This window comes from Allofrancisella heilbronnii (assembly GCF_000710735.2).
Lineage (GTDB): Bacteria > Pseudomonadota > Gammaproteobacteria > Francisellales > Francisellaceae > Francisella > Francisella frigidaquae.
In genome coordinates this window covers 634,385-692,055 of the sequence record NZ_CP144673.1, presented here as the reverse complement: position 1 = coordinate 692,055, position 57,671 = coordinate 634,385, and the positions used below count along the sequence as shown (strand labels likewise).

Sequence of the window (57,671 nt, the reverse complement as noted above, 5' to 3'; positions counted from 1 at the left end):
AAAATAAACTTTAATTATGACAGACAAAAGCTATAAAACGCAATTGGATTTTTTCATTAAGATATAGCTTTACTTAGTATCAGGTCGAATAAATTTTCTAATAAATGTATTAACAATACTTATCCATAATGGACTAAATAGCAATGATAATGAAACCAGAGTTATACTCATTTGATATGTAGTATTATCTAAGATATTTAGCACATACCCCATTGTTATAAGTACAAAACTAAACTCTCCTATTTGTGAGAGCATCGCCCCACCCATTAGAGCTTCTTCCACTCGCTGACGCAATGCTCTAAATATAAGTGTATTGATAATAGTATTAATTAAAAAAATTAATATTAAAAAAATAATAAACACAGATAAATTATTAAATACCAATTTTAAATTAATAAGCATACCTATGGAAATAAAAAATAAAGCCATGAAGATAGTTTTTACTGTAGCTAGGCTATTACCGACCCACTCTGTTTCTTCTACTGTAGCTACAATCATTCCTCCTACAAAAGCCCCCAAAGCTGAAGAAAGACCTAACTCACCTGTTAAAGATGCCATCCCAAAACATATTATCAATGCAGCAAAAACTTTCATTTCATCATCTTTCCCAAGTGCTGGTATAAAAGGCAATTTGATACTTTTCTTAATAGCCATAATAGCTGCGATAATAATAACCAGAGTACCACCTACAATCTGTAAAACAATCTGACTATAAGATGGGGCCTCACCTCCTAAAAAACCTATAATGATAAGCATAGGAACAACCGCTAAATCTTGTACAAGTAGTACTCCTAATACATTTTGGCCTAACCGAGTCCTCATACTACCACTGTCATGTAATAATTTTAGAACTACAGCTGTACTGCTTAAACTTACAACAGATCCAAAAAGCACTATCTTGGCTAAAGACCATTCTAAAGCTACTCCAACTAATGAAACTAGCAGGGTTGTTATAGTAATTTGTAACATAGTCCCGATAACTGGAACTTGCCAGTTTTCAGCAAACTTACGTGGTGAAATCTCCATACCTGCAAAAAATAATAATAAAATTACTCCTATTTCTCCTAATCTAGCAAGATTATGATTATCTTCTATAAGGTTTATGCCATATGGACCTAACAGTATTCCTGTTAGTAAATACGCTACAACATATGGTTGTTTAAGCTTTTTTATAATCATCGTAAGTACTAGTATTCCTAGCATTACAAATACAAATAATGAAATTAAAGGTTCTGTATGCATCTTATATATCTTTTAAAATTGTGTCTTTATATTAACCATTGTCCTACAGTTTTTACACTTGCTACCCTACTTATATTATTAATAGATGCTACATGCGCGGCTTCACTATAAGTTGTACACGCATCCTCTAAAACAGTTACATTATAATCTCTATCATGAGCTTCTCGAGCGGTTAGCTCTACAGCCATATCCGTTGATACTCCCATAATTATAATATCTTTAAAATCATTTGCTTTTAAAACACATTCTAAATCCGTGTTATAAAAAGCACTTATTCGGTGTTTAATTACGATATGATCATTAGCTTTAACATCTATTTGATCATAAATTTTTGTTCCCCATTTCCCTAGCTCTAAAGCATTAAATTTTTTAGCGTTACTAAAAATTGGTGAGTTTTCTGGACACTCTATATAATTAGCTGAAAATCCAACCTTCACATGTATAACTTGAATATCATTTGCACGTGCCTTGCTTATAGCCAAATTTGCATTTCCAATGACGTCATTTTTGACTAAGTTAGGTATAAACTTAGCTGCTAGCTTTCCTTCTGGATGTACAATTTCATTAATAAAATCAATTGAGAGTAAAACTTTTTTTACCATTTTATAACCTAACCTATACTTATAGTTAAATAACTTACTTAGCTATATTATACAAAACCATTGTTTGTTAAACCAACAAAAGCTACTTCTAATGATAATAAATTAGATTATTCACCTATATCTTCATTCCAAAGACTAGGACTATCTTTGATAAACTTCCGCATTATCTCAATACATTGGGCATCATTTACAACTGTAACGTTTATATCATTGGCTTTTAGAAGTTCTTCTTGCCCCATAAAATTAATGTTTTCACCAATCACTACATTTTTAATACCATAGAGTAATATAGCTCCTGTACACATCGCACACGGTGACAAAGTAGTATATAGAGTAGCCTTTTGGTAATCAGCTGCTTTTAACCTACCAGCCTTTTCTAAACAATCCATTTCTGCGTGGAGTATAGGGCTACCTTTTTGGATTCTTTGATTATGTCCAGCTCCAATAATTTTATTATCAATTACTAATATCGCACCTATTGGTATACCGCCCTCTGTTAGTCCTTTTTTAGCTTGTTCTAAGGCTTGCTGTAAATATTTATCCATTTCTTAGTAAAACTTTAGGTTATTTATATAAAGCTTATAATACTCTAATATAATCGAACAGCTTTATTTTTACTTTGTCAGTAAAATACTCTGTAAAGGGGCTATTGCAGCTAACAATTACCTCCAGCTGTATTATTGAAATTATAAAAGGTTTATGTAATTTTATAAATTATTCAGCTTTTTTTATCATAAAATGTTTAATTACAAGAGCCCTAATTGGACTAAACCATGATACACACCATCATGGTAATTCGCTTTTGTTATTAAAGTTGCCTTTTCTTTTAACTGCTTAGAGGCATTTTCCATTGCTATAGCAACATCAACCCTATCAAACATTTCTAAATCATTATTGCCATCACCAAAAGCATAAGTTTCATAATCTTGTAAGTTAAGATATTCAACCATTTTATCTATACCATCAGCTTTAGTATGACCTGCCAAATAACAATCAACATAACCATGTTCAATGTGCGGTGCTGTAACATAATCATCACCTAAGGTGTGTTGTAACGCTACAACATCAACATCCCTACCTAACACTAGAGCATTATAAATTGTTACATTTTGTAAGTTATGAGCTTTTATAATCTTATCTTTATTAACAATCACTTTATTATAAAAATATTTCAAGTCTTCTGATTCTAGATCATCTACGTAAGCAAAGTCACCTTCAAAAAGCCAATTATGATTATGCTTTTCGCAAAATTTAAGCACAGAAGTTATAGCTTCTTGAGGAAAAAGCTTTTCATAGACTAATTTATCACCAACTCGTATTACAGAACCATTTGCAGTAATATAGCCATCCATTGGTAAATCATACACTCTAGGTGGAACAAAATTTGGTGTCCTTCCTGTAGCTATAAAAGTTTTAAAACCTTGAGCTCTAAGCTTTTTAATAGCTTGAATATTTTTATCAGAAACAAAAAGTTGGCCTTTATTTTCGTAGACCAACGTACCATCAATATCAAAAAAGAACGCTTTTTTCATTTTTCTCCTTAGTAAATAAACATCGCGTCGCCATAACTATAGAAACGATATTTTTTATCTATAGCATGTTTATACGCATTTATTATATTTTCTTTTCCTGCAAACGCACTTACTAACATTATTAAAGTCGATTTTGGTAAATGAAAATTAGTAATCATTGCATCAACTATATTAAATTTTTTGCCAGGATATAAAAATATATCTGTCTCACCTTGATAAGCTTGTATTTCACCACTTTGCCCTGCTGATTCTAAAGAACGCACAGAGGTTGTACCTATTGCTATCACTCTACCACCATTAGCTTTTGTTTGACGGATCTTTTGGCAAACATCTTCTGGTACCGATATAACTTCTGAATGCATTTTATGACTCTCTACATCATCAACCTGTACAGGTTTAAAAGTACCGGAACCAACATGTAAAGTTATATAAGCTGTACCAACTTCTTTATCTTTTATCTGTTGCATTAATTCTTCTGAAAAATGCAAACCTGCTGTTGGTGCTGCCACTGAACCTAAATCTTTTGCATAAACTGTTTGGTAACGCTCAGCATCAAATTCTTCATCTTCTCGCTTCATATACGGAGGTAGTGGAATATGCCCAAACTCTTGCATTAACTGGTAAATATTCTTTTTATCTTGTAACTCAAGAAGATATATACCATCATCTTTATTCAAAACTTTAGCCAATGTGTCTTGAACATAAATTTCACTACCTATAACTGGTGAGCGATTTGCTTTGATATGAGTTTCAAAAACTTTTGGTGTTTTGATTTTTTCTACTAAAAATTCAAGCTTTGCACCTGTGGTTTTTTTACCATAAAGGCGAGCTAACATTACTTTACTATTATTAAAAACTAGTAAATCTTTTGGGTTTATAAAATCGATAAAATTTTTAAATTTATAATCTTTGATATTGCCAGTCTCTTTACTTAACTTTAAAAGTCTACTTTCATCACGCTTATCCAATGGATAACTAGCTATCAGTTCCTCTGGTAATTTATAATCAAAATCATCTGTTTTCATTTTTATCTCTTTTTATAAAACTTGTATTTGTAAAAACCTCCTCTTCAGAGGAGTACCTTGCTAAGCAAGGGGAGTATGGTAACTACTAACTACAAAGCTTGTTTTACAATAATTCTTTTTATAAAACTATTTTTATCAACAAACTTTAGTCCAAATCTACGTATTTTTTTAATATACTTATTATCACTACCAAATACCTCTTTAAAAGTTTTCATTAAAGTAATCATTTTAGTATTATCAAGTTTTCTATCACGTTGATATTTGTCTAAAGTTGATTCAGTCCCCAATAATCTACCTTTTGCAAAACTCTCACTTAGAACATTAGTCAAAGAAATAACATCTTTAAAGCCAAGATTTACACCCTGTCCAGCAAGTGGATGAATACTATGAGCAGCGTCCCCTACCAATACAACTTTATCTTGAATATAACTTTTGGCATGGCGTTGCAGCAATTCAAAGCCAAACCTTTTTGTTAGTAATTTAGTATCACCCAATACGTTTCCAATCGCTAAAGCTAAAGCTTTTTCAAATTCTTGCTCTTTCAAACCCATTAAATAATTAGCGTAATCTGTCTTAACTGACCAAACAATTGAAGCTTTATTTTTATTCTCCAAAGGTAAAAAAGCTAATACACCTTTATCATAAAACCTTTGGTATGCTGTTTGGTTATGGTCCTTTTCGAGCTCTAATGTAGCTACTATAGATATGTGATCATATGGTTTGACCTTTGTTTCAAAATTAAAATAATCTCGAATAAATGAATTAGCTCCATCAGCTCCAACCACCAGACTTGTTTCTATAGTTTTATTTTCCAAAATGATTTTAGCTATATTTTGGCATCTTTGAACTTCTTTGATTTTTTGATTATCAAATATTTCAATACCAGTTTGGCTAATTTTTTCCAATAAAGCTGTTGTTATAACATCGTTCTCTACTATACATCCTAAACTATGTTCTGATATTTCCTCTGCTGTAATAGTAATTTTTTCATCAAAATTATCATCCCATACCTGCATTTGATAATATGGTGAAACCTTGTAAGATCTAATAATATTCCACACATCTAGTTCTTTTAAAAATCTTTTTGAGGTATGGTTTATAGCACTAACTCTAGTTTCTATTCTGTTTTGATCTAGTACTTTACTACTAATGCTTTTAGCCTCTACTATCGCTACTTGTAAACCTTTTTTATGTAGAGCTAAGGCTAAACTTAGCCCTACCATACCAGCACCTACAATCACAATATCTTTTTGCAATATCATCACTCAACAACCTTTCTCATAAGAGTTGAACCCTTGCTAAGTTTACCCATCATTACACGAGATAGAGCTTTTTTAGCTAATTTACTACGCTGTAGTAAATGTAATCCAATATTTCTACTTACAACTAACTTTGGATCATTTGACACAAACCAGCGAATAAATCCATGCGTTATATAAATAGTTCTATCGTGATCTAGTTTTCTCACATTAGCAAATTCTGCTAACTTTTGATTTAAAGTTTGTTCTGAAAAATTATTATTCAGCAAATCATATAAAAACCCGATATCACGAATACTTAAATTTAAACCCTGACCTGATACTGGATGTAAAAAGTGTAAAGCATTCCCAAAAAATAGAATATTTTGTTTATATACTTCTTCAGATTGCACAAGGTATAGTGGGAATATAGCAGGCTTAGAAACCAGTTTTAGTTGCCCTAATCTATAACCAAACCTATCTTGGATAAGCTTTTCAAATTCTTTAGCATCAAGGTTTAATTTTGATTTTGACTGACTTCTATCTACTGTCCAAACACAGCCCATAGTATTATCAGTTTTTGGCAAAACAGCTAATACTCCATCACTCATAAATCTTTCAAAAGCTGTGTTTTTGTGGTCAAGTTCCGTTTGGATATCAAAAACTACAGCATCTTGCTTATAATCAGTAGTTTTAGCCGCAACATCTAACATCTTACGTATACTTGAATTTGCACCGTCACAAGCAATTATAAGTTTAGCTTGGATTATCTCCTGATGAGAACTAGTTTTATGTTTAACTATTAAGGAATAGTTTTGATCTTGTTTTTCTAAGTCTTCAACATTTGTGGCAAAAGATTTTGTAATATTAGGATTATTAGCAACGGCTTCCAAAGCTACTCTAAGTAATTCTTGCATTGGAGCAATAGTACCTAAGAATGGTAAATTTTCATCTTTTGCAAATATTTCTGCTCTACCATATTTACCTTTATCTGAAATGTGTACTTTTTGAATAGGCTGTGTACTACTTGTAATTTTATCCCATATTTCTAAGGTATTTAAAAATGCTATTGACGAATATGAGAGAGCTAAACTTCTATTATCATTTTTTACTTCTAGTTCATCTTTTTCTATGTGGATAATGTTAAGCTTCGCCTTAGCTAGAGTCAAAGATGTTAGTAAACCAACAACACCTCCTCCTACTATTGCTATGTCATATTTACTAGCCATAAAATTTCTAAACCTTTTCACTATCTATTAGAAGCACAGCTACACGTGTATATTCTAATAATTCCAAAAAATCACTTTCGCTAGTATCATTATCTTCTAAACTACTATAATCCATATATGATATTTGCATAAGGTCATGAATAGCCTCTTTTACTTCTTTACTTTCAGCGTTTTCATAATCTAATCCAAATAAGCCCACTCCTGATAAAAAGCCCTTAATCCAATGGCTAAGGCCTTCAGCACGGTAGCTAAGAGACTCTTCGTCTCCTGGAATAAATAAATCAAAACTTAAGCCTTTTTCATCAAACTGATTTTTTGTAAAATCATATAGTTCTTTCATGGTTTGTAGGGCTGATGCTGCTATGATATCTCCTTCTTCAAGTGACTTAGTCATCAGTGAGTCAGACCAAGCTGTAAATTTGACTTCTGCACCAAAGCTAAATAAAGCGCATAATAATCCATGAGCTTCTGAAGCAGTTGGCAAAGCTTGCATAACTTTCAAAGCTTCATTTATATCTTCAAAATTAGGTTTTTTATTTTTTTGCATAAAAGAATATTTATCATTTTATATTTATTGCCAAATATTCTACTTCATATGGCAGCTTAGTTATAGATGTTTTTTGAAAATGTAGATATAGTTAATTTAAACAATTTGTATAAAAATTTTTGTTATAACTTAATGAAAGAAATTTTACTATATAGATTAGGACTTGAACTAGTCTAATTAATAAAAACATAGGAGCTGATTTTTGAATTACATAAAGTCCTTTATCGTCGCTGGTATAGTAGTTACATTTTTAACAAGTTGTACACCGCCGCAATCATATGATAAGAACTTATGGTATAGATATCACAATAAATCTTCTTCAAGTTCTAAATTACACTCTAAGCTTATAGAAATGAATGAAAAAACAGGTAGTAATTTTAATTGGACACATTATGACGTTAGAAATAAATAAGGTAAATAATATAAATCTGTTGCAAGCTGGAATTTTAGATAGATTAAACACAGTCCATTCTTTAAAAAAAAGTAGTATGCCACATTGTGGAAACTTTACCTACAACAGCTTCTCTTTCTGGTATATTGATTAAAAAATGTAAGCCTGTACGGTCCTCAATATCTTTTATAGAAGTTCTATAATTAGCGACTTTTTTCTTCTCAACTCTAGAATTTGGCATTACAAAAGCTATAGCTTTATTTTTAGAAGGTACATATATTAACTTAAAAAAATAATCAGGTACTGCTATCTTATTATCACCTATTGTTTTGTGGATTTGTTGTTTTTTGTATATTGGACCAACATAAACATAAATACTATCATACATATTTGCCCAAATACGCTCATCTGTTTCTAAAGCTTCCCACCCCTGTCTATTTAGGCCAGCTTTTTGTGGAGAAATATTAGAAAGTAAAAATGACTGTTCTGCTGATTTTTCACTAAAATCAGTAGAAGCATATGAGGCAAGATGTCCTCTATCATAACCAGATTTTTTATAGTCACTTAATTGAGCCCTATAAACAAAAGGCACATCAGTGTCTTCACGAAAATTATCATCTCGTTTTTGCTTATTGGCAATCTTTGCTTTAGTAAGCTTAAAAGCAACCCAACTAGCTTGCTTAGTTTGATAATTATAACCAACCACATAGCCATCTCTACATAGATACAAATTAGCCTGACCTAGTCCATCAGTAACATCAAAGCTAGGGTTACCAAACTCCAGAAAACCATGACAGTAATCAGTAACAGCTGGTAAAGTTCTTTGTGGAGCATATTGTTTTAAATTATCAAACTGGTTTGCTTGTTGCTTCTTAGCTTCTTCACTTTCAGAAAAAAATCTTGCTACAATATTTTTATTATCTTCTGGAGTATAGTGTTTGATTGGCTCTCTAGTAAAATAATCATAGATAGCATATCTAAAGTTTATAAGTTTCTCTTTAAAATTATACTTATCAAAATAAGCTCCTGAGAAACCTGCGATTACAGTAATGCAAAGGTAGAGGAATATTTTAATATGTTTTTTATCCATATTTTTTTATTTGATATGTCTTGTTTTGAGTAATAAGAAATCTTTTACATCTTTTTCTTCAATTAATGGCAAAACTTCTTTTCTAATCCTACTATAATAGTGATTTATAGTTTTCTTCTCTGTGTACGTCAGCATATACGTTTCTATTAACTTATATTCATAAGGTATTAAAGTTAAATCCTCGAAACAATAAAATGGTCCGTGACCTGTAGGAGATTCTTGGTTACGTTGTTTAACATAACATAAATTTTCTATCCTAATACCAAACTCACCTGGAAAATATGCTCCTGGTTCATTACTTAGTATCATCCCAGGCATTAACTCTACTTTAGAACTTGAATTAATGCGTTGGGGACCTTCATGAACCCCTAAGAAACTACCTACACCATGGCCTGTGCCGTGACTATAATCAGCACAAAAATGCCACAAATGTTCGCGTGCTAAAACGTCTAATTGAGACCCTGTAGTCCCTTTTGGAAATACAGCTCTACCTAAAGCTAAATGTCCTTTTAACACTAAAGTGTAATATCTTCTATGCTCTTTAGTTGGCCTACCAAAATGTAGTACTCTAGTTATATCTGTAGTACCCTCATTATATTGTCCTCCGGAATCGCATAGTAAAGGCACTTGATCATCAAGTGTTTTTAACTGCGAGTTATTTTTAGGCTTGTAATGTATAATAGCACCATTAGCGCCATGCCCTACAATATATGGAAAACTATCTTCAACGTAACCCTTTTGTTGTGCTCTATATTCGGCTAACTTAGCAACAGATTGTAGCTCATTGATCCCTTGGTAATTATTCTCTAGCCAATACCACCATTTTACGAACGCTGCTGCATCTTTTCTATGAGCGTCTTTAGCGCCATTTATTTCTACAGAGTTTTTTATAGCTTTACTTAACACAATAGGTGATCTATCCACTAGTATTGAACTTTTAGAATTTTTCTCTATTGCTTGTTTTATAGCATAGCTAGCACTAGTAGCATCTAATAGATACTTAGCTTCATAGGTAGCTAAATCCTCAAAAAATTGTGTGTACTCTTTGACTGTAATATTATTACTTGATAAATAATCTCTTATTTGAGAGTCTAACTTAGAACTATCAATATAAAAGTAAACTTCTTCTAAAGTTATAACTAAGTAACTAATAGCTACTGGAGTATGTTCAATATCTCTACCACGAATATTAAGAGCCCACATGATTTCATCTAAACTAGAAACAACTAAAGCGTTTTGAGATTTTTCTTTTAACTCTTTACGGATAGTGTTTAGCTTTGATTCAACAGATTGACCGGCGTATTGGATTTGCTGTTCAAATACTCTTGCAGTTGGTACAGCTACTACTTGATTTAATTCCTGCTGAGCTCTTGCAACCAAATTCTCATCATCAAAAATTATCTTTCCACCAGATTTTGTAGCAATATCTAATAAATTTGAAACTCTAGTTATACCTATTTTTTTAGGATCTATAGCTAAAGTTTTATCAGCAAAACTTTTAGCTAACCATTTTTCAATTTCAGATTCAAAACTAGCTTGCTTTAATAAAGTAAAATCACTCTTTGCTAACTGATATTCAGCTTGAGAAAAATATCTACCATCTGTAGATAAGTATGCATGATCTAAAGTTACTAAAACATCCCCTGCAGATCCATCAAAGCCACTAATCCAACTACGATACTGCCAACACTCAGGTACATATTCATTATTATGATCGTCTATCGAAGGCACCAGATAAAAGTCATAGCCTTTTTCATTCATTAACTTTCTTAAAACTTGTAATTTTTGTGACATAAATATCCTTTTATACTTATTTACTCAAACCATATAAAACTAGCTTGTCTGCCTGTAACCCCTTCTTTACGATAGGAATAGAATCTTTTATTACTAAATGTACATAAACCTGAATCAACTACATCAAAACAATGATTACTATTTAAAATCTGCTTAGCAATAAACTTAATATCAAAAAAATATTTATTTTCTCCTTTTGGTTTAAAAGCTTGAATAAACGTTTCGTCTTGCTTGATAAAACTATCATATACATCTTGACCAACTTCATAATACGGTTGTGTTATACAAGGGCCAAACCATGCAACAAGGTCCAAACCTATAAATTCTTTTAAGCTAACTTCTAATACTCCATGAGCCAAGCCTTTCCAACCAGCATGTACTGCAGCTACTTTTGTCATTCTTTTGTCAAAAAGTAAAATAGGAAGGCAATCTGCTGTCAATACAGTACAAACTTGATTTGGTTTATCTGTATAGATGGCATCACAGAACTCTCCATCATACTCCTCGAAACTTTTTATAATATTTGTATGATTTTGTCTAAGCCACTTAACATTGGCGTTTACACACGATTTAAATAAATTACGATTTTTTTCAACTGCTAGAGGATTATCTCCAACACTATCAGATAGATTAAACTTAGCAAACTTTCCTTTACTAAAGCCTTGAGTATTATTTGTATAGCCAAACTTAAGCTTTGGAAATGGCGTTTTAATAAAAACTACTGACATCTCTCTACCTACTCACTTTTTTATAATTATTTCTAACATAATTCTCGACTATCTCTATAAATTCGTTAGAGATGTTATCACCTCTTAATGTATGAGACTTTTTACCGTCTATAAATACAGGTGCTACTGGTGATTCTCCACTACCAGGTAAACTGATACCAATATCAGCATTTTTAGACTCACCAGGGCCATTTACCACACAGCCCATAACAGCAACCTTCATGTTTTCAACACCTTTATATTCTTCTTTCCATTGGTGCATCTTTTCATCAAGATATTCTTTGACTTGGCTAGTTAGCTCCCTAAAAAATGAGCTTGTTGTTCTACCACACCCAGGACAAGATGTTACACTTGGTGTGAATGTTCTTAAACCAAGATTTTGCAGTATCTCACGGCAAACTCTAACTTCCTCTGTGCGCGGAGCATTTGGGGCTGGTGTTAATGATACTCGTATAGTATTACCAATACCTTGTTGTAAAAGTATACCTAAACTAATAGCACTAGCAACTATACCCTTTGTGCCCATACCAGCTTCTGTAAGCCCAAGGTGTAAAGCGTAATCGCATTCTTTAGCTAATTTTTGGTAAACAGCAATCAAATCCTGGACTTCGCTTACTTTACATGAGATTATTATTTTATCTTTTGCCAAACCTAAATCTTGAGCATATTTAGCACTTTCTAAAGCTGATGTTATAAGGGCTTTATGCATTATTTCTTTTAAATCTAACGGATTAGCAGAAGAGTTATTTTCATCTATTAATCTTGCCAGTAAACTTTGGTCTAAACTTCCCCAATTAACTCCTATACGTACAGGTTTATCGTTTGCTATAGCTATTTTTATAATTTCAGCAAACTGAGTATCTTTTTTCTTCCCAAAGCCAACATTACCTGGATTAATTCTATATTTGGCTAATGCTTTTGCGCATTCTGGATATTTACTTAAAAGAGTATGGCCATTATAGTGGAAGTCCCCTACCAAAGGTACATGACAATCGTGTTTTGCGAGCTCTTTTACAATTACAGGAACTGCCTTAGCAGCTTCTTCGTCATTAACAGTAATCCTTACAATTTCACTACCAGCTCTATGCAATGCTAAAATTTGTTTTACCGTTTTATCTATATCAGCCGTGTAAGTATCCGTCATAGACTGCACTACTATAGGGTTATTACCACCGATTAAAATATCACCAACTTTTACAATACTTGTTTTATACATACGAAAACCCAAAAATTATGCTTTTACATTTTAAATACTATTTCAGAACATATACAATGTAAGATTATATCACTATAAACTTTATTTTTCAGACCTATGCACTTTAAAGAGCTAGAAAAATTCCTAAATGATTATTTTGAGATTAATGCTTATAAAGACTATGCTCCTAATGGCTTGCAAATACAAGGCAGCAAAAATATTAAGAAAGTTATAACTGGAGTAACAGCTTGCCAAGCTTTAATTGATGAAGCTATTTATGAAAATGCTGATGCTATAATAGTGCATCATGGTTACTTTTGGAAAGGTGAAGATTATCCTATTACTGGAATAAAATATCAACGCATAGCAAAACTTATAAAAAATGGTATACATCTATTTGCTTACCATTTACCCCTAGATGGTCATAGGGAAATTGGCAATAATGTACTACTAGCCCAAAAATTAAATCTGGAAAACATTTCTTTTTTTGATACTGGAGTGAAGCCTGATATTTCAGTAATAGCTGATTGTAATTTAGATTTAGCTAGTTTTAGCAAACTTATAGCAAAAATTTTAGGTAGAGAACCTTTAGTCATCAACACTAAGAGCTCAAACAAAAAAGTAGCTATATGTACTGGTGGTGCTCAAGATTTCATAGAATATGCTTATAACGCTGGAGCAACTACCTTTATATCAGGTGAAATATCAGAACGTACACCCCATATTGCTAGAGAACTAGGCATAAACTATATCGCAGCTGGTCACCATGCAACTGAAAAAGAAGGTGTAAAAGCCATTGCAAATCTTCTTGAAGAAAGGCTTAACTTAGAAGCTAAGTTTGTAGATATTAATAATCCTGCTTAAACTATTATTTGATAAAACCTTGTTCGATTTCTTCTAGGGTACGACCATTTGTTTTTGGTACAAACTTAAATGCTATAAAGCTATATACTAGAGTACATACACCACATATGCCTAAAATCACACCATAATTTCCATTAAAATGCTGAGTAACAGGCATTACAGCAGAAGCCAAAATTGCAGAAGCCATGCTATTTAAAAACAACGCCATAGCTAAACCTTTACTTCTAATGTTTGTAGGTAAAAGCTCTGACATGATAACCCATATATAAGCTCCTGGACCAATAGCAAAGAAGAATATATATAATATAAAACCGATAAGTAAAGCCACTCCTTTAGCTGAAGTATCAGGCATAACATACATTAAAACAGCTAAAGTAAGTAAAACTATAGAAACCATCAAAGTTCCAAAAGTAATTACAAATTTCCTCTCGATCTTATCAGCTATAAGAACAGCTATAATAGTTGTAACAAAGTTAAGACCTGTTATAGCAACCCCACCAACAACAGCAGCATAAACAGAGCCCAAACCAGTTTCTTTTAGCATAGTTGGTGCATATTGTAAGATACTGTTTATCCCAGTCATCTGAGCTAAGATAGCAACTGAAAACACAATAAGCATCGGCATTAAATAATGTTTTTTTGTAAGACTTGATAGCAGACTACCTTCATTTTTGGTTTTCTCAATTAGAGTTTTAACCTCTTGCATTTGTCGTTTTGCTGCATCTACACCTATAGTTTCAGTAAGGATCTTTTCTGCTTCCTGTTCTCTATTTTTCATAATTAGCCATCTAGGAGACTTAATTAGAAAAAATCCACCTATAAACACAATCAGACCAGGAACCAAAGCTGTAAGAAACATATTTCTCCAATCACCGATTTCTAGACCTGTAGTAGGATCTTTTGATATGAAGAATAAACTTATTGCTACAGACATTAATATCCCAGCAGTCAAAAACAATTGAAAGCATGTAACCGCTAAACCACGGATCATACTAGGCACAGACTCTGTCAGGTATAATGGAACAGTTATAGATATAAAACCAACAGCTATGCCTTGAACTAATCTTGAAAACACAAGAAAATTATAACTTTCAGCAAAATAAATCATAAAAACTGATGCCATAAATAGCAAACCAGATGCTGTAATGATATTTTTTCTTCCGAAGATATCAGCTAATACTCCGCCAATAAGAATCGCAAAAGCTCCGCCAAATAAAACAGAGCCTCCTAAGAACGACTCCTGCGCAGCAGTCATACCCAATTCAGATTTGATAAAAGGTAGAACCCCACCTATTATACCAATATCATATCCATATAGCATACCCCCCATTGCTGAAAAAAATATCAGCATTATGATCTTGAGTCTTGCTTTTTTAGTATTCATAAAATTTCTCCTGATAAGAATTTAAACTGTTTCTGTAACTTTTTTAAGGTTTGTTGGGTTATCTGGATTAAGACCAAGTAAAATAGCTAGATCATTAACCATAATGTAAAATTTTTGCAGTATCACTATTGGTTCAAGTACTGGGTGGGTTTTTAATTCTGCATTTAAACTAACCTTAGCTTGGGTTTCCAATTTAGCCCCAAAGCTAGCAAAAATAGTATTAACTCCTAAGTTTGACATCCTATTTACAATATCAACTGTTCCGGGCGCGCTTTCATCATTCTGTAAGACTGTAAAAGTTGTAAATGTTTGGTTCATAAGAGCAAACGGACCATGTAGCACTTCGGCCCCACTAAAAGCTTCTGCATGAATTCTACAAGTTTCTTTAAATTTTAAAGCCATCTCTTGAGCTATAGGAAATCCAAAACCACGACCAATAACAAACATATTTTTGCTTTTTTTAAAAGTATCAATAGCAGCAGTCCAGTCTAAAGTCAGAGAAGCTTCTAATACTTTAGGTAAGTTTTCTAAGGCTTCAAGTAAGCTTTCTTCTTGAGAATATTCTGCCACTATGTTAACTAAAGCCACTAGTGAGGTAATAACACTTTTTGTTGCAGCAACGGCATTTTCCTCACCAGCCCTGACAGGTAATACTAAATCTGCCACCTCAGCTAATGGAGATTCTTCCTTATTAACAATTGCTAAAGTAGTACAACCTGTTTTTTTACACCCCTGCAAAGCCAACCTTAAATCAGGGCTACCTCCAGATTGCGAGATAGCTACAGCTAAAGTTTCACTATCACCTATATTCTTGCCATAAATAGTAGTTACTGACGGTGACAATGATGAAACACTAAACCCTAATTTTACTTCAAATAGATATTTAGCAAAATTCGCTACGCAATCAGAGCTTCCTCTTGCTATTGTTATTATTCTTTTGATATTCTTAGATTTTAATAATTTAACAATGTCACTTACTATATCTTTATTTAATTCTAGCTGATTAGCTACTTTCTGAAAGCTACTAACAGCCTCTTGATGCATAAGCGTATTTGACATATTACTATTCCAGAAGACTAATTAACTTCATTATAATAATAGATTATATTTTTTTACAACATAAATTTGTATTTAAATATTTTAATAGAAGTTATTAGTTTATACATGTACAATATCCAATCATTTGTAATATTTATAAGTTATATAGAGGTTTAAATAAGATGTTCTTCATTCTAATAGTAGTTTTTTTACTGCTAATTTTTCTACACCTAAAAAGCTATAGTTTTAACTTTAGGACTATATTAGCACTAATCACCGGGACAATTGTAGGTATTTGCTATATTACAGTGGGTTATCATAGTGAAGCCTTCATCCAAACTAGTAACATATTAGGTAATGGCTATATTTCTCTATTAAAAATGCTAATTATCCCTATAGTTTTAACTTCTATAGTGCATTCTATAGTTAACCTAAAAAATTATACTGGCTCCTCTATAATTAAGTTTGCTTATAAAACTATAGCTACTTTACTTATCCTAACTGGAGCAAGTGCTGCTATAGGAGCAACGGTTGCTATTCTTATGGACATTGGACACGGGCTAGATATACCTTCAATAGCTGGTAACTTTGCTAAAGAGATAAAAACTTCTACTTTTTCAGAAACTATCTTAAGCTTTTTACCTGATAATCTATTTCATCAAATGGATAATAATAACGTCATGGCTATCGTCATATTTTCCATCTTACTCGGTTTTTCTATGCTTATAGCCCACCGTGAAGATAGCAAACTTGCTAAACCATTTATCGATTTTATAGATTCAGCATTTTTTATAATCAAAAAGCTTGCAAAGATAGTTATCGCAATTACACCTTATGGTGTGCTCGGCCTTATGATCCAAATGAGCATAGAACTTGATAAGAATAGTATATCAACAGTTCTATACTTTATTTTAACCTGCTATATAGCTATGTTTATTGTTTTAGCTATGCATATTGGTCTATTAGTAATATTTAAAACTAACCTGGTTAGGTTCTATAAAAGTATTTGGAAGGCTATGTTAGTAGCAGCTACCTCCAGGTCAAGCATGGGCACACTACCTTTATCAATAGAAGGTTTAAATAAATATGGCACATCTAGTACTATTGCAACATTTGCTCCTACTATGGGGACTACATTAGGAATGAATGCTTGTGCTGGGGTATTCCCTGCTGTATTAGCTATTATGGCTATGAACGCTACTGGAGCTGATATTACAGTCTCATGCGTTATAATTATATCTTTTATTTGTATGCTAGCATCTTTAGGTGTATCTGGTATACCAGGTACAGCTTTTGTAGCAGCTGGCGTAGTATTTTCTTACTTCGGTTTACCTTGGCAGCTTATTGCTCTAATTATAGGAGTAGATGCTATTATTGACAGCTTTAGAACCCCATTAAATATTCATGGTTCTATGACTACAGCTATTATTGTTGATAAAACTACAAAGATTAATTAGGCCACATCTAAAAGGTCTTTATAAAATATAATCCTTTAAAGTTTAACTTATAATGCTTCAATAAACATTAATCTTAGATATATTAAGTATAAATATTAACAACTTCTCTCTCATCAAAATATTCTTTAATTCCATTTTTATCTAAATAACACTCATGCCCCTTACCAGCTAATAAGATTACATCATTAAAAGTAGAATTTTTAATGCAATGGTTTATCGCTTTTTCACGTGAATTAATAAAAATATGGTTTTCAGGTTTTAAAAAGCCTTCTTTAATATCACTAAAAATATCTTCTATATTTTCAAAGCGATTATTATCTTCTGTTACAATCACTTTATCAGCAAATTTTTCTGCTATTGTTGCCATTTTAGATCGTTTAGTTTTATCTCTATTACCACCGCAACCAAATACACACCACAATTTAGCTTTTGAATACTTCCTTAAAGTTTGTAAAACCTTCTCTAGAGCATCTGGAGTATGAGCATAATCTATTATAACTTTAGCATTATTAGCTAACTGTATAATCTCCATACGGCCTTTTACTGGTGAGATTTTAGAAATATTTTCAAGTAAAAAGCTTTTATCAACATTATTAATCAAAGCTCCTATACTTAAAGCCAAATTTATTAGATTAAATTCACCAATCAAAGAAGTTTTAAACTGGCCAGCAAACTCACCTTTAATGTATACGTTAAAACTAGTAAGCATATCTCTTACTTCGCTAACCTGTACATATATATCAGCTTGCTTTGATTTCAAGCTTACAGTTACTACAGGAGCTACAGATAAATTAACTAGCCTTTTACCATACTCATCGTCTATATTTATTACAGCTTTTTTTAGGCTTTTAAACTTAAATAGCTTAGCTTTAGCCTCAAAGTAACTATCCATAGTCTTATGATAATCAAGATGATCATGACTAAGATTACTAAATACTGCGACATCAAAATCTACTCCCTCAATACGCTTTTGATCAAGTGAGTGTGAAGAAACTTCCATTACTAAATTAGCAATATCAACTGTCATTCCGGACTCCGGTCCGGAATCTACATCAGTTTTATCACAATACGTAGTTATTGTTTGATATAAAGACAAAATATCAAGCGTTGTATGTGAGCTTTCTTTTAAATTAGGGTAAATACCATTACCATTTGTACCAAGCAATAGTGACTTTTGTCCAGCTAAATTTAAAAATTGCGCAACGTAATTAGAAATAGAGGTTTTACCATTTGTGCCAGTTATTCCTATTATATTTTGTGGTTTTTTGTAGTTATAAAACCATTTTGCTAAAGTTGGTAATTTATCTTTTAGATTATCCACAAAAAAGACATTTTCTCCATTAGCTAGTTTAGGATTATCAGATAAAACAAGTTTTACACCTTTAGCTAAGACATCCTCAATATATTTATTACCGTCGGTAATTTGACCTTTAAGAGCAATAAATGCTGATTTATTATCACATTTACGACTATCTAAATATAAGGATTGAATTTGAAGATTTTTAGCATCTAAAGCTTTAATCCCAAAAAATTCTAATATTTGATTTTTCATGCTAGAAATTTATCCTCTAACGATTATTTTAACAGGAGAAAACCTCCGTAACTCTTTCATCATCCTCGTGCTTAATACGGGGGTCTATTGACTAATCGCTAATATCTTATTGATACCCGCGTACGCGGGTATAACTCTACTTTTTTATTTAATAATAGTGGTAACTATTCCTTAAACGCTGGAAAACCTAGTTTTTCTCTGGCTTGATAATATTTTTTAGCTACTTCTAATGCTAATTTTCTTACTCTTAAAATATAGCCTTGTCTTTCTGTAACAGATATAGCATGGCGGGCATCTAATAAATTAAAAGTATGCGAAGCTTTTAATACAAACTCATATGCCGGAAGAGGTAAATCTTTTTCTACTAATCTGTAACCTTCTTTCTCAAATAGATCAAACTGTTTAAACAGTTCTTCAACATTTGCTTCTTCAAAGTTATAAGTCGACATTTCAACTTCATTTTGGAAAAATACATCACGATAGTATAAAGGTCCATTTTGCGTATTGGCCCAAAGAATATCATACATACTGTCAACATTTTGAATATACATTGCTAGACGCTCAAGACCATAAGTGATCTCACCCATTACAGGTTTACACTCTAAACCACCAACTTGTTGAAAATATGTAAACTGTGTAATCTCCATACCATTTGACCACACTTCCCAACCAAGACCCCAAGCACCTAATGTTGGTGATTCCCAGTTATCTTCAACAAAACGAATATCATTCTCTAATGGGTCTATACCAAGCTCTCTTAATGAACCTAAATAAAGTTCTTGAATATTATCAGGGGATGGTTTCATCACAACTTGATATTGGTAGTAATGTTGTGTACGATTAGGATTATCGCCATAACGACCATCTGTAGGTCTTCTTGATGGTTGTACATATGCTGCTGTCCAAGGCTCTGGACCTATTGCTCTAAGAGTCGTTGCAGGATGAAATGTTCCGGCTCCTACCTCCATGTCTAGCGGTTGAATAATAGCACAACCTTTTGATGCCCAATAATGGTGTAATTTTAAAATAATTTCTTGAAATGCCAACATATTATATTTATAAAAAGAAAGATTAAATAACTATCGAAAATTTTAACATATTTATTAGGACATAAGAAGAAAGCAAAGGAAACATCTAAAAAATTAATATAACCGAACTTTAAGAAGTTACGCCTTGACTATTTAGATGACCAAACAATATCAAGCTCTTTAGCAGCTTTGACATCATCTAAACGACGAGCTGGTAGATTATATGGAGCTCCTTTTAAATATTCAGGATTTTCTTTAGCAATATCACGAATATCTACCATTGCTTGGATAAATTTTTCCATACTATCGACATTTTCAGTTTCAGTAGGCTCTATTAGCAGACACTCTGGCACTAATAATGGGAAGTACATGGTAGGAGCATGTACGCCTCTATCTATCAAACATTTAGCAAAATCTGTAGCTGTGACACCATATTTTTGTAACTCAGGCTTCAAAGTTACAATAAACTCATGTGAAGCCCTTCTTTCTGGATAAGCTATAGTAAAACCTTCCTGTTTTAAACGTGCCATCATATAATTAGCATTTAAAGTAGCTATTTCGGATGCTTGTGTCAGACCATTGCCACCTAAAAGAGCTGCATAAATATACGCCCTAATTAATACGCCAATATTACCATTAAACGCAGATAATCTGCCAATAGTATTTGGCACATCTTTTTCTTCTAACCATACAAATTTATCGTCTTTTTTACCAACCATTGGTATTGGTAAAAACTCTTTTAGCTTATCATTCACAGCTACTGGACCAGCACCTGGACCGCCACCACCATGAGGAGTAGCAAACGTTTTGTGTAAATTCATATGTAAAACATCAAAACCCATATCTCCAGGACGAGTTTTACCCATGATAGCATTTAAGTTTGCTCCATCATAGTACAATAGACCGCCTGCTTCATGCACCTTCTTAGCAATAGTTGCTATGCTTCTTTCAAACACACCTACTGTAGAGGGGTTTGTTAGCATAATACCAGCTGTTTTAGGTCCTAGAACTTTTTCTAAAGCTCCAAGATCAATATCACCGCACCTTTTAGTAGGAATTTCAATAACTTTTAGACCACAAACTTTTGCAGTAGCTGGATTTGTACCATGAGCAGCATCTGGCACGATGATTTCATCCCTTTCACAATCTCCACGCTTTTGATGATATGCCTTTATCATAGCAACACCAGCAAACTCACCTTGAGCACCAGCCATAGGAGTCAATGAAACGCCAGTCATACCAGTTAGTTCTTTAATAACTTCTTGAAGATCATACAAGCACTCTAAAGTTCCTTGTATACTTTGACTATTTGCATATGGATGCCTTTCCAGAAACCCTGCTAAACTAGCATACTTATGAGCTGCGCGAGGATTGTACTTCATGGTACAAGACCCTAATGGATAAAAGTTAGTATCAATACAAAAATTTTTACGTGATAACTGCGTGTAGTGTCTAACAACATCTAGCTCTGCTTGTTCTGGTAATATAGGTTTTTTAGAACGAAGCATATTTACTGGAATATTTGAAACATCACCTTTTTTGCTAGGCATTACAGCTGGTGAGTTTACACCTCTAGTTTTTTCAAAAATAACCATTTCCTAACCTCCTAACCTAGCTAAAACTTTTTTAGCTGTAGTGATATAATCGATAATGTCTTCTTGTGTATGGATTTCAGTAGAGCAAATCATAATAGAGTTTTCTAAATCAGTATGGTACTCACCTAAGAAATAACCAGCATCTATACCTTCTTTTTCCATCTCTTTTACAAAATTTTGCGCATTTACAGGTAAATCAACAACCACCTCATTAAAAAATGCTTCGCCAAACCTAACTCTAACACCATCTAGCTTAGAGAGTTCATTAGCTAGGTTTGTAGTATTTTCGTGTGATACACTAGCTACACGATGTAAACCTTCAGCTCCAAGTAAACTCATATAAATAGTTGCTGCTGTTACCATTAGACCCTGATTGGTACATATATTTGAAGTAGCTTTCGCACGACGAATATGTTGCTCTCTAGCTTGTAAAGTTAGACAAAAACCTTCCTTACCATCTAGATCAACAGTTCTACCAACTATACGTCCTGGCATTTGACGTACATAATCCATTTTACAAGTCATAAAACCAAAATACGGCCCACCAGAAGCTAAAGGCACGCCCATAGGTTGACCTTCCCCACAAACAATATCAGCACCATTTTCACCCCAGTCAGAGGGTGATTTCAAAATTGCTAAAGACATAGGATTAGTAACAGCAACAACCAAAGCACCCTGGTTATGAGCCCAATTAGTCAAATTATCAACATCAGCAATTTGGCCTAAGAAATTAGGGCTTTGAATTACTACAGCAGCATAGCTTTGACCTTGACACTTTTCTAAACTACTTATGTTTGTTTTTCCATTTCTTGAGTCTAGTTCGACTATATCTATCTCTATACCCTGATGCTTAGTAATAGTTTCTAAAACTTTTAAATATGTAGGGTGTAGCGCCTCTATAATTAACACTTTTTGCGACTTAGCTTTTTTATTAGAGCGGATTGCCATTAGCACAGATTCAGCTAAAGCTGTTGCTCCATCATACATAGAGGCATTAGAAACTGCCATGCCTGTAAGCTCTGCCATCATAGTTTGGTATTCATAAATGACCTGTAAGCTACCTTGAGAAGCTTCTGCTTGATATGGCGTATAAGCTGTATAAAATTCTCCTCTACCCACAATATCCCAAATAGCTGATGGGATGTAGTGACTATATGCTCCTGCTCCAATAAAGTTGGTATTTTGATGATTCTTACCTGCTCTTTTTTTCGCAAGGTTAGCTAACTGAATTTCATTTATCCCATCTTTGATCTTTAAAGCTTTTGATCTTAATTGTGATGGGATTTCATCAAATAAATCGTCTATTGAAGAAACTCCAATAGTATCAAGCATTTTTTTAATCTGCTCTGGTTTATGCGGAATAAAAGACATATACCCTCCTATGCCTTTGTATAAACTTTACAAAAGGTTAAAGATTTTTAATTAACTAAAAAAGTTTTGCTATGCTACGACTTAATAGTAGCGTCTTTTTTTTGACTCCCTAACTATTAATCCTACAGCCAAGCCACAGAACAACTTTAGTTACGTATTAATTTAATTTGTATTTTACGAAAAACTAGTCTTCTATGTTTTTTGCATAGTCTTCAGCACTTAACAAGCTAGTCAACTGAGACTTATCAGAAACTTTCATCTTAAATAACCAACCATCATGGTATGGTGTTTGGTTAACTTGTGAAGGATCATCAACTAAAGCTTCATTTACTTCTATAACTTCACCATCTACAGGTGCGTATACATCTGAAGCTGCTTTTACTGACTCAACTACACAAGTATCATCACCAGCTGCAAACTCCTCACCAACTTCAGGTAACTCCACATATACTAAATCACCTAATAAAGATTGGGCATGTTCTGTAATACCTACAGTTATCTCATCACTATCTACTTTTATCCATTCATGAGTTTTTGTATATTTCAAGTTATTAGGAATATTCGACATTTTATAACCTCCATACTTATAAATCAGTTAAATTTTAAAATTTATATTAATGACTTCCCGTTTTTAACAAACCTAGGCTTAACTACTTCAACCTCTAATAACTTTCCTCTGATATTAACTTTTGGGTTACCACCATCTTTAGGGATATATGCCAAAGCAATAGCAATTTTTAAAGTCGGTGAAAAACTACCACTTGTTATGTAACCACTTTTACCATTATCAAATACTATTTCTTGGGCTGCTCTAAGAACTCCTTTTGATCTTAATATTATACCAACCCACTTAATATCTATATCTTTAGCTTTTGTAGCTAAAAAAGCTTTTTTACCTATAAAATCTCGTGACTCATCAGATAAATCCACACTCCAACTCAAGCCTCTTTCTAGTGGAGTTGTATTTATATTCATATCTAAGCCATATAAATGCATACCAGCTTCTAGTCTTAAAGTATCTCTAGCACCTAAACCAGCGGGGCTTGCCCCTAAGCTAATTAATTTATCCCAAAATTCCACAGCGTTTTCAGCTGGTAAAATAATCTCAAAACCATCCTCACCAGTATAACCTGTACGAGCAAACATCCATTTGTCAAATACGCTAAATGTAAATGACTTTAGATCTAATACTTTATCAACAATATCAGTTGATAAAGCTTGTTTTACAACATCAGCTGCTTTTGGTCCTTGGACAGCTACTATTGCTAAATCTTCTTGTGGAGTTATATTAACATCAAAATTTGTAGTATTTTTTCTAAACCATGCAACATCTGACTCTCTATTACCTGCATTTACAACTATTCTAAAATGTTCAGAACCTATCTTATAAGTAATTAAATCATCAACTATTCCAGCCTCATGATTTAACATACACCCATACTGAGCTTGGTTAGACTCTAACTTAGCAACATCATTTGCAAGTAAATAACGTAAGAAAGCTTCTGCATCTTGTCCTTTTATGTCTACAGCAAGCATATGAGAAACATCAAATAAGCCACAATTCTCACGAACATTATTATGTTCTTGAATTTGTGAACCATAATTAATAGGCATTGACCAGCCTGAAAAATCTACCATCTTAGCATTTGCAGCAAGATGACACATATATAAAGGAGTCTTAAGCATAAAAAAACCAATGATTTTTTATATTAATAACAACAATATACATTTTTTAAATTTTTTTTATAAGAGTCTAGATAAAAAATATTCTACTCTTCATTAATCACTTTTATATAAAGCTTACCATCTTTAGACCTTTCTGGACCATGTATATCGGTATCAAAACCAGGGAGCATAGATCCAATTTTTTCCAGCATTAATAAGAAATCCAAAATCACCTTCGAATCGGCAGTAATTTTTTCCCCAGGGAATATTACTGGTATCCCGGGTGGATACGGTAATATCATAACTGCAGAGACATGGCCATATAATTCAGCTAGCGGAACTTTCTTAACCTTACCTTTAAGTAATTTCTGAAAAGCTCTATGCGGGTTTATTTGTTGCTCTGGAAGCGCATTAAAAGCTTGGTACATAAGCGTAGGTAAATTAGCTTCATACATATAGTTATGCAACTGTTCACTAATTTCCTTTATTCGTTTATCATCATAAAACTTCGGATCCTCTGCATATAAAGTTGGCAACATCTTTTCTACTAAAGCATTTTCGTCATACATCTGCTTAAACTTATTTAGAACAGATATAAGTCTTACAGATTTTGCTTTTGTTGTACCCAAACTAAATATAAACAGTAAAGAATATGGACCTGTTTTTTCAACTACGATATCATGCTCGTCTAAAAACTTAGCAACAACGTCTGCTGGTATACCCCAATCTTGTACCTCATTGTCTTTTATTCCCGGAGTCAATATAGTTATTTTTAATGGATCAAGTGATAAAAAATCTCCATCTACATCTTTAAATCCATGCCAGCTATCAGTATTCTTTAGTAACCAAGTTTCTTTATTTGAAATATCATCTGGTTGCCAAACATCAAAAAACCATCCTTGGGCTTCGGATTTTAATTTGACTAATTCTTTTCTAAAATCCATAGCTAAATTAATAGTTTTATCTATCAAATTATATCCTTGTTCACCATCCATCATAGCTGCTGCTGTTTCAGTACTTGCAACTATTGGATAAAACGGTGAGGTTGATGTATGCATCATAAAAGCTTCATTAAGTACTTCTTCACTATAATCTCCTTTTATATGTAACATCGAGGACTGACTAAATGCTGCTAGTAACTTATGTGTTGAGTGTGTTTCAAAAACAACATGCTCAGGCTTAGGGACAATTTGCATAGCTGATTTATGCTTATATATAGGATGAAAGATAGCATACGGTATCCATGCACCATCAAAATGTAACTTTTTGATATCTAGTTCATTATGAATTGTATCTGTGTTATATAAGATACCATCATAGGTTGAGTTTGTTATAACCGCATATTCTGGCCATTTATCAGCAATCTTACTTTCCTGTATTTTTTGCTGTATAGCTTCTTTTCTAAACTCTTTTCTTGGAATACCTCCAATAATTCCATAAGCATTTCTAGTTGGCTTTAGATACACAGGGTTTACATCTACCATCATCATAAGGTGAGTTACAGATTTGTGACAATTTCTGTCAACTAAAATAGTATCACCATCAGTAACACTATACATACCAACAATTTTATTTGCAGTTGAAGTACCATTTGTGACTATTAAAGACCTGTCTGATTTAAAAACCTTTGATATATATTCTTCCGCATCTTTATGCGCATCAGAATGATCAAGCAAGCTTCCAAGTTCTTTTACAGAAATTGAAAGATCTGTTTTAAATATATTCTCACCAAAAAAATCATAAAATAGTGCCCCTACTGCTGATCTTTGAAAACCATAGCCGCCTTGATGCCCTGGCGTACAAAAAGAAGAGTTAAAAGATTTAGAATACTTAAACAGCTCATATGTAAATGGCGGCAAAATATCATTAAAATAATTAATTATAGTTTTGTTGATAAAATCTGCATCTTCCCCAGCTAAAGCATCATACTGTAAGAAATTAATATTCAAGTTAAAATCTTTTAGATTAAGCTTGATACTATTGTTATAGTCAGAAACCACGAATATAGGTAACTTTGTATTTAAATGTGCTATGTCATGAAAAGCATCAATATTAAAACTTGCTCTATCTAAAACTATCGAACATATTCTAGAATTTTCCTCAAGGATATCGACAACCTCATCCATATCATCAACTGCTAAAGTATAATACTTATAAGCCTGGAGATCCTTTTTTATTTTTAAAAGGAAACTTTCTTTATATGATTTTAAATTGTTTTTATAGACAAAGACTATTGTTTTCATACTCTAACCTTAACACCGAATTTTAAATTATTTTATACTATGCACTATACCAAAAAACTATTAACAATAAAGGTTTATTAGCGATATCAACTTAAAATATGAAAATCTTAAAATTTCATTACAGTTATTACTAAAAAGTTTTTTTCATATTTTTTCACGTAGTTAGAAAAATATAATTTTAGTTTGCAAGAGTCCCTTCATTACTCTAAACTAACATTGGTAGTTTAAAAATCTTTTTGTGCAAATTCTACTAGTTTGAAATAGATTACCAGTTATATTACAATTCACATAACTTATATAAATAGGAAGAGATTATGAGAATACTTTCTGTTCAAGATATGTCTAGCATCGTTACTAAACATGGGTTTGATAACTTTGTAAATGATTTAGTAAAGTATCTTAAAGAAGATTTTCTAAGGTGGAATGAATTTGACAAATCACCACGCTATGCTGCTCACGTTCCAGGTGGTGTAATAGAGCTTATGCCTACAGCTGATAAAAAACTATTTACTTATAAATATGTAAATGGCCATCCTAAAAACCCAGAGTCAGGCAAACAAACAGTAATCGCTACTGGTCAGCTTAGCGAGGTTAAACATGGCTACCCACTGCTAATTTCTGAAATGACATTACTTACAGCTTTAAGAACAGCTGCAGCTACAATTTTAGCTACTGATTACTTAGCCCGTGAAAATAGTAAAACGATAGCTTTAATTGGTACCGGAGCTCAAAGTGAGTTTCAAACTTTAGCTCATAAACTAATCCGTCCTATAAAAACAGTTAGATACTTTGATACAGATCCAAAAGCTATGAAAAAGTACGCTAATAATATGAAAGGTGCAGGACTTGAGTTAATAGCTTGTGATAGTGCAAAACAAGCCTGTGAAGGTGCTGATATTATAGTCGTTTGTACTGCTTGTAAATTACATGCTACTGTTATAGAAAATGACTGGATTAAAAAAGGCGTTCATATAAATGGTTTAGGCGGTGATTGTCCGGGTAAAACTGAGCTTGATAAAAATATTTTGTTTAGAGGTAAGGTTGTTGTTGAATATACACAACAATCTATGATCGAGGGAGAAATTCAAAATCTAACTCAACAAGAAATTGATCAGGTTTTACATGCAGAAGTCTGGGAAATCGTTACTGGAGCTAAAAAAGGTAGAGAAAGTGATGATGAAATAACGATATACGATTCTGTAGGCTTCGCAATCGAGGATTTTTCAGTATTACGCTTGGCTTTAGATTTAGCAGAAAAATATGATATTGGTAGCCAAATGGATATGGTTCCACCTATTAAAGATCCTAAAAATTTATACTCTATTCTTTAACAAAGGCTCCAAGCATATGTCTCAGACCATACTTGTGAATAATTTCCAAAGACTGATTAAATAGACTCGCTTGCTGCAGCAGTGATGCTTCAAAGAGCAAGTTGTTATACTTAAATTAACAAATCTAAACAGTCCACAGGAGTCTATAATGAATATTACAATATTAGCTATAGATATTGCAAAAAATATTTTCCAATTACACGGCAACGATAAGTTTGGTAAATGTGTTTATAAAAGACGCATAAAAAGAGATAGTTTGCTTCGAACAATCGCTAATATCCCAAAATGCACAATTGTTATGGACAACATTTACTATATTTAATTAAATTTAACTTCCCACGAGCTAAAAATATTAAGCCTAGTTATTGTTATTCCTTACATAACAATTAACTCCCCACTGATGCAGCGCCTCACTCAAAATAAATCCATTATACGCTGATGCTCCGGAAGAAGAAGAGTTTGAAAAACCAGCGCCATTTGAAACATACAACACTGAAGTATACCCAGTTGGAGTACGAACCGGCTGTAGACCCTGATTATTAGTTGTAGATGATCCAACCGCTAAAGTTGCAGCAGCTCCAGCCATCTCATAACCGTCTTTACATGTAAAAATCAAGCTATCATGTAGTAGCTCAAACTTGATCTGACAGTCACCAATTAATTTGAGACTGAATTTATTTCTAAACTAGTGTCAGATTTATCAAACATATTACCTAAATTTTTCTCTTTTGCCAAAGGTTTTGAGTCAATAAAAGTTTTCATAGGCGTTTTCCATAACAGTGCTTACCAGAATGTGGTCTATCGTTATTGTAATAATCCAGCCATATATCAACATCTTGCTGAATCTCCTCAATCGTTGAATAAACCTTTTTTCTAAACATTGTCTCATAACATTCATTTTTCATAGTTTTATGAAATCTTTCACAGATACCATTAGTTTGAGGGGAGTTAGCTTTTGTTTTAGTATGGTCAATGTCTTCTATGCTTAAGTACATCTGGTAGGAATGATTCTCCAGCTTTCCACAATATTCCGTGCCTCTATCTGTTAATACTCTTAATAGATCTATTCCATGTTCCTCAAAGAATGGTAATACCTTATCATTAAGCATATCAGCAGCTACTATTGCATTTTTTTCTGTATATAACTTAGCAAATCCTACTCTAGTATACGTATCTACAAATGTCTGTTGATATATCTTACCTATACCTTTTATATACCCTACATAGCTATCTTGAGATCCTAAGTAACCTGGATGATGCGTTTCAATCTCACCAGTAGCAACCTTTTTAGCTTTTTCTTTTTCTAAAGCTTGTAATTGAGCTTCTGTAAGTATAAAGCCATCTTGAGCTACTTTGGTCTCTAGTGCTGTTAATCGCTTCTTAAAATTCTCTAAGTCATGTCTAAGCCAAATAGATCTAACTCCACTTCCTGAGACTAATATTCCTTGCTTTGCTAATTCATTTGATACTCTATGTTGTCCATACGCCGGATATTCATAAGCCATATTAACTACTGCTTGCTCAATATGTGCCTCAACTCTATTTTTCTCTAATGGCTTCTTACGGGATATTTCTTGTAAAGCTAATTCTCCACCATTATCGTATAACTCTTTAAAGCGATAGTAGCTGTCTCTTGAGTAACCCATCACTTTACAAGCTTGCTTGACATTACCTAATTGTTTTGCTAATTCTAACAGACCTAATTTGGGTTTGATTATCTTTTGAGATGCATTCATTTTATTCTTCCTTAATTTGACATCTTATTTTATACACAATGTCAGATTAAGTCAAAGCTATTACAGATGAATCTGACGTATTAGTAACAATCCATCCTCCTTTACCTAGTACTTGTGTTAATTGATTAACTTGAGTATTCCAAGCATATGCCTCAGACCATACTTGTGAATGGCTATTTAAGTTATTTAACTTTTTTTAAAATTATACCTCCACCAGTCGTTTGATGAGCAGGAACATCAACTGAAATAAAGCCTCCATTATCTTTTTCATATTTATAAACTACTAGACTATCAGTATTATTAGTTACTAGTATATTCCCAGATAAAGATCTATTAACTGAAATATCAGCATTTATATTACTACTAGAGTTTAAAAGTTTACTATTATCTTTTTCTGTAACTTCAAATTCTCTAAAGAATTTATTTTTTCCGTTCGCTTCACTTATAGCAACAATGATTTTTTGATTATTATTACCATCTATCTTTATTTCATTTTTATTATTTTGAAATTCAGTGATGTTAATAGTGTTCTTATTTACATCATTAGCCAATAAAAAACTAAATGAGCTCAATATCATTGTAGATATTACTAAAATATTTTTTTTCATATTTTATATTACCTCTCTTACTTTATTACTCTAAACTAATAAATATTTGGAAGTTTAAAAACTTTTTCAAAATTTATGTTATACAAGTCACTCTACCAATTTTTTCAAGAAATACTGCTAATTTTGACTATATTAGCGAATACTTTCAATTGTCATGTAATACTACAATATATAGTTTCTTTTTTATTCTCAACAAATTCATAGTAACTTTATATGATTAATTTAATATATATATAATAGCAAAAGTAAACATACATTATCAGATATACTTTTTAAAAAAAGTTCAATGAAAATTAAAATACAAAGTTAGAAAGTACTAATATGTGTTGGAATTGGTATAACAGATGCAATTAGAAACTACTGCAATATCAGTTGCCCGTCCACTAGCCTATAAACCTTGTCCATCCGGCTAGCAAGTTGCTCATCATGAGTTACTATTACAAAACTAGTTCCAAAATCTTGGCTTAACTGTTGAATTAACTGAAATATACTTTCTGAACGCTGGCTATCTAAATTACCAGTTGGCTCATCTGCCAGTATACAGTTTGGATTAGTAACTAGTGCCCTAGCGATAGCAACTCTTTGACGTTCACCACCTGAAAGCTCAGCTGGTTTATGATCAAACCTTCCTACTAGACCAACTTTAGCTAAAATTTCTTGGGCTAACTTAATAGATTCTTTTTTAGTATATTTTTTAGTAATAGCCAAAGGAATCATAACGTTTTCTATAGCTGTAAATTCTGGTAATAAGTGATGTAATTGGTAAATAAAACCTAAGTGTTTGTTACGCATTAAAGCTCGTTTATTAACGGACTGATTGTCAAATCTTTCACCCATTAAATAAACTTCTCCAGCTGTACATTTATCTAACCCGCCAAGAATATTTAGCAAGGTAGTTTTACCAGATCCAGATAATCCTAATATAGCTATTTTCTCACCTTTTTGGATATCCAAATTAATATTTTTTAGAATATCTATTGTATTTTTAAACTCTATATATTGTTTAGAAACATTCTTACAGCTTAATACAATTTCTTTATTCATATCTAAGTGCCTCCACAGGTTGTACTCTTGAAGCACTCCAAGCTGGATACAACGTAGCTATAAAACTTAAAATCATTGAAACTATAGTTACTTTTATAACGTCATCTAACATAAGTTTTGACGGTATATAGTCAATCAAATAAACATTTGCACTAACAAGCTGTCTACCTGTAGCGTGCTGGATAAAGTTAACTATTTCAGTAGCATAACTAGAGAGTAAAACTCCCAATAACACTCCTAAAATAGTACCTATTAAACCTATAATAAAACCTTGGTAAATAAATATTGTTAGAATCTGTCGTGATGACATTCCCATCGTTCTTAATATAGCTATATCACTACGTTTATCAGTAACTACCATTACCAAAGAAGATAATAAATTAAATATAGCAACTGTAATAATTAAAAGTAAAATGAAAAACATCATCGTTTTTTCCATCTTTAAAGCATCAAAGAACGATTTATTTTCATCGGTCCAATCTCGAGTAAAATAGTAAGACTGTATAGCCCCATCGTTAAGTTTATTTTTTATCTCTGGAGCATCATAAATGTTATTTACGCCAAGTTGTAAAGCTGAAACATTATCACCTAACTGAAAAACCTTTTGTGCATTTTTAATATTTATAAGCGCATAATAAGCATCATACTGATAACTAACAGAAAAAATTCCTGAAACTGTAAACTGCTTAATTCTAGGTATCATACCGGCTGGAGTCAAGCTCACCTTTGGTACAATAAGCGTTACCTTATCACCTATTGTTACTCCTAAGCTATCAGCTAAAGCACTTCCTAAAACTATATTGTATCCTTTATCATCATCTAGTGTCGCCAAAGAACCATCTATAATATGCTCTGCTATAGGTAAAACTTTGGTTTGGTATTTAGGCTCTATACCCTGTATTTGCACAAAAGCTGTTGTACTACCACCGCGATTTGCGCTTAATAACCCTTGTGAATCTATGACCGGTGCTGCTGCTTTTACCTTAGGTATCTTAGATTCTATTTGCTTTGCAACACCTTGCCAATCTTCTAATTTCCCGCCTAACTCATAAACTTTCAATGGTGGCACCATCATAAGGATACGACTTTTAATCTGCTCATCAAAACCATTCATTACAGACATAACTGTAATAAGCACAGCTACACCTAAAGATATCCCTAAAAAAGAAATTGCAGAAATGATAGATATAAATCTATTACGTTTTTTCGCACGAATATATCTTAGACCAATAAATAAAGGAAGACTTCTAAACATCTATTTTTTTATACACATAAAACTAAATATATAGGATAGCATATTAAAGATTGAAAAACATTTTAAAATCTACCTATGCAAAAACTATTAGGAAACAATACCAAATTTGAAAAGTCCTGACGATTACCTACTTTCACCTGGGCAAATGCCAGACTATCATCGGCGTTAGTCCGTTTCACTTCTGAGTTCGGAATGGGATCAGGTGGTTCCAGACTGCTATTATCGTCAGTGCATATATGATACTCTTCTTAATTTATAAGTCAACTATTAGTTTTAGTATTGCCACAAAAAAACTTATAAATCTTCACCTATTTGGTATTTTTCTAATAACAATAAAACCTCCTCGCCACATTCTTGATAAGCTTTAAGCTCACCACTAGCACATGCATGTGCTTTAACAGATAGTGAATCTATCATGAACTGTTGTGAATCAATGTCTGAAACATAAGTCATTAGATTATTCCAAATACCTTTATCAGCCTAGTATTTATAACGCTTATGGATGGCTCTACTATTACCATAATCCTTGTGAAGATATTTCCACTGAGCTCCTGTTTTTAGGATAAAAAATACAGCTTCTATGAATTTTCTTAGTTTAACTGTATCTTTCGTATGTAAGCCTTTTTGTGATGTAAGAAAAGTTAAAATAGTTGACCAATTTGATTTTGATATATAATATTCCATGTCCATTAAGTATATTTTTTGTTTCGCAAAAAATATTTAAATATACTTACATGCATATTGCAAAAAATTTTGTTCATGGAACCTAATAAATTAAAAGTTTATGATTTCTTTAAAAACTGATACCAAGTATTATAATATAACTATATTGAGAGATCTCTTTAATGATTTGCTAGTCCGTATGCGACTATGGTTCAAAGCTTACTAAATTTTCTCATAGAAAAAATATACATGTAGCTTCTATAGCTGAGGCTGATTCAGTTATTAATGAAATTATAAATATAAGAATAAAACACGGGTATAGTGTAATATGAATTTAGATATTAATCCTCAATTTTCAAAAGCCTTAGATTTATTAAAAACTGGTGAAGAACATTTGTTCATTACAGGCAAAGCAGGTACAGGTAAATCAACGTTACTTAATCACTTTTGTAAAACAACTAAAGATAAACCTGTTATTCTCGCTCCAACAGGCGTAGCTGCTCTAAACGTGCAGGGTCAAACTATTCATAATTTTTTTAATTTTTATATAGATGTAACTCCAGATAAAATCATCAATAAACAAATAAGACCTAAAAACCATAAAATATACCAAAAAATAAATACCATAGTGATTGATGAAGCTTCAATGCTAAGAGCTGACCTATTAGACTGCATAGATGTTTTTTTAAGAATCTATGGTAAAAATGAAACATTACCATTCGGAGGAGTCCAGATGGTATTTATTGGTGATTTATATCAGCTCCCACCAGTTGTAAATAAAGCTGAAAAGAAAACCTTTGCTAGTTTATATGATTCTTCTTATTTTTTTAGTGCTAAAGCTATACAGAATATTGAACTTAATATAATAGAGTTAGACAAAATATACCGCCAAAAAGATCAAGATTTTATTGATCTATTAAATAAGATCCGAAACAAAACAATTGAGCAAATAGATTTAGATAAGCTCAATAGCCAATTATATAATAATACAAATACTTGTGATAAGTTTACTATAAACCTTACCTCAACAAATAAAAGTGCTGACCAAATTAATGAAGCTAAACTTGGACAACTTAAACATAAGTCACGCTTTAGTCATGCAATTATTACTGGTGATTTTGGTAAAGAATACTTTCCCACATCTCCTGAGCTTCAATATAAGATAGGAGCTCAGATAATGATGTTGAATAATGATTCAAATAATAGGTGGGTTAATGGTAGTATTGCTGAAATAATAGATGTTCAATACGATGAGGATGAGCAGGAATACTTAAAGGTCTTATTAAATGACTCTAACAGAGTTGTTAAAGTCTACCCTCATACATGGGCTGTATATAGATTTTTCTTAAAAAATAGTAAATTAGTTTCAGAAAGTATAGGAAGCTTTACGCAATATCCTTTTAGATTAGCTTGGGCTATAACTATTCATAAAAGCCAAGGTAAAACTTTTGATAGAGCTATCATTGATCTTGGAGCTACATCTTTTGCAAGTGGACAAACGTATGTCGCTTTGAGTAGATGTACTTCTTTTGAAGGAATAACCCTTAAAGTTCCAATCAAAAAGCACCATGTCAGAGTTGACTATAAGATCTATAAGTTCTTAACTGATTACGCATATAAAAAAGCTAATGAAAAACAATCATTTGATAGAAAACTAGAAATTATAGAAGAAGCTATACAAAGTGAAAACGAATTAAGTATCATCTACCTTAAAGCTAATGATACGAGATCTGAAAGAGTCATAATCCCAATATCTGTAGGTAGACGAATTTATCAGGGTAAGAAGTTTTATGGTTTGCTAGCATATTGTACTTCACAACAAGAAGAACGCATGTTTACTGTAGATAGAATTCTTGAGATTACATAATTATAACTATATGACATATAGCTGTATATGTTGTTATATATACTATTATTCTTCTTTCGCTATTCTTTTATTAAGGCCTTTTTTTAAAGAAATAAAGCATTGAGATTAACTATTTGCTAATATAGACAGACAATAAAAAAATATAGTAAATTATGTTCTTTAAAAATCTAACCGCATTTAAAATTACTGATATAAATATTGATACGTTTGAAGAATCAATTAATAAGCTGGCTTTTATCCCATGTAGTAAATCTCAAAAGTCTACTAAAGGGTTTGTAAACCCTTTCATCAAAGATGATGAAAATTGCCTCTTTAGGTTTAATCACCTAGCTGTTTTTTGTTTATTGACTGAAGATAAGCTACTTCCTGCGCAGATAATTAACCAAGAAGCACAAGCTTATATAGAAGAGTTAGAACAAAGTCGTTATGTAAGTAAAAAAGAAAAATCTGAGATTAAAGAAGATACTGAACAAAGACTTCTGCCACAAGCTTTTAGTAAATTTAAAAAGGTATACGGTTACCTAGATCTTACAAATAGTTATCTAGTTATTGATAGTGTCTCTGAGAATCAAGTTACTAAAATAGTAGAACTATTACAAAGATGTGAAGCAAGATTTGAATTAGTTCAAAAAGAAGAGTCTGAGATACTTACTCATTGGTTTATTGATAATGCTAACCCTTTAGATGTTGAAATATCAGATAAGTGTAAGCTTACTAGTGATATTGGTGATGGTATAGCTAATATTTCATGTCAAGGCTCCGCTGTGCTGAATGATCAGATAAAATCATTTGTAGAGGCTGGTGGTTATATAACTGAATTAGCTATAATTTGGAAAGAACAGTTAGCCATGACTGTTAATACCAAGCTACAGTTTAAATCAATCAAATTCTTAGATGGTATTAAAGATCTAAACAAAAATGAAAGCCATGAGGCTGACCTTCTTTTAATGTCTGATACCTTCGCTGAACTAATCAACTCGATAGAGAAATGGCACAATGGATAAAAATATGTTGAAAAAGTTTTGAAGCTAAAAACCGTACTGCTAGAGATGGTAGAAACCCTAAAATTGGTAAAACCTTTATATACAACCCACTAACTTATACTACCCCAAACTAACCGTACTACCTTCTGCTATTAACCTACTAATATCATTAACAAACTCATATATTGAGAAAGGCTTCTGTAAAGTATCAAAATTAGCTTCTACTCCGTCTAAAGATATAACTATCTCTAAAATATTTGATTTTTGGTCACTATGAGAACTAATATTGTTTTTAAAGTTATTAAGGACTTTTATTAGGTTAGTAGGGTTTATATTTTCACCCTTTAACGTTAGCCTAACTTTACTGAAGTTTTCGTCTATGTATTGAGAGATTGGTTGGACTTTATCAACACTTAGCTTATTTCTCTCTCGCTGTATATCTCGGCTAACTTTACCTTCTACTACAACTATATCATCAACACTTATACTGTCTTTAACAGATGCAAATATATCTTCACTAACTAAACAATCTACTCTATCAAACTCATCATCAATATTGATAATATACAAAATTCGACCAGTCTTAGTCTTTCTACGAATAGTTGGAGTTATCATACTTGCAATAATTCTAACTGAATTTCCATCCATATTTGAGCGTTGTATTTTTTCAAGGTCACTAAAACTTACATGATTACGCCAGTGACTTTCTTCATCAAGAATATGTCCAGTAAAATACATGCCCAAAGCTTTTTTTTCATTTATTAATAATTCCCTTAAGCTCCATTCTTCTGCGAAACATTCTTTTTCAAATTCAGAATCTGTATCACTTTCTTGTTCTGTAAAGCCAAACAAATCATCTTGACCAGCAGCATTCATCTCGTTGACGTAACCGGCATTTTTTATAGCTTTTTCTATAGAATTAAAAGCTGTAGCTCTGTTTTTTGAAATACCATTTATAGCGCCAGCAAAACATAACGCCTCAAGAGCTTTTTTATTGACTTTACGTAAATCTACTCTACGACATAAATCAAAAATTGAACTGAATTTACCTGCTAACTCCCGTTCCGTAAGAATACTTTTGATAGCTTCTCCACCAAGCCCTTTTATAGCTCCTAAACCAAGTAATATAGTACCTTTTGAAACAGCAATACAAGCATATACACTAGTGTTTATATTAGGGGCTTGGACTGATATTCCCATGTTTTTACAATCTAGAATAAACTTAACTAACTGATCAGTATTACCCATATCACCAGACATGAGAGCAGCCATATATTCATCAGGATAATGCGCTTTTAACCAAGCAGTTTGATAAGCTATCAAAGCATATGCAGCAGCATGGGATTTGTTAAAACCATAACCAGCAAAAGCTTCCATCTGGTCAAATATTTCATCAGCTAAGCTAGACTCAATGTTATTGTATTTTTTAGCACCTTCTTTAAAAATCTTACGTTGTTGCTCCATCTCTTCTGGTTTCTTTTTACCCATTGCTCTACGTAAAAGGTCTGCCGCTCCGAGAGTGTAGCCAGCTAGTTTTTGTGCCATTTGCATTACTTGCTCTTGATAAACTGGTATACCGTAGGTTTCCTTAAGGACCACTTCAAGTAAAGGATGTAAATAAGAAATCTGCTTACGCCCATGTTTTCGGTCTATAAATATTGGGATGTTTTCCATAGGTCCTGGTCGGTATAGCGCAACTAGTGCAATAATCTCTTCAAAATTTGAAGTGCCAAGATCTTTAACTATCTGACGCATTCCCTGTGATTCAAGCTGAAATATTCCTGTAGTATTACCAGCTTGTAAAAGTTTATAGGTTAATTTGTCATCTAAAGGAATATCAGAAATATTTAAAAAAGGTTCACCAGCTTTTTTCTTAGCATTAATACTTTTAATAGTGTTATTTATTATCGTTAAGTTTTTTAAACCTAGAAAGTCAAACTTGACTAAGCCAACGTCTTCCACATCACCTTTGTCAAACTGAGTAACAATATCCCCACCTTTGTCCTCACAGTATATCGGAGCAAATTCAGATATAACTGTTGGTGATATAACAATACCCGCTGCATGTTTACCTAAACTACGTGGTAAGCCTTCAAGTTTTTGGGCTTTTTCAACTATTTCTGCAACATCCTCATCAGATTTCATTTCCTCATATAAAGGCTCGCCTTCATGAAGAATTTTTTTAAAAGTTGTACCAGGTGTTTCTGGAATAAGTTTAGCTATCCTATCACCAAAACCAAAGCTTTGCCCCATAACTCTAACTACATCACGCACAACACCTTTAGCAGCCATTGTTCCATACGTAATAATCTGGGCTACACTTGCCTTACCATACTTTTGTTCAACATATTTGATTACTCTATCTCTACCTTGGATACAAAAATCTATATCAAAATCAGGCATTGATACTCTTTCTGGGTTCAAAAATCTTTCAAAAAGTAACCCGTATGGTAAAGGATCAATATCTGTAATTGATAAAGAATAAGCTACTAATGAACCAGCTCCTGAACCACGTCCAGGTCCTACTGGAATATCATTTTCTTTTGCCCATCGTATGAAATCTTCAACTATAAGAAAATACCCTGGAAAACCCATATCACAAATGATATCGATTTCTCTTTGTAATCTTTCTTTATAAGTTTTAATTATATGCTCATGTTTGTCTGCAGACTTAAGCGATAATATTTTTTCTAGACGCTTTTCTAGTCCTTTATAACATATTTTTGAAAAATATTCTCTCTGTGTTAAACCTTCTGGGATACCAACAGTAGGTAATGATGGTTTACCAAGTTCAAATGTAACGTTACAACGCCTTGCTATAGCTAAAGTATTGGTTAACAATACTGGTAAACCACCAAAGGTCTCGTGCATTTCTTGTGATGACTTTAAATATTGTTCTTGGGTAAACCTAGATTTTCTAGTCTCATCTAAGATAGTTGTTTTCTCGTTAATGCAAGCTCTAATTTCATGAATATCATAATCTTCTGAATTCATAAATACTGTTAGATTAGTAGCTACAGCAAGCAAACCTTTTTCATGGGCCAATTCTAAAGCTTTTTCAACATATGTGCCTTCATTTTCATAACCTAATTTATGGATTTCTATAAAATAATTATCTTTGCCAAAGATACTAATATACTCTGATATAACTTCTGAAATTTTACTAGAATCTTTTGAAAGTATAGCTTTACCTAACTCGCCATTTTGACCGCCGCTTAAACAAATAGTATTTTTAAAATCCATTTGATTAAACCATTCTTTAGGCACTAAAGGAATTGAGCCTACTCTATCAGCCTCCTGATATGCTCTTGAAATAAGGTTAACAATATTTTGATACCCTTGATTATTTTCAGCTAGTAATATTAAATCACATATCCCCAACTGAGTATCTATTTTTAGCTCAACACCAAATATTGGTTTGATGCCTGTTTTTAAGGCTTGTTTATAAAATTTAACAGCTGCAAATAAATTACATACATCAGTCAAAGCTAAAGCAACTATATCTTTTTGTTTAGCTGTTTCAAAAAGCTCATTTAGCCTAACTGTACTATCAATAACAGAAAACCCTGTATGAACCCTAAGGTGAGAAATCATTATAAATATTTTTTTATAAATAAATTTAACTACAAATGTTACTATAAAAGAATTATAAAATCATGGTAGAATTTGTCTATGAGCTTTAAATGGCCCCAAACATACAGTAAGTACTGCACATTAGCGGTTAGTAGTGCTGGGCAGTTTTGCGTACTTTTTTTGCCATGAAAAAATTATGTCGCTATAGCTTACTCAGTAAGCAGCGAAATCTGTTTTATTTATAAAAAATAATTCTTTGACTTTTCAGGAGCGACGAATTAGGTTTAACTACCGAAAACTTAGTTTATTAGATAATTTAGAGTCAAGAAAGTCACTAATATGCTTTTGCTTATCTTTAAGGACAAAATCATTATATACAATCATATAAACTAAAACTTTACGAACATAGTGCCTAGTTTCACCGAATGGTATGTTTTCTATCCAAATGGGAGCTGGGACTTCTTTGCTATTTAACCATTTAGCTACATTTCCAGGACCAGCATTATATGCTGCTATGCCCAAGATTATATTCTTATTAAAAAGACTATCTAGAAAATATAAATTTGCGGTACCAATTTTAATATTATTCTCTGGAATAAATATTTGAGTGTCAATCTTATCCAGCTTAGCTCCAACTAAAGATAGTTTATATTTTTTAACTATAAATTCTGCTGTTGGTATAGTTACTTGCATTAAACCTTTAGCACCCGCTGGTGATTTCGCTTCTATATCAAAAAGTGACTCTTTTCTCATTATAGAAAGGATTAGACCTTTATCAATAGCATACTTATCAGCATTCTCCTTAACCTTAGAAATAAAAGCCTTAGGAAATAGCAAGTTAATATTTGAATACTGACCAATAACTGACATATTAAATATAGCTGCATAGTACATATTCTCATTAGCTACTAATTGAGCTAATTTTTTTATTTCATCTTTTTGATCATTTTTTAATTTGTTTCTAATACTCCATTTCCATAAACTAGTAGAATCTGTATACTGATCAATCTGGTACAAATCAATAGCCTGTTGTATTGTTTGTTCTTTTAATAAGTCGTTAATATCTTTAGTGTCTAGCTTATCATTAGGTTTATCACCATAGTTATATGGTTTACCCAACTCATCAGCAGCCAAAAATGAATAATATTCTAAAGGTTCTTTAGCTAACTGCTCAAATATTTGTTTCGCTTTTTCTTGTTGTCCTAATTTCTTATAACTATATGCTAACCAATATCTCCAAGCATTGTCTTGTTGAGATTGCTTAGGAAGCTTACTATAAGTTTTTATATAATCTTTAAAATCACTATTATATAGATCTACTCTTAATAACCATTCCCAAACAATAGTATCTAGATATCTCTTATCTACTTTATCAAGCCAGTGTTTGGCTTGTAATGATTGAGAACGCGCGAAACTTACTGCTATTTCAGAAATACACTGATGTTTCGTTTTCTCATTTAGATACCTTGTATTTTTTAAGCTATCCCAAACTTTAGCATAATTTTCCGAATCCTTTTTGATTAAATTTTTCGATATCTCTACAAAGATATCATTAAACTTTTTATATCTATTAAATTTTGAAATAAAATCATCTAGCTTACTAGGATCTTTTGTAGCTTCTTTCCAAGCTGTAATGTAATTCACATAATCATCATTATTTTTTACATAAGTATTTAATAACCATAACGCATCGCTAAATTTACCTGCAAAAGCCAAAGTATAAGCTTTAGTTACAATATAATCTTTAGCTTTATGATCATAGTTATCCCAATATTTTTGCATTTCATTACAACCAGATGGCATATACACCCTATCTTGCCATAGCTGAGCATATGCGTTTAAAGCCTTTTCCTTATCTTCTTGCTCATACTGAGCTTGTATACTCCAACATTTTCCGGAAACACCTAGACCACCTGTATAGTATTTATCAAATAACTCCCAATTATGATTTTTCGCATAATACGTCGCAAGGTCATCAGATAATTGCGATAACCAGTATGTGTCTTTGTTATCCTTGTAATAACTATCTATAGTCATTTGATCAAAAATACCTGGTTCTGAACTAATCTCTTTATACTGCAAATAAGAATAAATACTCGTATCTTTAAGCTTCGATTTGAGAAAATAATAAGACTTATAGTCTTTGTCATACAATGCCTGAATGGCTTGCTTTGAGGACTTAATTTGCTGATCTGTCAGACTATAGCCAAATTCTAAACTCGTTATAGTTAAAAAAACGATAAAAATTTTTTTTGTCATTACTGTCCTTTATTATATTCTTTGTATTAAGCTAAAAACGAAATTTGCTGATTTTTGTGCTGCCATTTTAGCAAATTCATCAAAATTTTCTGGTGCGTCACCATCTGCAGTATCTGATATACTTCTTAATATTAAACTTGATATACCAAGCTCATTACATACTAAATTAACACTACCACCTTCCATCTCTATAGCTTTTGCAGCAAACTCGCCTACTACAAAATCTTTTTTTACTGTATCGCAAATAAACTGATCTCCTGTAGCAATTACACCCATTTTAAGATCTAACTCTAACTCTTTTGCTACCAGTTGAGCTTTCTGTAACATCTCTTTACAGGTATCTATTTTGATCTCTGAAACTGGATTTTTACCATGTGGATAACCAAATGCTGTTATATCAACATCATGTTGTACTGTCGCTGTAGCTGCTAGCAGATCACCGACTTGTAGCTCTTGTAATCCTCCAGCTACTCCAGTAAAGAGTAAACATTCAGCTCCAAAACGCTCAATCATAATAGCTGCTGTCATGGCAGAAAATACTTTACCTATTTTGCTATATGCGATAACCAATTCTTTATCTTGGTAATTAGCTAAGTAATATTTGTTATTTGCATATTCAACTATTTGATAATTGTCTAATTTTTCTAGTATAGGCTGGATTTCAATTTCCATCGCACCAAGTATAGCTATTTTTCTCACTGTTTTTCCTCAACTTCAACTTCTATCCCATGTTTTTTTGCAAACTTAAAAAAAGATAACAAAACAGTTGTTACTGCCGATACCCTAGAAGAGGAAGCTATACTCTCAACAGCACCTTCTAATAACACCATCAGTCTTTCTAATAAATTTAGTAAATAATCGAAAGAGGATTCCACATGAGATTTATTATGGTATGTAAAGTTCCAATAAACTCCAATGGGTTAAAAAATGCTACACATAAACATTTAACTCTTTCAGGTAGATATTGTATACAAAATTTACTTGGATTAGGATACCTGGAGACAGAAATAACCAATATTGTAAATTTTTTGTAAAATACTATTTGCATTAGCAAATAAAAAATGCAAAACCTAGTTTCATATTTTAAACACACCATAATATATAAAATAGTATATAAGCAGCAAATATGAAGGTATTTTTACCAAGCTCTGTAACAAATATTACTTCGGCCATTAATAGTTATTAAATATGTTATTAAATTTGTAATATTTATACTATATATGGTAACCCATAAGTCACTTCCTATCAAAAACTTACTTTATATATCAATTTCACCATATATAAATCAGAATTTTTAACCTATAAACTTCTTTCAAGTTTTAATTGTTTAGTATTTAGACTAACATAAACAAAGTAGGAGGATGAATATATGAAATATTTTTGTAAAATATGTAAAAAAGAAAAGATGGGTGGATATGATGGAGAACCTTGTAACTTAACTCGAGATTGTTCAGGGAAAATGGTGCCGCTATCATTAATTTTCGGAACTGATTACAATAATTTTAATACCTATTTTCCTGAAAAAATAACAAAAACTATGTATAACGGCGAAGAATATATATTGCCTAATGAAGTAGAGATTACAGGAAAAAAAATAAAATCCATTCATAAAGGTGAAGAATATATATTACCTGATAAAGTAAAAATCATGAAAAGCATAGTCAATGAAAACAATAAGCGGAGGCAAAGAAGAATTGATTTAATTCCTACTTTAACAGAGAAAGATTTTGAAAGGAAAATAGTGTATGAACAATCTTTAGCTGGAAGAAACTTATTAAATTCACTAAGAATAGATAATCCTGTCCACGCATCACAACCAAACCTTGTTCATTTTATTTGGTTTGGTCGAGTACTACCGATAACATATCTCTGTAACATAGCTGATTTTTTAAGTCTAAATCCAGAATACACAGCTATAGTATGGACATCAGACGTTCAAACAATGAGCGAATATGTAAGTCATGTGCCATGGAAAAGGGAACAAGCTGGAAAAACTATGGGAATAACTCAACCAGGTCTAAGGAACGATTTAGTCCTGCTACCATCGAAGAAAAGTTTAAGTTATTTAGATCTAGCATACACTGCTCGACAATCCACCCCAATGTCGGATGGATTAATGAAAGATTATAAAATGTTAATGTCTAAAGAAGCTGTTTATGCAGATAAAGTTGAATTAAATAAATCTTTTCCTGACGGAGTTCAGCAATTTAAAAAGCTATATAGAAATGGTCGAATAAAGATTCTTAGCGTACTTGACTTGGATGATAACATAAACAAAGCATTCGTGGAAAATAAAATTGACAAAACACAGTACAATGCAATACGAGAGCTATATGATCTCTCATTGAATCTGATAGGAGGACCGAATAAACATTTCGCTATGGCAAGTGATATCCTTCGCTTAATTTTGATTTTAACGAAAGGAGGACTTTATCTTGATACTGATACTTATTTTCACCCTAAAATGAAAGAAGCAAATAAATTAATTCGTAATAAAGATTCAAAAATAAGTCTAGTCCTGGGAAGTAAATATGCTAGTGCAACATATACTGCATATAATGCTATTATGTATGGGCCACAGTACTCTAGAGGAGCATTAATGATGTTAGAATTTATGTACAATAAGTTGCGAAAGTCTGTAAACTACGGTCGCTTATCTGAGGTATTGATAAAAAAGGACTTAGATCCTCAATTTGTCCTAGACAATACAGGACCATCGTTATATGAACAATATTTATCACTTGTTGGGGACGAAGGAGTTATTGCGACAAATGAATTTGCTATTATTGAATCAGACAAAACGTGGAAATAACAGGATTGATGTGGTTTGTCGTAAACTGACAAGCCTCTGAATTTATAATAGGCTTTTTCGAAATAAACTTCACGGTAATTTAGCATTTAGACAGACTAACGAGAAGTAAATTGTAAATATTTCTTAGTTCCTCTATCTTTGCTGTGTTGTGTTTTTTACATATTAAGCTATAGGGTTATTTTTTACCCAAACTACTGTAACTTGTGCATAATGAGTGTTTCGACTAAACTTGATTCAAATTTAATTAGTAAAAATATACCACATAAAAAAAATGAACATAGAAATTCTACAGAATTTTAATAAAACTGGAGTCTTTATATCTTGCTGGGGCAGAAATTTTAGTAACTCATATAAATATCCCTGGCTTAGAACCTAAGCAAGATTGCCTAGAAGGTATGTACGGCACTGGTGAAGCTTTTATAAGACTTGTCCAGCAAGAAATAGTTACCGACCTTAAAGACAAAAAATTTGCCCTTTTCGGTTATGGTAAAGTAGGCAGAGGAGTTGCAAAATACCTTACTAAGGCTGGAGCTAAAATTAGTGTTGTTGAAATCACACCAAAACACCTTAACGAAGAGTTAATAAATCAATGGTCAGAATTTTTTAATCTTAACTGCTTCGACGTGTGCTTATACTTTTAGAGCTACTTATCATTTTTCCTCAATCTCAACTTTAGTGATTTTTCTAAATCCTTGTGGTAAAAACACTCCACCACCTGATGTCTTATCTGTAATATAAGTGTCTATATTTTTATTATCTATACGTATAAACCTTTTACCCGCATTCAAAATAACTTCTTGGCTCTCTGGATCAAAGAGTTCTACATATTCTACTTTATCTTTTTTATCAAGCTTGATTATGGGCTTACCTTTACCTTTTTTTAGCTCAGCAAAAGTTGAGAAGTCTCGAATTACAGCCCTACCTTGGGCACTTATAATTAAAGCTTTTGAACTACTGTCAAAAGCAACAAATTTTACTACATCATCAGCATCAAAAATGTTTTTTCCTGTGACTTTATTTGCTACAAGATCCTCGCCAGGTATTACAAAGCCTTTACCACTACTATTTGCTAATAAAAAATGTGAAGCTGTATTTACAAATGCAATACCTATAATTTCATCTGCTTTATCTAAAGGGATGTAAGTTGTAATATGCTCACCATATCCCCTTGCTGAAGGCAACTTATCTATATACATAGAGTACGATTTACCTAGTTTAGAGAAAAAGATAATTTTTACGTTGCTATGTCCTGATGCTGCTAGATAATGGCTATCTTCTGGCTTATAGCTAAGGCCTGTAGGATCTATATTATCACCCTTAGCACATCTTACCCAACCTGCTTTAGAGAGTAAAACTGTAACCTTTTCATTAGGGATTAAATCTTTTTCTTCTAAGGCTTGAGCTTTATCAGCTTCTATAATTTTTGAACGTCTTTGATCACCAAAATCAGCTAGTATCTGCCCAAACTCTTTTTTCATAAGGTTTTTAAATTTAGTTTCACTATTTAAATAACCCTCTAAAAGCTCTTTCTCTTTATCTAGCTCTTTTTGTTCTTTTTTAATCTCTATTTCTTCAATCTTTGCTAATTTACGTAATCTGATATTAAGTATTGCTTCAGCTTGAATCTCTGAGAGAGCAAATCTATTTTGTAACTCTATACTTGGATCATCATAATTTCTAATAATATTAATTACTTCATCTATATTTAGAAACGCTATTAGTAAACCCTCTAAAATATGTAAACGAGCTAATACTTTATCTAAGCTTGTAGTTAACCTTCTTTTTAAAGTTTGCTTTCTGTATTCAAGCCACTCTTGTAAGATTTCAAGTAAATTTTTAACTCTTGGACGATTATCAAGTCCTATCATATTCATATTCACACGAAAACTTTTTTCAAGATCTGTTGTTGCTAACAGATGCCCCATTAACCTTTTAATGTTCTTTTTTGTTGTATTCGAATATAAAACTATTTTCACAGGCTCTTTATCATCAGATTCATCTTGGATGTTTTTGATCCACGTTATCTTTTGTTGTTTTAGTTGGTTAGCTATTTGCTCCATAACAGCTGAACTTGAAACTTGATGAGGTAGTTTTGTGATAATAACATTACCATCATTATCAATGTCATACACCGCTTGCTGCCTAATTGATCCTGTACCAGATTTGTAAACTTCTGATATCTCCTGTTTGGTACTTATAATATTAGCTCCAGCTGGATAATCTGGTGCTTCAACTATCTCTAAAATATCATCTATGCTAGCTTTTGGATTAGATAAAATATGCAAACAAGCATTTATAACTTCTGTTATATTATGTGGCGGGATATATGTCGACATCCCAACAGCAATACCCATAGCCCCATTTAATAATATATTTGGCACTTGAGCTGGTAAAAGTTTTGGCTCATCTAAAGTACCATCAAAATTTTTCACCCAATCAACAGTTCCTTTCTTTAATTCGTCCAAAAGAAGAACTGCATACTTTGAAAGCCGAGATTCTGTATAACGCATTGCAGCAAATGATTTCGGATCATCAATAGAGCCCCAATTTCCTTGACCATCTATAAACGGATACCTATAAGAAAAGTCTTGAGCCATCAAAACCATAGCTTCATAGCACGCACTGTCGCCGTGTGGATGGTATTTACCTAATACATCACCCACTGTGCGAGCAGATTTTTTGTATTTAGAAAGGTGACTTAACCCAATTTCACTCATTGCATATATGATACGCCTTTGCACAGGCTTTAAACCATCTGAGATATGTGGTAATGCTCTATCTAAAATCACATACATTGAGTAAGTTAAGTAGGCTTGTTCTGAAAATTCACCTACTGATTGCCGGTTCTCTAAACTTGAAAATAAATCCATCTAATAAATTATAAATTACTGACTTTTGGTAAATTATATATTAACTACCTAGAGTATGCTAGTTTGAGCTGTTTCTAAAGAGTGCTTTGTTTCCTATGGTATTCTATAGTCTCAAGCTCCTTTGAAAACACAAACTTGTTTCTTCTAAGAAAATCAAGTGTTTTAAAAATATCAGTAAACTCTGATAATATCCACGCTTGAATATCATAATCATAAATAGTTTTTGCTTTTAAATACCTACTAACGCCTGCCCTACACTCTTGAGTTAGAAAATCAGTAGCTGGGAACTTTATAACAATATGCCCCCTTTTATCATATACAGCTACTTTTGAATACTCTCCTAGGCTAACAAGCTGTTCTTTTAATCCTTTAAAGTCTTCCCAAGCTAAGAGAGTCTTTTCAAACTTATCTCTCTCTAAGTATTTAATAGCTGTCGAGTTATAGTTTTGTTTTAATTCATAGGTTTGATCTTTTAGCTCATTATACTTAGTTAGCAACTCATTATATCTCTTATTTAGAGTTAAATTTGAAATTTCTAAGCTATCATTTTTATTTGAGAGCTCTGCTTGCTTTTCTCTATTTTTTTTAGTTTTAGTAGCAACTTCATTGTCAATATATTTAGCAAGCTTATTACGCAAAGATATAGCACAATCTTTCTTATCAATGGCGAATTCTTTTAAAGTTTCTTCTATCAACAGCAACAGACTATCTTTTGGCTCCTCTTTTTTTACATCTTCTTGCAACTGAGCTAATTCTAACGCTTTAGGATGATTTTCTTTATATAAAGTAACTTTATCTACTAAATCAATTATTGAGACAGCTCCACCTATAAGTTTGCGAACCTTATTAACTGTTATCTCTTCATTTTGTGATTTTAAAAGGTCACATTTTTGATTTACTAGACTCTGTGCTACTTTTTGGACCATATTAAACTTTTTCTTCTTTTCTTAAGGTTAATACTTCATAACCATCTCTGGTGACCAATATAGTATGCTCCCATTGAGCAGATAAAGATCTATCTTTTGTCACCGCCGTCCAACCATCTTTTAATACAGATACTGGCCTTTTACCTATATTGATCATTGGCTCGATAGTAAATATCATACCCTCCTGAAATTTTGCTCCTGTCCCCATCTTACCATGATGCATTACATGTGGTGGCTCATGAAACTCTTTACCAATACCATGACCACAAAAAGTATCTACGATAGAGTAACCAAATTTTTTAGCATGACTTTCTATAACCGCCCCAATATCTCCAAAATGGTTGCCTGGCTTAACAACCTCAATCCCTTTCCATAAGCATTGGTGAGTTACCTCCACAAGCTTTTTAGCCATAACAGAAGCCTCCCCTATTATAAACATCTTGCTTGTATCTCCATGAAAGCCATCTTTTTTTACAGTTACATCTATATTTACAATATCACCTTTTTTAAGCTTTTTATCACAAGGAATACCATGACAAACAACATGGTTTATAGAGGTGCAAATAGACTTTGGAAAACCATGGTAATTAAGAGGCGCTGGATAAGCTTGCTGTTCATTTACTATATAATCATGACAGATTTTATCTAGTTCTGCTGTGGTTACTCCTTCTTTAACATATGGAGTTATCATTTCTAAAACTTCAGCTGCTAATTTGCCAGCAACACGCATTTTTGCTATTTCTTCAGGCGTTTTTATAATTATTTCACTCATGACTTATTAAATTTCTAAAAATCTGGTTATACATTATAAACTATTGACTTATAAATATATAGCATCGCCTAAGATGGTGATAAAATTACGTATAACGGAAAACTAAGTGTAAACAAGTAAATATGTCCATTAAAAAAGCCCAAGAAAGCGTTTCTAACCTTTTTAGTGATATTACCCACCCTCGTCTTGCTAGTTTTATTGCTCTAACAGAAGAAATAGGTGAACTTGCTAATGAAATAATGAAAAAAGAAATTTATGAAGAAACTAACGATTTTACAAAGATTAAAGATGAAATAACTGATGTGTTTGTCAGCTTATTAGAAGTTGCTAATTTATATAACATCGACCTTGAAACAGCTTTTAATGAAAAAATAGAAAACCTAAAACCACGTATAAAAGAGTGGAATAAAGCAAAAAATATTCTAAGCAAAAAAAGAGAAAAGCTCGACTAATCTAAGCTAATCTATAATAGCTTAGTCTAGAACCTAAAATTTTACATGTAATTAATACTTACACAACTATTAACACATGATATACAACTCAATTCCAAAATTTTATTCTGAAATGTATTTTTCATACTCGCTTGGTTTAAAAAGTTGGTCTATTTCTTGAGGGTCACTAAACTCTAATTCAAATATCCATCCCTCATCATAACAAGACTGATTTATTAATTTAGGGTTATCAACTAGTTTTTCATTGATTTTCAACACCTTGCCTGATAATGGAGAGTAGATATCCGAAGCTGTCTTAACAGATTCAATAACACAAATTTCCTCACCTTTATCATAAACATGACCAAGTTTAGGCAAGTCAACATAAACTATCTCTCCAAATTCATTTTGAGAGTAATCATCTATACCTACCTTTACAATGTTGTCTTTTACTTGAACCCACTCATTTGTTTGGGTATATAAACAATTTTTATTTATTTTAGACACGCAAGCCTCCTATATTAGAAATATACATTAACTAATAACTGATGATAGATAATAACATAAAAATCCTTTAAAATTAATTTTGACAAACACCTAATCACATATTTTAAAATGGATAATTTGAGCAATAAAAATATTATAATTGCTGCTGGTGGCACTGGAGGGCATATTTACCCTGCTATGGCTGTTGCGGTGCTTCTTAATGAAAATGGAGCTAATATAACTTGGGTTGGTACACCTAACAGTATGGAAGCGAAACTAGTAACAGACGCATTTGACATCAAATATATTAAAACCAGTGGAATTAGACAAAAAAATGTTATAAAAAAACTCTTATTCCCTATGAAATTAGCTATTAGCACCTTAAAAGCTTACAAAGTCTTAAAAGACTCAAAAGCAGATTTAGTTATAGGGTTTGGTGGATATGTATCTGGTCCGGTATGTTTAGCAGCAAAACTAAAAAAGATTCCTATAGTTATACATGAGCAAAATGCTAAAATCGGACTTACAAATAGGGTTTTAGCAAAATTAGCAGATAAAATATGTCTAGCATTTGATATTGATAATATAAAAAACTACTTTAATTCTAAACAGCTAGCAAGAACAAAAATCGTTGGTAACCCAGTAAGAAAAGATATTCTAAACCTTAACAACCTAGAAAAAAACTTCTCTCATCCAGAACTAAGGATTTTAGTACTAGGTGGTAGTCAAGGTGCAAAAGCTATAAATGATATTATACCTAAACTAATATTAGAATCTAAAAAGCATAATATAAATATTAAAGTGTGGCATCAAACAGGGGCCTCTTTGTTTGAGCAAACACATGCTAATTATGCTAATATACCTCAAGAAAACATCAAAAAAATTTCTGCATTTATATTTGATATGGCAGCAGCATATAAATGGGCAGATTTAGTGATTTGTCGAGCTGGTGCTCTTACAGTATCTGAATGTGCTATTGCCGGGTTACCAACTATATTTATACCATTTCCGTCTGCAGTTGATGACCATCAGTTTTTTAATGCTCAAATTATTGTAAAAAATAATGCTTGTTTTTGTATTAGACAAGATCAGATAGATTTAGAAAAATTAATAAGTATAATTAAACCCCTAACTGAAGATCGTAGTAAGTTAAAAAACTTATCAAATAATGCAAAAAAAGCATTGATAAAGAACTCTAGTGAACAGATATTAGAATGTGTTAAAGAAGTTTTATGTTAAGTAACTATTTAAGGATTTAAAAATGAATTTTGATATGTCTAAATTAATGCAACAAGCACAAAAAATGCAGGAGCAAATGAAAAAAGCTCAACAAGAACGTGAAAACATAGAAGTAACAGGAGAAGCAGGGGCTGGATTAGTAAAAGTAGTTATGACTGGTAAACATGACGTTAAATCTGTAAATATAGATCAAAGTCTTTTGAACGAAGATAAAGAAATGCTAGAAGATCTAATAGCAGCGGCTGTGAATAGTGCTGTTAAAAAAGTTGAGGTAAATTCTTCTACCGATCTACAGAAAATGGCTCAAGATGCTGGAATAAACCTACCTGATGGAATGAAATTTCCATTTTAATAAGAAAATTTTAAACAAAATGAACAATAAAATATTCTCTCCAAAAATTACAGCTGTTATTGAGTCTTTAAGAAAGCTTCCTACTATTGGTAAAAAAACCTCACAGAGACTGGCTTTACATTTATTAAGTAAATCGCCTGAAACAGCTATTAACATAGCTAAATCTCTTATAGAGGCTACCCAAAGTATTACTAACTGTAAATACTGTCAAGCTCTAACTGAAAATGAAATATGTGAAATATGTAGCGACTCTAAACGTGATGACTCTAAACTATGTATAGTAGAAAACTTGCTAGATCTCGTTGCCATAGAAGATGCTAATACTTTTAAAGGAAAATATTTTATCTTAAATGGAAGAATATCTCCCCTAGATGGTATAGGACCTAAAGAGTTAAAACTAGATTTATTAGAAAAGATTATAGCATCAAGAAATATAAATGAAATTATACTAGCAATTAGCCCTACAGTTGAGGGGGAAACTACTGCTCATTTCATATCACAGATTATAGGTAAAAATATAATAATTTCTAGAATTGGATTTGGGGTGCCATTTGGTGGTGAGCTTGAATACTTAGACCAACAAACTCTATTACATGCTTTTAATGCCAGAACTAATCTCTAATTATCTGACTACTTAACCATATTTTTTCATCATTCTTGAAATAATTAATGAAGATAACAGACAGCTTATTAATATCAAAAGTATAGTACTATTAAGTATATATATATTAAGGACGCCAATATTATAACCTATCAATGCAACAGCCAGAGCAGCTGCAGCATGAGAGCTGCTTAAACCGAATATAATAATCTGATCTTCGTTTTTAAAGTTAAACATAATTTTTACCAATTTAGCGACCAACCATTTACTAAATATCGCCACTACAATAAAAGAAAATGTTAAGGTCAACCCCATCTTAAAAATAATTTTATAATCAAACATCATTCCTATACTTATTAAAAATACCGGGATAAAAAGCGTATTACCAATAAAATATATGTCTTGTTTGACTATTTCAATTTTATTTGAGAAATTACTTAAAACTAAGCCAGCAAAGAATGCTCCAATAATAATATCCATACCCATACTCTCAGCAAAGATCGCTGAAGCAAAAACTATTAATAAAACGAATATATACACTAAGCTTTTCTGGTTTGAAAACCTATTTAAAAAAACTCTAGAAATAAAAGGGACTAAAATAAAAATTACTAATATGAATGTTATAAAATAGAGTGCTAAAGTAAAAAGCACTGACCATATAGTAACATTAATAAATTGATGCTTTATGTTAGTAAAAAATGCCAATATAAAAAGTACTATAGTATCTGTAATCACCGTTCCACCAACAACTACTGAGATTATATTTTTCTTCGGAAAATTAGTTATTAAAGGATACGCTATTAATGTGTGAGTTGAAAATATAATCGCTGTTAAAACTGCAGCTTGAAAACTAAAATTAAAAAAGTAACTAAATACTATAAAACCCAAAATAAAAGGGATTAAGAAGGTAAGCGACCCAAAAGCAATAATCTTATTCTTATTAGTTCTAAAATCTGTAACATCAAGCTCAAATCCAGCTAAAAACATAATGTATATTAGACCTGTTTTTGCAAATATAGTTACTGCTAAACTTTGGTCAAGGATATTAAAACCATAAGGTCCAATTATAACTCCAGCAATTATTAAACTAATTATATTAGGTAATCTCAAAAACCTAGATAAAAGACTTGAAGTAAAAATTATTAAAAGTATAACTCCAAAAATATCAACTGGAGATTTTAAAGGAAAAATATCTAACCCCATTATTCAAAAACCTTATGATCCTTATAATAGAAAATCTATAATTTATTAAAATTAATACGTTAAGAGTAAATAATTACTATTTACTTATTTAGTATTCTTTCTACATTTATTGTCACATCTAATTTTCTAGTTAAACGTAGTAATAAATAAAGCTCTCTTCTATTACGCACTACCACTATAGCTGAAAGCTTAGCTTGTTTATTATCAATAGACATCATGTCAAGACTACGAATATCTATGCCTTCTCTGGCTAAAGTCGTGGTAAGTTTAGCAACTGCTCCAGGAATATTTTTTAAGGTTACAGCAATCCTAGCTCTAAAACTAGGCTCATCATCATTATTTACAGACCATTCTGCTTGTATCTGTTTAATACCCTCCCTTTTAAGTATATTATATAATTCATTACAGCTACTTCTATGAACCTCTATATTATCTTGTGTTACTATTGCTTTTATTTCATCACCAGGCAGAGGCAAACAACACTCAGCTATACGCTGGTCATCTCCGTATCTGATTTGCACTTTTGATGCTGAGGATTTACTATACGAATGTTGAATATCATCTACGTACTTAGCTATAAACTCAATAAAATTAGTAGGATCTATTAACCCTAAGCCAGTATCCAGGTAAAATCTATTTACAGTTTCTATACCCTCATAATTAAATAAAGCGCCATTAATAATTCCATTAGGAATACTTTTAATGTCAATATTATGTTCTTGTAATTTGTTTTCAACAAACTCCTTACCTGTAATGTAATTAACATTCTTATATTGCTGTTTTAGAAAATCTTTAATTGCTGATTTAGCTCTACCAGTTTCAACAAAATCCAACCAAGCGGGATTAGGGTCAGCTACTGCTGAAGTTACAATTTCTATGTTATCTCCTTGTTTTAGACGGTAATTAAGAGATACTACTTTTCTATTAACTCTCGCAGCTACACATTTATTACCTACATCCGTGTGAATATAATAAGCAAAATCTATACATGTAGAATTCTGGGGTAATTCAACTATCTCTCCTTGCGGAGTAAAAACAAAAACATCATTATTAAACATATCTGTTTTAACATTTTCTAAAAATTCTACAGAGCTGGCTGTATAAACGTTAATATCTGATATTTTCTTGAGCCATCTTTGTATAGCTTTATCAGTTTTTTCGCCTATCTTATAGCTCCAATGAGCTGCTATACCATATTCTGCTTGTCGATCCATCTGTAGTGTTTTAATCTGTATTTCTAACGGTATATTATAAGGTCCTAAGACAACAGTATGTAATGATCTATAACCATTAGCCTTAGGGGTTGCTATATAATCTTTAAAGCGTTGTGGTATCGGCTTATACAATTCATGAATTTTCCCTAAAGCTACATAGCAGTCAATACGACTAGGAACTATCACTTTATAAGCATACATATCCATTATTTCCTCAAAAGAAATACCTTTTTTACGCATCTTATTATATATGCTATAAATTGTTTTCTTACGTGCTTTTATGCTATCTTTAGATGCCAACTCCCCTAACTTATCTACCAAAGTTTCTTTAACTTGATAAAATACTTTTTCTTTATTTTTTTCTACCTTTTTAACTTTTTCATCTAAAATGTGGTATCTATAAGGGTACATTCCCTGAAAAGCAAGAGTCTCTAATTGTTCTTTAAGAGTATTAATACCTAACCTATGAGCGATAGGAGCAAACACGTCTAAAGTTTCTTGTGAAATCCTTCTTTTCTTTTCTGGCTTAAGTGGGGCCAAGGTACGCATATTATGCAATCTATCAGCTAATTTAATAAATATAACTCGAACATCTTTTGTTACAGATAAAAGCATTTTCCGAAAATTTTCTGCCTGTTGTTCTGCTATATTTTTATGTCTAATTTGGGTTAATTTAGTAACTCCTTCAACAAGTTGTGATACCTTAGAGCCAAAAAGCTCTTGTATTTCCTGATGCGTATGCTCTGTATCTTCAACAACATCATGAAGTAGCGCTGCTATAATAGTGTCAACATCCATTCTTACTTCTGCTAAAATACAAGCTACTGCAACAGGATGAGTAAAATATGGCTCTCCAGAACTACGTACTTGAGTCTCATGAGCATCTGCCCCAAAAATAAAAGCTTCTGCTATTTTTAAACGTTCTAGGTCAGGAAGATACTTAGAGATAAGCCTATTAAGTTCATAAAAACAAAACATAATAAAATAAATAATATATATTAATGTTATAGATGATAAATCGATTTGATAATCAAAGCAATTACAACTCTACTTTGTTTTATAAGAAATTAAATATTTTCTTGAAATTATAGCCATCCCAACAACTAAACTTATGTCTATTATCAATAAAATAATTGCTAGAGTCGAGTTATAATTTTTTTGTGAAAAAGCTGCCCCTTGCCCCGGAGGAATAACTCCTATTGGGTTATATGCTAATCCATACTTTTTAATAATAGATGAGTTTATATCTCTTATGTTAATTACTGGAATACCTTCTTTTAAGAAATTTACTGCAACAGAATTAATATTTTTATATTCAGTAGGCAAATCTTTCACTACACCAGAAGGAAAACTATGTAACTTAACAAATCTATCTTCTTGTTCATTAGATTTAGTGTTTGCAGATTTTTCTTTATTATCTTTATCTTCTTTTTCTGATTCTGGCTTAATTTGTTTAAGTCCTATAGACGCCATATTACCGCCAACATTTATATATGCTTTAATTTTTTCATCACCAGCAGCTTCTTTATACATTTTCAAACGCGTTTCTACAGAAGTGTTCGTGGCATCTTTATATGGGACATTGATAGTTTCATAACCATTTCTCTTGATTGCGTCATTTAATTTTAAAATCGCTGAAGGAGTCATGCCATAACCATTATCTCTAGAGCCCCCTAATGTTGCTCCTAAAATTGGATAATCAAACATACCTTTTTCTACCAAATTATGATAGATATCTAACCATGTAAAATTAGGCCTATTAGCCCCATACTGGGAAGAACCAGCTGAAAATATAATTAAAGGCTTAAGTTCTAAAGTTTTAATTGCTGATAACATAGCAATATCTAAAGCAGGGTATGATCCAGTTTCTTGAACAGCAACAAGATCACCTTTTTTAAGATCTAACTCATTCAACCAGCTAACAAATATCGCTGCGATATTTGGATTAACAGAAGACCTTTTAGAATATAAATCGCCAGAATCAGTAGTAATTTCTGTCATTGATAAACCTACCAAACCAGTACAAGTCACATCACCGACACCTTTACATAAGTAACCTTTAGACATAAAAAAGTTTTGTGTAAGTTTAAAAGCTTGACTGCTGGTCTCTGCTGCTTGTAATTTTTGAGTGTAACCTTTAGTTTCGATGACTAAATTTTTCTCTACTATATATAAAGAAATTATCATGAATGCACTTAAAAACAATATTATATAACGCGACAAATATTTACGATGCCAATACATATTTTTCATTATTTATATTCCTACTATTTGAGGGCCAATCAACACTATCAGTAACAAACGAATAATAACAGACGCTATTAATAATGAACCTATAGTCTCAATAAGACCTTGTCTATCTATAGATAAAGTAATAAGGCCAGGTATAATATAACCTATAACTTTTATATTATCGAAATAAAAACTAGAAGTCATATATTCAGATAATATACTATTACATATAGTCCCTAATATAAAAGATAAAAGTACTGTAATAGCAATTCTTCTTCTACCATAAATAATCATAAATTTAGACATCAATCTAACTATTCCAAAAATCACTATCGAAATAATTATAGTTAATATGACTCTATCTGGTGCCCCCATTTCTAAAGCAAAATAACCTGGCACAACCA

The 57,671-nt window shown here is 32.0% G+C and carries 50 protein-coding genes, 1 rRNA gene and 2 pseudogenes (1 of these 53 cut by a window edge); 12 read left to right on the top strand and 41 right to left on the bottom strand.

Annotation, left to right across the window (positions count from 1 at the left end; all coding sequences use genetic code 11):
- Positions 1-69: 69 nt before the first annotated feature.
- From FRA_RS03245 to FRA_RS03210, 8 genes are all read right to left on the bottom strand, one after another.
- Positions 70-1,242 carry a cation:proton antiporter gene (locus FRA_RS03245; RefSeq protein ID WP_035718815.1) on the bottom strand — a complete coding sequence of 391 codons (1,173 nt, stop codon included), beginning with the start codon at positions 1,240-1,242 and terminating at the stop codon, positions 70-72.
- Between the two features lie 26 nt (positions 1,243-1,268).
- Positions 1,269-1,844 carry a cysteine hydrolase family protein gene (locus tag FRA_RS03240; protein ID WP_035718812.1) on the bottom strand — a complete coding sequence of 192 codons (576 nt, stop codon included), beginning with the start codon at positions 1,842-1,844 and terminating at the stop codon, positions 1,269-1,271.
- A gap of 107 nt (positions 1,845-1,951) precedes the next feature.
- Positions 1,952-2,389, bottom strand: a complete 438-nt coding sequence (locus FRA_RS03235) for a nucleoside deaminase (RefSeq protein ID WP_035718810.1) — start codon at positions 2,387-2,389, stop codon at positions 1,952-1,954.
- Between the two features lie 201 nt (positions 2,390-2,590).
- Complete coding sequence (locus FRA_RS03230; RefSeq protein ID WP_035718807.1) at positions 2,591-3,376, bottom strand: Cof-type HAD-IIB family hydrolase; 786 nt, start codon at positions 3,374-3,376, stop codon at positions 2,591-2,593.
- Positions 3,377-3,384: 8 nt separating this feature from the next.
- A complete protein-coding gene (gene queA, locus FRA_RS03225) occupies positions 3,385-4,401 on the bottom strand; it encodes a tRNA preQ1(34) S-adenosylmethionine ribosyltransferase-isomerase QueA (RefSeq protein ID WP_035718805.1) in 1,017 nt (338 codons plus the stop codon).
- A gap of 89 nt (positions 4,402-4,490) precedes the next feature.
- On the bottom strand, positions 4,491-5,663 hold the full coding sequence (locus FRA_RS03220) for a UbiH/UbiF/VisC/COQ6 family ubiquinone biosynthesis hydroxylase (protein WP_035718803.1): 1,173 nt from the start codon (positions 5,661-5,663) through the stop codon (positions 4,491-4,493).
- Positions 5,663-6,868, bottom strand: a complete 1,206-nt coding sequence (locus FRA_RS03215) for an FAD-dependent monooxygenase (protein WP_035718801.1) — start codon at positions 6,866-6,868, stop codon at positions 5,663-5,665. The genes FRA_RS03220 and FRA_RS03215 overlap by 1 nt, the downstream gene beginning before the upstream one ends.
- A 7-nt stretch (positions 6,869-6,875) precedes the next feature.
- On the bottom strand, positions 6,876-7,415 hold the full coding sequence (locus FRA_RS03210; protein WP_035718798.1) for a UPF0149 family protein: 540 nt from the start codon (positions 7,413-7,415) through the stop codon (positions 6,876-6,878).
- Between the two features lie 202 nt (positions 7,416-7,617).
- Between FRA_RS03210 and FRA_RS03205 the strand changes: the two genes are divergently transcribed.
- Positions 7,618-7,827, top strand: coding sequence for a hypothetical protein (locus FRA_RS03205; RefSeq protein ID WP_155960860.1), 210 nt, complete (start codon positions 7,618-7,620; stop codon positions 7,825-7,827).
- Between the two features lie 61 nt (positions 7,828-7,888).
- Here the strand turns inward: FRA_RS03205 and FRA_RS03200 are convergent, their stop codons facing one another.
- The 4 genes from FRA_RS03200 to ispG are packed head-to-tail and all read right to left on the bottom strand — an operon-like array spanning position 7,889 to position 12,634.
- Positions 7,889-8,896 carry a DNA/RNA non-specific endonuclease gene (locus FRA_RS03200; RefSeq protein ID WP_051686743.1) on the bottom strand — a complete coding sequence of 336 codons (1,008 nt, stop codon included), beginning with the start codon at positions 8,894-8,896 and terminating at the stop codon, positions 7,889-7,891.
- Between the two features lie 6 nt (positions 8,897-8,902).
- On the bottom strand, positions 8,903-10,690 hold the full coding sequence (locus FRA_RS03195) for an aminopeptidase P family protein (protein ID WP_035718796.1): 1,788 nt from the start codon (positions 10,688-10,690) through the stop codon (positions 8,903-8,905).
- A gap of 20 nt (positions 10,691-10,710) precedes the next feature.
- Entirely contained in the window at positions 10,711-11,418 is a 708-nt protein-coding gene (gene pgeF / locus FRA_RS03190; RefSeq protein WP_035718794.1) for a peptidoglycan editing factor PgeF, read from the bottom strand.
- A gap of 4 nt (positions 11,419-11,422) precedes the next feature.
- On the bottom strand, positions 11,423-12,634 hold the full coding sequence (gene ispG / locus FRA_RS03185; protein ID WP_035718793.1) for a flavodoxin-dependent (E)-4-hydroxy-3-methylbut-2-enyl-diphosphate synthase: 1,212 nt from the start codon (positions 12,632-12,634) through the stop codon (positions 11,423-11,425).
- Positions 12,635-12,730: 96 nt separating this feature from the next.
- On the opposite strand from ispG, the gene FRA_RS03180 reads away from it, so the two are divergent.
- Entirely contained in the window at positions 12,731-13,477 is a 747-nt protein-coding gene (locus tag FRA_RS03180; RefSeq protein WP_035718791.1) for a Nif3-like dinuclear metal center hexameric protein, read from the top strand.
- Positions 13,478-13,481: 4 nt separating this feature from the next.
- Here FRA_RS03180 and FRA_RS03175 read toward each other — a convergent pair whose 3' ends face one another.
- Positions 13,482-14,861 (bottom strand): sugar porter family MFS transporter, encoded by a 1,380-nt coding sequence (locus FRA_RS03175; RefSeq protein WP_035718789.1) that lies wholly within the window; start codon positions 14,859-14,861, stop codon positions 13,482-13,484.
- Positions 14,862-14,882: 21 nt separating this feature from the next.
- Positions 14,883-15,920, bottom strand: a complete 1,038-nt coding sequence (locus tag FRA_RS03170; protein WP_035718787.1) for an SIS domain-containing protein — start codon at positions 15,918-15,920, stop codon at positions 14,883-14,885.
- Positions 15,921-16,081: 161 nt separating this feature from the next.
- On the opposite strand from FRA_RS03170, the gene FRA_RS03165 reads away from it, so the two are divergent.
- Positions 16,082-17,356 carry a cation:dicarboxylate symporter family transporter gene (locus FRA_RS03165; protein WP_035718784.1) on the top strand — a complete coding sequence of 425 codons (1,275 nt, stop codon included), beginning with the start codon at positions 16,082-16,084 and terminating at the stop codon, positions 17,354-17,356.
- Positions 17,357-17,438: 82 nt separating this feature from the next.
- On the opposite strand, the gene FRA_RS03160 is transcribed toward FRA_RS03165, so the two are convergent.
- The 7 genes from FRA_RS03160 to ldcC form a co-directional block, all read right to left on the bottom strand.
- Positions 17,439-18,908, bottom strand: a complete 1,470-nt coding sequence (locus FRA_RS03160; protein ID WP_035718783.1) for a UDP-N-acetylmuramoyl-L-alanyl-D-glutamate--2,6-diaminopimelate ligase — start codon at positions 18,906-18,908, stop codon at positions 17,439-17,441.
- A gap of 164 nt (positions 18,909-19,072) precedes the next feature.
- On the bottom strand, positions 19,073-19,957 hold the full coding sequence (gene glyQ / locus FRA_RS03155; RefSeq protein ID WP_035718782.1) for a glycine--tRNA ligase subunit alpha: 885 nt from the start codon (positions 19,955-19,957) through the stop codon (positions 19,073-19,075).
- A 128-nt stretch (positions 19,958-20,085) separates the two neighbouring features.
- Positions 20,086-21,531 (bottom strand): aminomethyl-transferring glycine dehydrogenase subunit GcvPB, encoded by a 1,446-nt coding sequence (gcvPB, locus tag FRA_RS03150; protein ID WP_035718780.1) that lies wholly within the window; start codon positions 21,529-21,531, stop codon positions 20,086-20,088.
- Between the two features lie 3 nt (positions 21,532-21,534).
- A complete protein-coding gene (gene gcvPA / locus FRA_RS03145) occupies positions 21,535-22,902 on the bottom strand; it encodes an aminomethyl-transferring glycine dehydrogenase subunit GcvPA (protein WP_035718779.1) in 1,368 nt (455 codons plus the stop codon).
- Positions 22,903-23,086: 184 nt separating this feature from the next.
- Positions 23,087-23,470 carry a glycine cleavage system protein GcvH gene (gcvH, locus tag FRA_RS03140; RefSeq protein WP_035718777.1) on the bottom strand — a complete coding sequence of 128 codons (384 nt, stop codon included), beginning with the start codon at positions 23,468-23,470 and terminating at the stop codon, positions 23,087-23,089.
- Positions 23,471-23,511: 41 nt separating this feature from the next.
- The gene (gene gcvT, locus FRA_RS03135) at positions 23,512-24,588 is read right to left on the bottom strand and encodes a glycine cleavage system aminomethyltransferase GcvT (protein ID WP_035718776.1); all 1,077 of its coding nucleotides are present in this window, start codon (positions 24,586-24,588) and stop codon (positions 23,512-23,514) included.
- An 83-nt stretch (positions 24,589-24,671) separates the two neighbouring features.
- Positions 24,672-26,810, bottom strand: coding sequence for a lysine decarboxylase LdcC (gene ldcC, locus FRA_RS03130; protein ID WP_035718774.1), 2,139 nt, complete (start codon positions 26,808-26,810; stop codon positions 24,672-24,674).
- 314 nt (positions 26,811-27,124) lie between these two features.
- On the opposite strand from ldcC, the gene FRA_RS03125 reads away from it, so the two are divergent.
- A complete protein-coding gene (locus tag FRA_RS03125; RefSeq protein ID WP_035718773.1) occupies positions 27,125-28,141 on the top strand; it encodes an ornithine cyclodeaminase in 1,017 nt (338 codons plus the stop codon).
- Between the two features lie 358 nt (positions 28,142-28,499).
- Here the strand turns inward: FRA_RS03125 and FRA_RS03120 are convergent, their stop codons facing one another.
- The 8 genes and pseudogenes from FRA_RS03120 to FRA_RS03085 form a co-directional block, all read right to left on the bottom strand.
- On the bottom strand, positions 28,500-28,757 hold the full coding sequence (locus FRA_RS03120; protein ID WP_155960858.1) for a hypothetical protein: 258 nt from the start codon (positions 28,755-28,757) through the stop codon (positions 28,500-28,502).
- 41 nt (positions 28,758-28,798) lie between these two features.
- Positions 28,799-29,877 (bottom strand): annotated as a pseudogene (locus FRA_RS03115) (IS481-like element ISFw3 family transposase).
- Positions 29,878-30,059: 182 nt separating this feature from the next.
- Positions 30,060-30,485 (bottom strand): hypothetical protein, encoded by a 426-nt coding sequence (locus FRA_RS03110; protein WP_035718767.1) that lies wholly within the window; start codon positions 30,483-30,485, stop codon positions 30,060-30,062.
- 357 nt (positions 30,486-30,842) lie between these two features.
- Entirely contained in the window at positions 30,843-31,529 is a 687-nt protein-coding gene (locus FRA_RS03105) for an ABC transporter ATP-binding protein (protein ID WP_035718766.1), read from the bottom strand.
- Positions 31,522-32,784, bottom strand: a complete 1,263-nt coding sequence (locus tag FRA_RS03100; RefSeq protein ID WP_035718765.1) for a lipoprotein-releasing ABC transporter permease subunit — start codon at positions 32,782-32,784, stop codon at positions 31,522-31,524. The genes FRA_RS03105 and FRA_RS03100 overlap by 8 nt, the downstream gene beginning before the upstream one ends.
- Positions 32,785-32,898: 114 nt before the next feature.
- A 5S ribosomal RNA gene (rrf, locus tag FRA_RS03095) occupies positions 32,899-33,014 on the bottom strand.
- 64 nt (positions 33,015-33,078) lie between these two features.
- Positions 33,079-33,168 (bottom strand): annotated as a pseudogene (locus FRA_RS03090) (peptide deformylase); the annotation flags it as partial.
- A gap of 96 nt (positions 33,169-33,264) precedes the next feature.
- Positions 33,265-33,468 carry a transposase gene (locus FRA_RS03085; protein WP_162173583.1) on the bottom strand — a complete coding sequence of 68 codons (204 nt, stop codon included), beginning with the start codon at positions 33,466-33,468 and terminating at the stop codon, positions 33,265-33,267.
- Between the two features lie 307 nt (positions 33,469-33,775).
- Between FRA_RS03085 and FRA_RS03080 the strand changes: the two genes are divergently transcribed.
- Positions 33,776-35,314, top strand: coding sequence for an AAA family ATPase (locus FRA_RS03080; protein ID WP_035718764.1), 1,539 nt, complete (start codon positions 33,776-33,778; stop codon positions 35,312-35,314).
- A gap of 152 nt (positions 35,315-35,466) precedes the next feature.
- The gene (gene rdgC, locus FRA_RS03075) at positions 35,467-36,318 is read left to right on the top strand and encodes a recombination-associated protein RdgC (protein ID WP_035718762.1); all 852 of its coding nucleotides are present in this window, start codon (positions 35,467-35,469) and stop codon (positions 36,316-36,318) included.
- Between the two features lie 99 nt (positions 36,319-36,417).
- On the opposite strand, the gene dnaE is transcribed toward rdgC, so the two are convergent.
- The 4 genes from dnaE to FRA_RS03055 all read right to left on the bottom strand — a co-directional run bounded on the left by dnaE (position 36,418) and on the right by FRA_RS03055 (position 42,959).
- The gene (dnaE, locus tag FRA_RS03070) at positions 36,418-39,891 is read right to left on the bottom strand and encodes a DNA polymerase III subunit alpha (RefSeq protein ID WP_035718761.1); all 3,474 of its coding nucleotides are present in this window, start codon (positions 39,889-39,891) and stop codon (positions 36,418-36,420) included.
- A 267-nt stretch (positions 39,892-40,158) separates the two neighbouring features.
- Entirely contained in the window at positions 40,159-42,129 is a 1,971-nt protein-coding gene (locus tag FRA_RS03065; RefSeq protein WP_035718759.1) for a transglycosylase SLT domain-containing protein, read from the bottom strand.
- A 12-nt stretch (positions 42,130-42,141) separates the two neighbouring features.
- A complete protein-coding gene (locus tag FRA_RS03060; protein ID WP_035718758.1) occupies positions 42,142-42,828 on the bottom strand; it encodes a 5'-methylthioadenosine/adenosylhomocysteine nucleosidase in 687 nt (228 codons plus the stop codon).
- Positions 42,825-42,959, bottom strand: coding sequence for a hypothetical protein (locus FRA_RS03055; protein ID WP_464110838.1), 135 nt, complete (start codon positions 42,957-42,959; stop codon positions 42,825-42,827). The genes FRA_RS03060 and FRA_RS03055 overlap by 4 nt, the downstream gene beginning before the upstream one ends.
- Before the next feature lie 539 nt (positions 42,960-43,498).
- Here FRA_RS03055 and FRA_RS03050 point away from each other — a divergent pair.
- Together FRA_RS03050 and FRA_RS03045 are read left to right on the top strand one after the other, a co-directional pair.
- Positions 43,499-44,941 (top strand): glycosyltransferase, encoded by a 1,443-nt coding sequence (locus FRA_RS03050; RefSeq protein WP_035718755.1) that lies wholly within the window; start codon positions 43,499-43,501, stop codon positions 44,939-44,941.
- 395 nt (positions 44,942-45,336) lie between these two features.
- On the top strand, positions 45,337-45,582 hold the full coding sequence (locus tag FRA_RS03045; RefSeq protein WP_035718753.1) for an NAD-binding protein: 246 nt from the start codon (positions 45,337-45,339) through the stop codon (positions 45,580-45,582).
- Positions 45,583-45,591: 9 nt separating this feature from the next.
- Here FRA_RS03045 and parC read toward each other — a convergent pair whose 3' ends face one another.
- The 3 genes from parC to map all read right to left on the bottom strand — a co-directional run bounded on the left by parC (position 45,592) and on the right by map (position 49,509).
- Positions 45,592-47,811, bottom strand: coding sequence for a DNA topoisomerase IV subunit A (gene parC / locus FRA_RS03040; RefSeq protein WP_035718751.1), 2,220 nt, complete (start codon positions 47,809-47,811; stop codon positions 45,592-45,594).
- A gap of 74 nt (positions 47,812-47,885) precedes the next feature.
- Positions 47,886-48,737, bottom strand: coding sequence for a hypothetical protein (locus tag FRA_RS03035; protein WP_035718750.1), 852 nt, complete (start codon positions 48,735-48,737; stop codon positions 47,886-47,888).
- 1 nt (position 48,738) lies between these two features.
- Entirely contained in the window at positions 48,739-49,509 is a 771-nt protein-coding gene (gene map / locus FRA_RS03030) for a type I methionyl aminopeptidase (protein WP_035718749.1), read from the bottom strand.
- Positions 49,510-49,631: 122 nt separating this feature from the next.
- Here map and FRA_RS03025 point away from each other — a divergent pair, with 122 nt between their 5' ends.
- On the top strand, positions 49,632-49,961 hold the full coding sequence (locus FRA_RS03025) for a MazG nucleotide pyrophosphohydrolase domain-containing protein (protein WP_035718748.1): 330 nt from the start codon (positions 49,632-49,634) through the stop codon (positions 49,959-49,961).
- Positions 49,962-50,063: 102 nt separating this feature from the next.
- Here the strand turns inward: FRA_RS03025 and gcvH (FRA_RS03020) are convergent, their stop codons facing one another.
- Positions 50,064-50,447 (bottom strand): glycine cleavage system protein GcvH, encoded by a 384-nt coding sequence (gene gcvH / locus FRA_RS03020; protein WP_035718746.1) that lies wholly within the window; start codon positions 50,445-50,447, stop codon positions 50,064-50,066.
- A gap of 108 nt (positions 50,448-50,555) precedes the next feature.
- Here gcvH (FRA_RS03020) and murG point away from each other — a divergent pair, with 108 nt between their 5' ends.
- From murG to recR, 3 genes are read left to right on the top strand one after another with little or no spacing between them, the layout of a single operon-like run.
- A complete protein-coding gene (gene murG / locus FRA_RS03015) occupies positions 50,556-51,665 on the top strand; it encodes an undecaprenyldiphospho-muramoylpentapeptide beta-N-acetylglucosaminyltransferase (protein ID WP_035718744.1) in 1,110 nt (369 codons plus the stop codon).
- A gap of 22 nt (positions 51,666-51,687) precedes the next feature.
- Positions 51,688-52,017: a YbaB/EbfC family nucleoid-associated protein gene (locus FRA_RS03010; RefSeq protein ID WP_035718743.1), complete on the top strand. Its 330-nt coding sequence runs from the start codon at positions 51,688-51,690 to the stop codon at positions 52,015-52,017.
- Between the two features lie 19 nt (positions 52,018-52,036).
- The gene (gene recR / locus FRA_RS03005; protein ID WP_035718742.1) at positions 52,037-52,639 is read left to right on the top strand and encodes a recombination mediator RecR; all 603 of its coding nucleotides are present in this window, start codon (positions 52,037-52,039) and stop codon (positions 52,637-52,639) included.
- Positions 52,640-52,651: 12 nt separating this feature from the next.
- On the opposite strand, the gene FRA_RS03000 is transcribed toward recR, so the two are convergent.
- From FRA_RS03000 to pgsC, 4 genes are all read right to left on the bottom strand, one after another.
- A complete protein-coding gene (locus tag FRA_RS03000; RefSeq protein WP_051686741.1) occupies positions 52,652-53,821 on the bottom strand; it encodes a cation:proton antiporter in 1,170 nt (389 codons plus the stop codon).
- A gap of 80 nt (positions 53,822-53,901) precedes the next feature.
- Positions 53,902-56,013: a RelA/SpoT family protein gene (locus FRA_RS02995; protein WP_035718741.1), complete on the bottom strand. Its 2,112-nt coding sequence runs from the start codon at positions 56,011-56,013 to the stop codon at positions 53,902-53,904.
- A gap of 69 nt (positions 56,014-56,082) precedes the next feature.
- Positions 56,083-57,288 (bottom strand): poly-gamma-glutamate system protein, encoded by a 1,206-nt coding sequence (gene pgsW / locus FRA_RS02990; protein ID WP_035718740.1) that lies wholly within the window; start codon positions 57,286-57,288, stop codon positions 56,083-56,085.
- 3 nt (positions 57,289-57,291) lie between these two features.
- Positions 57,292-57,671: the 3' portion of a poly-gamma-glutamate biosynthesis protein PgsC gene (gene pgsC, locus FRA_RS02985; RefSeq protein ID WP_035718738.1), read on the bottom strand. It continues 85 nt past the right edge of the window; 380 of the gene's 465 nt are visible here — the last part of the coding sequence; its start codon lies beyond the right edge, outside the window; it ends in the stop codon at positions 57,292-57,294.

Excerpts from the sequence above, each read along its gene's own strand:
- FRA_RS03245 (WP_035718815.1), bottom strand. The coding sequence starts at position 1,242 with ATGCATACAGAACCTTTAATTTCATTATTTGTATTTGTAATGCTAGGA.
- FRA_RS03240 (WP_035718812.1), bottom strand. The coding sequence starts at position 1,844 with ATGGTAAAAAAAGTTTTACTCTCAATTGATTTTATTAATGAAATTGTA.
- FRA_RS03235 (WP_035718810.1), bottom strand. The coding sequence starts at position 2,389 with ATGGATAAATATTTACAGCAAGCCTTAGAACAAGCTAAAAAAGGACTA.
- FRA_RS03230 (WP_035718807.1), bottom strand. The coding sequence starts at position 3,376 with ATGAAAAAAGCGTTCTTTTTTGATATTGATGGTACGTTGGTCTACGAA.
- queA (WP_035718805.1), bottom strand. The coding sequence starts at position 4,401 with ATGAAAACAGATGATTTTGATTATAAATTACCAGAGGAACTGATAGCT.
- FRA_RS03220 (WP_035718803.1), bottom strand. The coding sequence starts at position 5,663 with ATGATATTGCAAAAAGATATTGTGATTGTAGGTGCTGGTATGGTAGGG.
- FRA_RS03215 (WP_035718801.1), bottom strand. The coding sequence starts at position 6,868 with ATGGCTAGTAAATATGACATAGCAATAGTAGGAGGAGGTGTTGTTGGT.
- FRA_RS03210 (WP_035718798.1), bottom strand. The coding sequence starts at position 7,415 with ATGCAAAAAAATAAAAAACCTAATTTTGAAGATATAAATGAAGCTTTG.
- FRA_RS03200 (WP_051686743.1), bottom strand. The coding sequence starts at position 8,896 with ATGGATAAAAAACATATTAAAATATTCCTCTACCTTTGCATTACTGTA.
- FRA_RS03195 (WP_035718796.1), bottom strand. The coding sequence starts at position 10,690 with ATGTCACAAAAATTACAAGTTTTAAGAAAGTTAATGAATGAAAAAGGC.
- pgeF (WP_035718794.1), bottom strand. The coding sequence starts at position 11,418 with ATGTCAGTAGTTTTTATTAAAACGCCATTTCCAAAGCTTAAGTTTGGC.
- ispG (WP_035718793.1), bottom strand. The coding sequence starts at position 12,634 with ATGTATAAAACAAGTATTGTAAAAGTTGGTGATATTTTAATCGGTGGT.
- FRA_RS03180 (WP_035718791.1), top strand. The coding sequence starts at position 12,731 with ATGCACTTTAAAGAGCTAGAAAAATTCCTAAATGATTATTTTGAGATT.
- FRA_RS03175 (WP_035718789.1), bottom strand. The coding sequence starts at position 14,861 with ATGAATACTAAAAAAGCAAGACTCAAGATCATAATGCTGATATTTTTT.
- FRA_RS03170 (WP_035718787.1), bottom strand. The coding sequence starts at position 15,920 with ATGTCAAATACGCTTATGCATCAAGAGGCTGTTAGTAGCTTTCAGAAA.
- FRA_RS03165 (WP_035718784.1), top strand. The coding sequence starts at position 16,082 with ATGTTCTTCATTCTAATAGTAGTTTTTTTACTGCTAATTTTTCTACAC.
- FRA_RS03160 (WP_035718783.1), bottom strand. The coding sequence starts at position 18,908 with ATGAAAAATCAAATATTAGAATTTTTTGGGATTAAAGCTTTAGATGCT.
- glyQ (WP_035718782.1), bottom strand. The coding sequence starts at position 19,957 with ATGTTGGCATTTCAAGAAATTATTTTAAAATTACACCATTATTGGGCA.
- gcvPB (WP_035718780.1), bottom strand. The coding sequence starts at position 21,531 with ATGGTTATTTTTGAAAAAACTAGAGGTGTAAACTCACCAGCTGTAATG.
- gcvPA (WP_035718779.1), bottom strand. The coding sequence starts at position 22,902 with ATGTCTTTTATTCCGCATAAACCAGAGCAGATTAAAAAAATGCTTGAT.
- gcvH (WP_035718777.1), bottom strand. The coding sequence starts at position 23,470 with ATGTCGAATATTCCTAATAACTTGAAATATACAAAAACTCATGAATGG.
- gcvT (WP_035718776.1), bottom strand. The coding sequence starts at position 24,588 with ATGCTTAAGACTCCTTTATATATGTGTCATCTTGCTGCAAATGCTAAG.
- ldcC (WP_035718774.1), bottom strand. The coding sequence starts at position 26,810 with ATGAAAACAATAGTCTTTGTCTATAAAAACAATTTAAAATCATATAAA.
- FRA_RS03125 (WP_035718773.1), top strand. The coding sequence starts at position 27,125 with ATGAGAATACTTTCTGTTCAAGATATGTCTAGCATCGTTACTAAACAT.
- FRA_RS03110 (WP_035718767.1), bottom strand. The coding sequence starts at position 30,485 with ATGAAAAAAAATATTTTAGTAATATCTACAATGATATTGAGCTCATTT.
- FRA_RS03105 (WP_035718766.1), bottom strand. The coding sequence starts at position 31,529 with ATGAATAAAGAAATTGTATTAAGCTGTAAGAATGTTTCTAAACAATAT.
- FRA_RS03100 (WP_035718765.1), bottom strand. The coding sequence starts at position 32,784 with ATGTTTAGAAGTCTTCCTTTATTTATTGGTCTAAGATATATTCGTGCG.
- FRA_RS03085 (WP_162173583.1), bottom strand. The coding sequence starts at position 33,468 with ATGGAATATTATATATCAAAATCAAATTGGTCAACTATTTTAACTTTT.
- FRA_RS03080 (WP_035718764.1), top strand. The coding sequence starts at position 33,776 with ATGAATTTAGATATTAATCCTCAATTTTCAAAAGCCTTAGATTTATTA.
- rdgC (WP_035718762.1), top strand. The coding sequence starts at position 35,467 with ATGTTCTTTAAAAATCTAACCGCATTTAAAATTACTGATATAAATATT.
- dnaE (WP_035718761.1), bottom strand. The coding sequence starts at position 39,891 with ATGATTTCTCACCTTAGGGTTCATACAGGGTTTTCTGTTATTGATAGT.
- FRA_RS03065 (WP_035718759.1), bottom strand. The coding sequence starts at position 42,129 with ATGACAAAAAAAATTTTTATCGTTTTTTTAACTATAACGAGTTTAGAA.
- FRA_RS03055 (WP_464110838.1), bottom strand. The coding sequence starts at position 42,959 with ATGGTGTTATTAGAAGGTGCTGTTGAGAGTATAGCTTCCTCTTCTAGG.
- FRA_RS03050 (WP_035718755.1), top strand. The coding sequence starts at position 43,499 with ATGAAATATTTTTGTAAAATATGTAAAAAAGAAAAGATGGGTGGATAT.
- FRA_RS03045 (WP_035718753.1), top strand. The coding sequence starts at position 45,337 with ATGTACGGCACTGGTGAAGCTTTTATAAGACTTGTCCAGCAAGAAATA.
- parC (WP_035718751.1), bottom strand. The coding sequence starts at position 47,811 with ATGGATTTATTTTCAAGTTTAGAGAACCGGCAATCAGTAGGTGAATTT.
- FRA_RS03035 (WP_035718750.1), bottom strand. The coding sequence starts at position 48,737 with ATGGTCCAAAAAGTAGCACAGAGTCTAGTAAATCAAAAATGTGACCTT.
- map (WP_035718749.1), bottom strand. The coding sequence starts at position 49,509 with ATGAGTGAAATAATTATAAAAACGCCTGAAGAAATAGCAAAAATGCGT.
- FRA_RS03025 (WP_035718748.1), top strand. The coding sequence starts at position 49,632 with ATGTCCATTAAAAAAGCCCAAGAAAGCGTTTCTAACCTTTTTAGTGAT.
- murG (WP_035718744.1), top strand. The coding sequence starts at position 50,556 with ATGGATAATTTGAGCAATAAAAATATTATAATTGCTGCTGGTGGCACT.
- FRA_RS03010 (WP_035718743.1), top strand. The coding sequence starts at position 51,688 with ATGAATTTTGATATGTCTAAATTAATGCAACAAGCACAAAAAATGCAG.
- recR (WP_035718742.1), top strand. The coding sequence starts at position 52,037 with ATGAACAATAAAATATTCTCTCCAAAAATTACAGCTGTTATTGAGTCT.
- FRA_RS03000 (WP_051686741.1), bottom strand. The coding sequence starts at position 53,821 with ATGGGGTTAGATATTTTTCCTTTAAAATCTCCAGTTGATATTTTTGGA.
- FRA_RS02995 (WP_035718741.1), bottom strand. The coding sequence starts at position 56,013 with ATGTTTTGTTTTTATGAACTTAATAGGCTTATCTCTAAGTATCTTCCT.
- pgsW (WP_035718740.1), bottom strand. The coding sequence starts at position 57,288 with ATGAAAAATATGTATTGGCATCGTAAATATTTGTCGCGTTATATAATA.